Raw genomic sequence first — 56637 nt, forward strand, 5'->3', positions numbered from 1 at the left:
ATCCACACGTCTTCCCCCCGCCGCCTTACCTGTTTTTCCAGCACCCTCAGTGTTTTTTTGATTCAAACCCCCCCCACCGTGCGCCGGCCCGCCCCCCCACGGGGGGGGCCCGGCCGTTTGCACTCCTTGTCTCTCGCGGTGGGGCCTAGCGGTGCTCGGGGATGAGTTCCGGGATGCCCCGCTGCTTGCGCGTCAGCGGGAGCCCGGTGTCGTCACCGCGCGGCCACGGTCACCACCAGCACCAGCAATGCCCGAGCAGGTCGTCGACAAGGCAGGCGACTCCATGGAGCAAACTCACGTCTTTCACCTCCGATCCGCTGAACCGAACGGCTAGACAGTAGCTCGCCTGGTCACCCTCTGTATCTACTCAATTACCTCTTGTCGCAGAACCTTGAGCATCCTTTAACTCTTCCGCAACGCTGCACGCGGGATCCGAACTTGACAGTTCGCGGTTGGTTGCCTACAGCACCTGACAACGTTCGCCTCCGGGTTGGAAAAAAGTCTTCACATAGTCGCCGGAGAGTGCCAATGTTTGACCGGCACGTCACCGGCACTGTCGCTGGACCACTTCTGCAAGGAGCCCTGATGCGATCACTCTCGCGGTTGACCACCGCCGGCGTACTCGGCGCCGCGGCCCTCGCCCTGCTCACCGGATGTCTCGGCTCGTCCGACTCCGGCAGCGGCGACCAGGACGCGAACCGGAACGCCGACGCCAAGAAGGTCGAGCTGGTCTTCGGCTCGAACTCGGTCAAGGGCGGTAAGAGCAGCGCCGGAGCAACCTTCGTCTCCGACGTACTGATCCCGAAGTTCGTCGCCGAACAGAAGGGCAAGGGCGTCGACGTCACGGTCAAGTTCCAGGGCGACGGCTCCGACGACGAGGTCTACAAGCAGAAGCTGTCCCTCGACCTGTCGAACAAGGCCGGCCCGGACCTGTTCCAGATCGACGGCATCTGGGTCGGCGAGTTCGCCCAGGCCAACTACATCAAGCCGCTCACCGACACAGTCGGCGATGCCGCCAAGGTGGACGGCTGGGACGGCTGGCAGCAGATCCCGGAGTCGGTCCAGGCGCTGGGCAGCTACAACGGCCAGCGGTACGGCGTACCCGGTGGCACCGACGGCCGTGTCCTGTACTTCAACAAGAAGCTGTTCCAGCAGGCCGGACTGCCCGCGGACTGGCAGCCCAAGTCCTGGGACGACATCATCTCCGCAGGTCAGGCGCTCAAGAAGATCTCCGGTGTGACCCCGATCCAGATCAACGCCGGCACCGCGATGGGCGAGGCGACCACCATGCAGGGCGTACTGCCGCTGCTGGTCGGCGCCGGCGCGACCGTGAACTCCGACGGCAAGTGGCTGGGCAACACCTCGCAACTGCGCCAGGTGCTGGACTTCTACCACCAGGTCTACTCGACAGGCCTCGGTGACCCGGTGCTGCAGCGCGAGGCCAAGGGCCGGGACAAGTCGTTCGCCGAGTTCGCCGCGAACAAGATCGGCATCCTGCTCGAGAGCGACTACTTCTGGCGCAGCGTCGTCGAGCCCAAGGCCGGCGTCGCGAAGATGGCCGACCGGGACGCGGCGGTCGGCTGGGCGCTGATCCCGGCAAGCAAGCCGGGCGCCGGTGTGAAGGGCCAGGACTTCGTCTCGATGTCGGGCGGCGGCGCGACCGTGATCAACCCGAACACCAAGTTCCCGCAGCAGGCCTGGGAGTTCCTGCAGTTCATGAACTCCGCGGAGATGGTGAAGGAGTCGCTGGCCGGCGCGGCCAAGATCACGCAGCGGTCGGACGTCAACAGCGAGGTGCTGAAGAGCGACCCGATGCTGAGCTTCGTCGCCGAGAAGGTGCTGCCGATCACGCAGTACCGTCCGGGCCGGGCCGAGTACCCGAAGGTCTCCGCGGCACTGCAGCAGGCGACCGCGGACGTGGTCGGCGGCAAGAGCACCGACGCCGCCGCTTCGGCGTACCAGAAGGTCGTCGAGGCCGCGGCCGGCGGCAAGGACAAGGTCACCAGTAACTGATGACATCAGCTTCCGCACCCGTGCCGGCTCGAACGCCCGAGCCGGCACGGCCTGCCCGCGGCCCGGCCCGGGACGTCGCCGGGCTCGGCGTCGGGCGGGCTCTCGGCTTCGTCGCCCCGGCCATGCTCCTGATCGGCGCGTTCCTGGTCTTCCCGGCGCTCTGGACCATCTACATCGGCATCACCAACTACCGGTTGACCGGCGTCGAGGCCGTGTCGCCGTCGATGGTGGGGCTGTCGAACTACACGAAGGCTCTGAACGACGCGCTCTTCCACAACGCGTTATGGCTGACGTTGCTGTTCGTGCTCGGCTCGGCGATCATCGGGCAGAACATCCTCGGGTTCACGCTGGCGTGGGTGCTTCGCCGTGCCCGCCCGGTGGTCCGCCGTACGGTCGAGGCCTTCACGCTGCTCGCCTGGATCCTGCCCTCCACCGTGGTCGCGTACCTGTGGGTCGCGTTCTACGACCGGGACGGCGGAACCTTGAATGGTTTGCTGGGTACGCCGGGGACCGCGTGGCTGATCAACTACCCGATGGCGTGTCTCGTGGTGTTCAACACGTGGCGCGGTACGGCGTTCTCGATGATGCTCTACTCGTCCGCGCTGCAGGCCGTCCCGCCGTCCCAGCTCGAGTCGGCGCGGATGGTCGGAGCGTCGGGGTGGCAGACGCTGCGGGACGTCGTGTTCCCGCACATCCGCGGACATGTGCTGACCAACACGCTGCTGATCTCGCTGTGGACGGCGAACGACTTCTCGCCGTTCCTGCTCACCAAGGGCGGGCCGAACCACGAGTCCGAGACGGTGCCGGTCTACATCTACAACGTGGCGCTGCAGGGCGGTGAGCTCGGGTACTCGTCGGCCATCTCGTTCCTGCTGCTGATCGCGAACCTCCTGGTCTCACTGGTCTACCTGCGGTTACTTCGGAGGCGGCCATGACTCCGGCCTACGTTCTGCGGCGGATCGGGTTCTACGTCCTGATCTGCGCGATCACGCTGTTCTTCGCCGTACCGATGCTGTGGATCGCGTCGGCGCCGTTCGATGCCTCGCCGGGCCTCGGCGTGCACTGGCCGGACTGGACGCTGGAGAACATCCGGAAAACGCTCGACCATCCCTACGCGATGCACTCGATGGTCAACTCGTTGCTGATCTGCGTCACGACCGCCGTCGCGGTCACCGCATTTGCCGCGTTGGCGTCGTACGCACTGTCACGGGTCCGCATCCCCGGCCGGGACGCGTTGCTGTACGGGCTACTGCTGCTGTCCTCGGTCGTCACCGGGACCGCGGCGATGGTGCCGATCTTCGTGATGATGTTCCAGCTCGGGCTGATCGACTCCCGGTTCGGCGTCGCGCTCGTGATGACGGGCGGGCTGTTGCCGGCGGCAATCTTCATCCTGAAGGACTTCGTCGACGCGGTCCCCAAGTCCTACGAGGAGTCGGCGCGGGTCTTCGGCGCCTCCACCGGCCAGATCCTGCGCGACGTCGTACTCCCGGTCGCACGCCCCGGCCTGGCCACCATCATGGTCTGGGCGTTCGTCAACTCCTGGGGCAACTTCCTGGTGCCCTTCCTGCTCATCCGGTCGATCGACAAGCAGCCCGGTGCGGTGCTGATGCAGACCCTCACCGACGAAGGCGGCAGCGTGAACCTGCAGGTGCTGCCGGTGTTCTCGCTGCTGTTCTCGATCCCGGTCGTCGTGCTGTACCTGCTGGTGAACTCGCGGTATGGGTTCCGCTTTCACGGAGGAATCAAAAGTTGAGTCACGGAGGGATCAAGAGCTGATGGCGGGTATCGACATCGAAGGCCTCGCAACCGTCTACCCGAACGGCGTCCGCGCCGTCGACGGCCTGGACCTGCACGTGGCCGACGGCGAGTTCTTCGCCCTCCTCGGCCCGTCCGGCTGCGGCAAGACCACGCTGCTCCGGACCATCGCGGGCCTCGAACCCGCGAGCGAGGGCACTGTCCGCATCGACGCGGCTGACGTCACTCGCACCGAGCCGGGCAAGCGCGGCGTCGCCATGGTCTTCCAGGACTACGCCCTCTTCCCCCACATGAGCGTCTCCGAGAACATCACCTATCCCTTGAAGGTACGCCGGGTTGCTGCCGCCACCCGAGCCGATGTCGCCTCTCGTACCGCCGGCGAGTTGTCCTTGGACGGGCTCCTGGAACGCAAACCCGGCCAACTGTCCGGTGGCCAGCAGCAACGTGTCGCGCTCGCCCGTGCGATCGCGTCCGAAGGCAAGGTCCTGCTGCTCGACGAGCCGCTGTCGAACCTCGACGCCCGGCTCCGCCTCGAGGCCCGCACCTTCCTGAAGAAGCTCCAGCGCGACCTGGGCATCACCACGGTCTTCGTCACCCACGACCAGGCCGAGGCCCTCGCGCTCGCCGACCGCATCGCGGTCATGGAAGCGGGCAGGCTCCGGCAGCTGGGTTCGCCGCGCGAGGTCTTCGCCCGCCCCGCCAACACGTTCGTGGCGAACTTCATCGGCTCGACCCCGATGAACCTCCTCCCGGGCAAGGTTCTCGGCGACGGCACCGTCAGCGTGGCCGGCGGTTCGTTGCCTGCGACAACCTCCTCGACACCGACGGACGCCGCGGTCACGGTCGGAATCCGGCCCGAGTACCTGACCCTGTCGACCGGCGACGTCGCCGGCCCCGCCCTCCGCGGCGAGGTCGTCGTCGCCGAAAACCTCGGCACCCAGTCCCTCGTCAGCGTCGACTGCGCCGGCACCCTCATCGGCGTCACCGTCCCCGAAGAAACCGAACCCGCCCCCGGCACCCCGGTAGTCCTCACCGCCCCCGCCTCCCGAGTCCTCCTCTACACCCAAGACACCGGCGAACTCCTCACCTCCTCAGACAGCACCACAGGAGCTCGTTCGTGAGCAGGGAGATCGCCTGATGGCTGTCACGTCGTACCGTCGGCGCTGGACACTCGACGACCGCGCCGAGTCGGTCTGGCATTCACTGCCCGTGGACATCCCGGCCGGCTGCCCCGGCCTGCTCGTCACCCTCACTGTCCCGCCGATCGAAGACGCCGTCATCGACATCGGCTGCGAAGGCCCGGCCGGTTGGCGCGGATGGTCCGGCGGCGCCCGCCAGACCTTCGCGATCACCCCCGACGCAGCCACCCCCGGTTACCTCCCCGGCGAACTCGAACCGGGCACCTGGTGGGTCGTCCTGGGCCTGCACCGAGTACCGGTCGAAGGTGTAGAGCTCCTCGTCGAAGCAGTCACCGGCCCGGTCGACACCATCCCCGGTCTCACCGAGTACGCCGACGTCTCGGCCGCAATCGCCGTACCCCCGCGACCACCACGCCGTACCCTCCCCGCATCCTCCGGCCTGAAGTGGATCGCCGGCGACTTCCACGCCCACTCACTCCACTCCGACGGCTCGACCCCGATCGCCAACCTCGCCGCACTCGGTGTGTCCGCCGGCCTCGACGTACTGGCCGTCACCGACCACAACACCGTCTCCCACCACGCTGAACTCCCCGCGCTCAGCAACCGCTTCGGAATCGGCCTCATCCCCGGCCAGGAAGTCACCACCGACACCGGCCACGCCAACGCGTTCGGCGCCATCGGCCCGATCGACTTCCGCCAACCCGCCGCCACCTGGGTCGCGGAGGTCGCCCGCCGCGGAGGCCTCCTCTCGATCAACCACCCACTCGGCGGCGACTGCTCCTGGCGCCAGCCGCTCACTGAACACCCGCCGCTCGCCGAGATCTGGCACTCCTCCTGGCTGGAGCACACCTGGGGCGGCCCGATCGCCTGGTGGGAAGCCTGGGGTCTCGAGAACACGACCCCCGTCGGCGGCAGCGACTGGCACAATCCCACCTCCATCACGCCACCCGGCTCTCCCACCACCTGGATCGCCGTAGACGCCTCCGCCGAAGGTCCCGACGAACTCCCCACCGCCACCCTCGAAGCACTGGCCGCCGGCCGAACCGCCCTCTCCTGGTCCTACACCGCCCCGGTCCTGCTCCGCGCCGACGACGAACTCATCGCCCTCGACGCCCCCAACACGCTGGTCATCTCCCCGGACGGGACCCGCCACCCCATCCGCACCGACCAAGCCCGGATACCGGCTGCCCCCGGCCCCCACCTCCTGATCACCCACACCGGCGAGGTCCTGTCCACCTGCGCCTAACCCTCGCCAACACCTCTCGATGCGCAACACAGTTCCGCCAACAGATCCCGAACCAGCCGCACGACTTGGCACGCGGACCAAGAGCTCGACCCCCCGTACGAACGCCCACGTGGACGATGAGCGCGAACCCACCCACGAACGCCCGAGCGCGAAACCCCGCATGAACGGCCACGTGGACGATGAGCGCGAACCCACCTACGAACGGCCGAGCGCGAAACCCCGCATGAACGGCCACGTGGAGCAAGAAGAGCGCGACCCACTCGCGAACGGGCACCGGGGAGGCACCGGGGGGACGCCGGACGGGGGAACAGCAGGCCGGGCGACACCGTCCAGGGACACGACAGCGTCGGACGGACAAGCAGCGGCGTGGGTGGCAGTGCTAGCTGGGGTCGGAGACTCCGAGTGGTGGGCCGGAGAACTCGATCCAGCTGGCATGCCCGATGGCCGCGATCTCTTCCGGATCCACCGGTCGCGACAGCCCATCGGACTGCTCGAAGAACCGCTCGAGCCCCGATGGTGTTGTGATCACCAGCAACCGCCCCATCGCGTCACCCACGTTCTGGAACGCGTGCGGCACCCCACGCGGCCCGAACGCCATCCCGCCGGTCGAGGCCCGGAGCATCGCATCCCCGGCCTTGAACCGGAAGTCGCCCTCGATGACGTACCACACCTCGTCCTCACGGAGGTGAGTGTGCGCCGGCGGACCGTCGTTCGGTGGGATCAGGCACTCGAGCACCGTCAACGAGCCGTTCGTCCGGACGGTATCCGCCATGACAACGACCGAGCCAGAAGTGAGCGTCGCGTACTTCGCACCCTCACCGACCTGCACAGCAAAAGGCCCCATGAACTTGGACATCACGCCTCCCCTCCCGAACCAGAGTAAGTCGATCGGCCCCGCCACTGAAGCCCGCTCGCGTCCGAGGAACCGTTGCCTACAGCGCCTGAACCGGACAAGGTGATGGGACCCGCGTCCGGGACCCCATGGTGGGATTCTCGGACGCAACGGATTTGACCAGGCCGACCACGGACATGAGGACCTGCCGACCCGGGCTCCTCCGCCGCGCCGCATCAGCGCCGTGTGTGGGCTATCCAGGTAGTCCATCGAGTTGATCCAGGAGCCAGCGGGGACCGGTGGTGGTCGCGCCGATGGGTTCGACTCGTTGCCGGAGCCCGCGATCAGCGGTGACCACAGTGACTGCCGGATGATGCGACTGCGCAACAACCTCCGCAGTCACGCTCACGATGGTGTCGTCACCGGACCCCGACGCGAGCACCACCCGAACACGACCGGTATCCGGCGCACCATCCCCCGACACCGCCCGGCAAGCAGCACCCTCCAGCACCACGACCACATCCGTGTCAGGCAACCGCTCCTGCAACGCCGCAAGCCGCGTCAGCAACCGCCGAGCCGCACCAACCCGATCCCGCCACCACCCATCCGGCCGTGACCCCACCACGTTCGCAGCATCAACAACGACAACCCGACTCCGCCCACCATCCACGACCCCAGTCTGCCCTCCCCGCACACCAGCAATGGCACCGAGGCCGTGTTGCCAAAGGGAGTTGGTGAGCCGGGCAGTTTTCGGCGTCGACCGCCGTTTCACACCATCGAGCACGCCTCCCGCCTACGACGGTGCGGCCGTGTCCGTCTCGCTGCGTAGACTGTCGGCTCGTGTTCCTGTCCGTGACGTCACGCCCTGCGCCTCCGCGACCGGGGTCTGCACAACCGCGCACTGACGGTTGCCCGTTCGATCCGAAGGACTGAGCTGTGCCTGACCGACCTGAGATTGTGTGCATCTGCGGCTCTGCCCGGTTCGCGGACGAGATGCACGCGGCGAACCGCGACCTGACCTTTGCAGGCATCATCGTCGTCGCGCCAGGCGTCTTCCAACGCGCCGAGGATCACGAACTGATCACCAACGAGCAGAAGACCGCATTGGGCGCTCTCCACCTGCGCAAGATCGACCTGGCCGACCGCGTTCTGGTCGTCAACCCCGGCGGGTACATCGGCGAGTCCACAAGCAGGGAGATCGCCTACGCCCGCGCCACCGGCAAACCGATCTCATTCACCGATCCCGCCTGACCAATCCACGCTTCGTGGCGCACGCTGGCAACGAGCCTCGGTCACTCACCTACCGTGTTACCAGAGGGTCTTTGATGCCGCCGGGCGCACTCTTGCGCTCGTGTCCCGTGACGGCGGGCGTCGGCGGTCATCCTGACTGGCCCGCGGACAAGGGCTGCCCCTCGAAGACGAACCGGGCATTGCGATCAGACAAGACTGCCCGAAACCACCACTCCGGTCAGTGCCTGGCAGCCACTCCACTGGGTCCAGACCTTTAGCAACACGGCCTAGTCGAGAAGCCAGCCGTTTCGTTCCGCAATCTCGACGGCGTCGGAACGGGTGTGCGCGCCAGTCTTACCGATCGCTGACCAGAGGCGAGTACGAACGACGCGCTCGGACACAGCAAGCTCCTTCGCCATGAGCGCCACCGATCCACCGTCGCGTGCCGCACGCAGTGTGTCGGTCTCGTCCGTGTTGAGCGGAGTCTCGGAGTACCGCAGATTCTCGGCCGCGAGGTTCGCGTCGACTACGCGCAGACCAAGGTGCACCCGCCGTACAGCATCTGCCAACTGCGGCGCCGGGCTGCCCTTCAACGCGAACCCTTTCGCTCCGGCATCGAGCCCACGACGCATGTGCACCGGCCGCCCGTACGTCGTGAGCATGACGACCCGGCACTCCGGCATCGACGTACGCAACCTGGTAGTGACGGTGATGCTGTCGCTGCCCGGGCCGCCCGCATCGACCAGCGCGACGTTCGCACGATGCCGTTTTGCTGCACTGACGACGTCGTCAGATCGGTTGAGCTCGGCAACGATCTCCAGATCGCGCTCACGCTCCAGACCGCTGCGAAGCAAGCCTCGGCTGAGGATCTGGTCGTCGACCAGCAGCAGCCGAATCCGGTTGGGCAAACGAGCCTCCGAGGTAACCGTCCGGGCGTCGGGGAAGTACGTCCGGGAAGATGAGCAGTACTCGGTTCCCGATCATGGAGCGCCCTCCCGCGGGTCGTCCACATCAACGCGGCATCTCTACCAGATTGCGACCAGATCGCGATCACACCAGAACCGAGCGCACATCGAGTGGTTGACGAGACGAGGTCATAGCGGTCCGGCACGCGCCGCCGCAGTCAGTGTTGGACGTGTCAGCCGGAGATCAAGCTGAAGCGACACCTCAACGGTGACTGCATCGGAAGCGACGACACACGCGGTGAGCTCCACCTTGTTGAGCACAGCCGTCCGCGCTGCTTCCGCACAGGGCGCCGCGAGCGCCGCGTCACCCGCAGGCCGCTCGGAATCCCCCAGCTGACCGTTGGACCCGAGGGGCTGCGCGGCGCTACCAAATTGCGCGGTGCTGAGGGATTGGGCGGCGCTCAGAGCGGTTAGGTCGGCTGCGGCGGCGAGTTTGTGACGGGCGGTGGAGATCGCCGACCAGAGGATCGCTGCGGTGAAGGCGGTGAGGAGAAGTACGGCTGCGAACAGGGTGTGGAGTGTGGCGCTGCCTCGTTCGGTGCGGGTCATGGCGTGTCCGGTTCCGCTTGGAGGGTGGCGGTTGCACTGAGGCTCGCGGGAGACAGGAGGGCTAGGAGGGGTGGGTTGTGGGCAGGAACGGCAGTGACTGTCACTTGGACGTCTGATGCCTCGCGTGTGATGGCGATCGTGCCGGTGGGCACGGCGCGGTGACCGATCGCCTTAGCTTGTTCGAGCGACTCACCACGCGCGACCGCCCGTGCTACATCGCGCGCAGCATCAATGCATCGGATGTTCAGTACGACGAGGCCGATAGACCAAATCCCCAACAGCAGAAGAGAAACCAGCACCGGAAGCGCCAACGCCATCTCAGCCGTAACAGCCCCACGCTCTCCCCGCACTACACACCCAGCCCGACCAGCCCGACCGGTGCCGTGGGCGCGGCCGGCGCGGTAGGCGCAGTCGGTTCGACTGGGGCACTCACCACGGTCGGAGCGGACAGCACAGACGACAGCGCGGGCGCGGTCCGCCCGATCGGCGGACTCGATCCGATGGACGCAAACCGCCAGTTCGGCGCACGCGGCGGGTTCGGTACACGCAGCACGGTTGGCTCCGACGGCACAATCGGCGTGGATCGCGCGGGTCGTTGGTGAAGGTGGAGCGGTCGCGGCGGGACGGTCCGGGCGGTAAGGCATGGGGAGCTCCTTTGGGTGGCGGCCGGCCGAGGAGGGGGCATCGGCCGGCCGCCGGATCGAGAGCGTCGCCAGCTCGACGGGTGGGGTCCGGGGTCCATCCGGTCCAACGCGGTATTGATCTGCTGGCTTGAAGGTGGTGCTGAGAGTCCGTGAGCTAGGCGTTCGGTTCGAGCAGTCGCGAGTCAGTTCAGCTGCTCGGACGACTGTGGATAGGAGCGATTGTGGCCGGATCGCGGCTGGCTTCGCGTAACGGATGGAGGGCCGTCTATCCGATGCCTAGGCTGGGTTGGGTCAGATGTGGACGCCCTCTACGCCGGCGATCTTCAGGCCGTAGTTGATGATCGCTTTGAGGGCGTTCTGCATTGCGGGGGATCTGAGGAGGGCGACCAGAACGCCGCCGATGGCGCAGGCGCCGACGATCATGATGGCGTACTCGGCCGTTACGGCACCGCGCTCTGCGCGGTTGCGGAGGCGGGCGATGCCTTTGCCGCAAAGGCGCCGGATACCTGTACCGCGGAGGAGGCGGATGCCTGTGCTGCGGCGACAGTCGACTTCTGTCCTGCGGAGGGGATTCGTTCCTATGTCAGGAATGCTGCTCGTTCCTGTGCCAGGAAGGCTGATCGTTACTGTGGTGGGGAGGAGGTTGGTTCCTGTGTTGGGGAGCAGGTTGTGGGGGTGTGGGACGGGGCGCGATGCGGCTTGGGCTTCGGTGGGGAGTGGATGGTTGCTGGTGGCTACTGCTGCCTTGGGCATTTGGGCCTCCTGCGGGGTGGGCTGGGGCGCTGTGAGTGCTTGTCGATAAACATGCCGTTGTTGGATCGCCTTTTTTCAAAGGAGTTCTGGGCTGTGGATAAGGCAATCGGGGCGTTTGGGTGCGGCGTCTCGCGCGGCTGGCGGGTTGTTGTAGCGCTGGCGTCGTACACAACCCGCCACTGGCCACATAAGCCGCCAGCGGTCGTCGCATCCGATGCGTTACCGCTCCACCGGGTCTCCGGTCGCCAGTGATCTCACCGCACGCTGGGGCATCCGGGCTCGCTGGGCAGGCTCGGCCGCCCGCGCGTGGGCAGATTCCTGCGGCTGCCAGTTCGGGTGTCGATCTGTCGTGCTGGGGGGACGGGCATTGCTGGGTGCGGGTGTCAGGGGTGGAGGAGGTACGGGATCAGGGCGTCGGCGATTGTTGGGACGATCGAGAGGAGTACGAACGCGGGAAGGAAACACAGGCCTAGTGGCAGGGTTGCTCGGGATTCTGCAGCTCGGGCTTGTTGGTCGGCGGTGTGGTGGTGGGAGCGGCGGGTTTCGTCGGCGAGGTGTTCCAGCGTTTTGGAAAGTGGGGCTCCGGAGCGGAGTGAGCGGGTGATCGCTCGGGCCATCGGGGCGCACGATGGCTCGCTCCGTAGGTGCGCCCAGGCGATGGTCGGGTCAGCTCCTAGCGCCAGGTGGTGGGCGATTTTCGCGAAGACGTCCGCTAGTGGGCCGGGGAGGGCGTCGGCTACGAGGGTCAAGGCGTGTTGGGGTGGGCGGCCAGCTCGGAGGCAGGCGGTCAGAAGGTCTATCGCTAGGGGGAGGTCGCGGGCTATGTGGGCGTTGCGTTGTTTGGTGGTGGCTGGTTCGAAGCGGGAGAGGGCTCGGGGGATGGAGTAGTACGCGATCGCGGCTGGGATCAGGCCCCAGGGGAGGCCGATGAGGGCGAGCGCGGCGAGTGTTGCGGCGGTTGTGACTAGGCGGTGGGATCGCGGGGAGTGGCGACGGACGCGAGATTGCGGTGGGGTCAGTCGGCGGAGGTTGGAGTGGGGTGGGATCAGGAGGTAGGTGCTTAGGGCAACAGCTGAGGCTGCGGCCAGTGCGTGGGGCATGCGGAGTCTCACGGGGGTGCGGGGTCGGGGCGCGGACGCGGTGCGTGCGCTGGCTGCGTGTGGGTGCTGGCTGCGTGTGGGAACGGTGGGTGGGTTCGGGTTAGGGGGTGGGGGTGGCTATTTGGGTGGTCCAGTGGAGGCCTGTGGCGGTTAGGGCTAGGCCTGTGGCTAGGCAGAGCCAGCCGGGTGGGGTGGTGGTTAGGAAGGTGAGGGGGTGGGCTCCTAGGAGGTAGCCGAGGGCTATGCCGAAGGCGGGGAGGGCGGCGAGGATTCGGGCGGTGGAGCGGGCGCCGGCGAGGCTGGATTCGGTTTGGCGGTGGATGGCTTCGTTGGACCGGAGGAAGTCCGCTAGGCGTTCGGTGAGGGTGGCGAAGGCGGCGCCGGATTCTTCGGTGACGCGCCAGGCTGCGGCCAGGGCGCGGAGGCTGGTTGCGCCTGGTTTGTTGGCGGATCGGGTGAGTGCTGCGGGGATGTGGGCGCCGAGTTTGGCTGCGGCGTGGGCGATTTCGAAGTCGGGGCTGATGGAGGCGGCGCCTTCTAAGGCGGCCATGGGTGGGCGGCCGGCGGTTAGGTCCGCGGAGAGTACGTCCAGGGCTTCGATGATGTTCGCGCGGCGGGCTGCGATTGATTTCTGTTGTCGGTGGTGGGTTCGTTGGTGGGCGATCAGGGCGAGGACGGCGGCTGTTGCTAGGGCGGAGACGAGCGCTTGGGTGCCGAGGAGGGCGGTGGCTACAGCCGTTGGTGCGGCTAGGAGCCAGAGTCGGGAGAGGGGGGATTTGAGGTGGCGGCGGGTTGGTTCTGGGCGGGTTGTCTCTGAGTTGGTCAGCCTTCGGCGGGCAGTGGTAGTTGTCAGGCGGTGGAGGCCTGGGGATCGGGGTGGGATGGCGAAGGTGCAGGTGAGAAGGGTTAGGAGGGAGGCGAGGAGGGCTGGGTTCATGCGGCACCTGCGGGGGTTGCCGGAGCGGGGGTGGGCGGAGCGGGGGTGGGCGGGCGTCGGGTGGTGAAGAGACCGGACGGGGGGTGGAGGGTGAGGGTGTTGTTGGGATGGAAGGTGACTGCGGGGTGGGTGGTAAGGGGGCCGTTGGGGGGTTTGGTGAGGGTGTGGATTTCGGCGATTCGGCGGTGGCCGGTGGGGGTTCGGGTCAGGTGGATCACGGCGTGCAGGGCGGAGGCTACTTGGCTGTGGACAGCGGTTTGGGTCAGCCCGGCGAGGGCGCCCAGGGCTTCTAGGCGGGCGGGTACGTCCGAGGCTGAGTTGGCGTGGATGGTGCCGCAGCCGCCTTCGTGGCCGGTGTTCAGGGCGGTCAGGAGGTCTACTACTTCGGCGCCTCGGACTTCGCCTACGACCAGGCGGTCGGGACGCATGCGGAGGGCTTGGCGGACCAGGTCTCGGAGGGAGATCTCGCCGGTGCCTTCGATGTTGGGTGGGCGGGCTTCGAGGCGGACCACGTGAGGGTGGTCTGGGCGGAGTTCGTTGGCGTCTTCTACCAGGACCAGGCGTTCGGCGGGATTTGCCAAGGAGAGCAGGGAATTGAGGAGGGTGGTCTTGCCGGTGCCGGTGCCGCCGCTGATGAGGAAGGCGAGGCGGGAGTCGAGGAGGTCCTGGAGGATTGCGGTGCCTGCTTGTGGGAGGGCGCCGGCAGCTACCAGGTCGTCGAGGGTGAAGACCTTGCGGGATGGGACGCGCAGGGAGAGGCAGGTTCCTGGGGCGGCTACCGGGGACAGGACGGCGTGGAAGCGGGTGCCGTCTGAGAGGCGGACGTCGACGTACGGGGTGGAGTCGTCCAGGCGGCGGCCTGCTGCGGCGGCGAGGCGGGTGGCCAGGCGGCGGATGGAGGGTTCGTCTCCGGTGCGGATGGCGACGAACTCGAGGCCGCGGCCGCGGTCGATGTAGACCTCGTCGGGGCCGTTGACCAGGATGTCGGTGACGCCAGGCTCGGCGAGCAGGCTGTCGAGTGGTCCGGCTCCTAGGGCTTCTCTGCGTAGTGCGGTGACGACTGCGAGGACCATGGCGTCGCCGCAGATGGTGCCGTCGGCGCGAAGAGCTGCTGCTACGTGCACAGGAGTCGGCTCGGCGCCGGTGAGTGCGAGGGTGCTGCGTACGCGGTCGAGAAGACCTGCAGGTACGACGGTATTGGTCATTCGGGCACCTGTCTTGTGCGGTTGAGCTGGGCGGGGTCGACGCGTGGGGTGGTTGGGGGACGGCAGGGGGTGCGGGCGGTGGGTGGCGCGCTGGTCGAGTTGGTGGAGCGGGTGGCGGGCGGTGGGTGGTGCGTCAGTGGAGTTGGTGGGGCGGTTGCCGGGCGGTGGGGTGTGGCGGTGGGTGGCGCGCTGGTCGAGTTGGTGGGGCGGTTGCCGGGCGGTGGGGTGTGGCGGTGGGTGGCGCGCTGGTCGAGTTGGTGGAGCGGGTGCCGGGCGTGCGCGGGCGGTGGGTGCGCGGGCGGTGGCTGAGCTGGCAGTGGGTGTGCGGGCCGTGGGTGGCGCGCTGGTCGAGTTGGTGGGGCGGGTGGCGGGCGTGGGGTGGGCTGGCGGTGGGTGGCGCGTTGGTCGGGGTGGTGGTGGGTGGGGCGCGGCGAGGCTTGTGGTGGTTGGGGGGCGTTAGGTGGGGGTTGGGTGGGGTGGGGGGAAGAGGTTCAGGAGGGTGGTGGCGGTTCGGGTTAGGGGGCTTCGGGGGGTTAGGGGGAAGTGGCCTTGGTCCATGGCGGTGGGGAGGGATCGGTCGTGGCCTAGTTTTGTTGCTAGAGGCAAGGAGAGGTGGGTGGCTACGTCGGCGGGTGCTAGGCCGGGGCGGGAGTCGCGGGCTACTACGCGGAGGTCGCCGGCTACGGATCGGAGGGGGCCGGCGAGGCGTTTGGCGGCTGCTACCGAGCGGACGTCGCAGGGGACGACGAGGAGGGTTGCCGTGGAGCGGATGAAGCCCTCTTCGACGGTGGGATCGGGGCGGCGCGGTAGGTCCAGGACGACCAGGTCGGTGCTGCGTTGGGCGGCGCCGATCACTGAGCTCATCGTGTCCGGCGGGAGGACGGTGACGTCGGACTGATCCCAGGACAGGACCGACAGTCCGTCGATCGAAGGTAGGGCGGAACGGAGCGCGGCGGCGGAGACCCGGCCGGAGGCGTTCAGGAGTTTGGGCCAGCGGTCGCCGGGGTTGTGCTCGATGCCGAGGGCAAGCTCGATGCCACCGCCGAGCGGGTCGCCGTCGATCAGCATCGTGCGGAACCCGCGCCGGTTGCCGAGGACAGCCACCGCGGCGGCGAGTGTGGTCGAACCCGCTCCCCCGCAGCCGCCGACGAAGGCCAGGGTGACGGCGGCGCGGTCGACACCGTCCAAGGCGTCGGCCAGTTTGCCGGCGAGCAGTGGTTCGTCGTCGGGTAGCCGGCAGACGGCATCGGCGCCGATGTCGAAGGCACACCGGTAGAGGTCGTCGCCGTCCGACTTCGAACCGACCACGACCACTCCTGGCCGGTGTGCAGGTTGAACGCGCGCCAGCGGCTCGGCCAGGTCGCGGCCGACGACGACCAGGGGGCAGGCATGCCAGCTGCGCCGCAGGCCGAGCAGATGGCGCTCGACGACGGGCGTGACGGATGCGGCCGCGGCCAGCCGGAGCAGGTCGTCGAGCAGGGGTTCGTTGGTAGTTGCCATCAGCACCGATGGGGTTGGTGAGTTCGTGTCCATACCAAGAACATGCCGTTGCCGGGCCGCTTTCGGGAACGCCACCGGAGCCCTGTGGACAAAGGATTGTCGGGTTTCCGCCAGCAGCGGGAACCCGCCACGACGAGCCCGCGACCAACCCGCCGGGAACGGTTACGGTTCCTTTCGAAGCGTCTTTAACTAAATTTCACCGGACCGCTTCCGCCCCATCGCTCCGGAGGAACAGATGAGTCGATTACGCATGCTCGCCGCCACAGCCGCCGTCGCGGCCACCGCCCTGATCACCGCCGCCAGTGTCTCGCTCGCGACCCCGGACGCCACCGCGGCCAACGCAGCCACCACGGCCGCTCAGGCCGCCACGGCTGCGCAGGCCACCAGCGGTGGCGTCAAGACGGCGTACTTCACCCAGTGGGGGATCTACGCCAACGCCTTCTATCCCAAGAACCTGGTCACCACCGGAGCCGGCGCGAAGCTGGACTTCCTGAACTACGCGTTCGCCAACATCGATCCGGTCAACCACACCTGCTTCATGGCCAACAAGGCCGCGTCGCAGGACGAGAGCAACCCGAACGCCGGTGACGGCGCGGGTGACGCGTTCGCCGACTACGGCAAGTCGTACGGCGCGGATATCAGCGTCGACGGGGTTGGTGACGTCTGGAACCAGCCGATCCAGGGCAACTTCAACCAGCTCAAGAAGCTGAAGGCGAAGGTGCCGAACCTGAAGATCCTGATCTCGATCGGCGGCTGGACGTACTCGAAGTACTTCTCCGACGCCGCTTCCACCGACGCCAAGCGCAAGGCCTTCGTCAGCTCCTGCGTGAACATGTTCCTCAAGGGCGACCTGCCGGTCATCGACGGCTTCGGCGGTCCCGGTACCGCGGCCGGCATCTTCGACGGTGTCGACATCGACTGGGAGTACCCGGGTTCGCCCAACGGTCACGTCGGCAACCACTACAGCGCTGCCGACAAGCAGAACTTCACGCTGCTGCTGGCCGAGTTCCGCGCACAGCTGGACGCGTACGGCGGCCAGACCGGCAAGAAGTACTACCTGACCGCCGCGACCCCGGCCGGCCAGGACAAGATCGCCACGATCGAGACCAACAAGATCGGGCAGTACCTCGACTACAACAACGTGATGACGTACGACATGCACGGCGGCTGGGAAGCCACCGGGCCGACGAACTTCCAGGACCCGCTCTACACGGCGCCGAACGATCCGAGCAACCCGATCCCACCGGGTCAGGGCAAGTACTCGGTCGACTCCGCGGTGAAGGCGTGGACCACCGGCGACTCGGCGTACGGCATCCCGGGCGGGTTCCCGGCGAACAAGCTGAGCATCGGATATCCCTTCTACTACAGGGGATGGAAGGGTGTTCCAGCCACCGACAACGGTAGGTACCAGACCGCGACCGGACCGGCCGACGGACACGCGCTGAGTGGCAACGTGCCGGGTGTCTCGTTCTACAAGGAGCTCACCGGCTTCGTGGACAACCCGTCCGCCACGCACTTCGACGACGCCACCAAGTCGTCCTGGTTCTACAGCAACGGCACGTTCTGGTCCGGTGACAACGCCCAGTCGATCAAGGCGAAGGCCGACTACCAGCACTGCCAAGGGCTGGCCGGCGCGATGATGTATTCGCTCGAGGCGCTGGACCCAGGGGTCACCCTCTTCAACAACGTGGTCGACTCCGTCAACGCCGACACGGCCGACTGCAGCGGCCCGCCCACCACACCGCCGACCACTCCTCCGACGACGCCGCCCACGACGCCGCCGACCACACCTCCCACCACTCCTCCCACGACTCCCCCGACGACGCCGCCGACCACCCCGCCCGGCACGGCCACCCCATGGGCCCCGAACACGGCGTACGCGACCGGTGCGCTCGTGAGCTACGACGGCGTCAACTACAAGTGCATCCAGGGCCACACGTCCCTGGTCGGCTGGGAGCCGCCGAACGTCCCCGCACTCTGGGGCCGGGTCTGATCACGTACCGCCCACTGATCGGAGCATGATGAAACGCATTTCCGTAGCGCTAGCGGCCGTCGCGGCCGTAGTTGTCGCCTTGCTGACCGCACAGGCAGCAAGCGCGGCAGGTGTCACCGCCAGCTTCACCAAAGTGTCCGACTGGGGTACTGGCTTCGAGGGCAAGGTGACCGTCACCAACGGCACCACGAGCTCTCTCAGCACCTGGTCGGTCGCGCTGGACTTCCCGTCCGGCTACACCGTCAGCACTGCGTGGGACGCCACCCACACCAGCAGCGGACAGACGCACACGTTCACACCGCCGAGCTGGGCCGGTCCATTGGCTCCTGGCGCGACTGTCACGTTCGGCTTCAACGGCAGCCCGGGTAACTTCCCCGGCCTCGCCGCATGCCGCTTGAACGGCGGCTCGTGCTCAGGTGGCGGTGGCGGCACCGTCCCCGGTGCACCCACAGGTCTGTCCGGTACGGCGTCCGGTACGTCGGTGAACCTGAACTGGTCCGCTGCGTCCGGAGCCACCAGCTACAACGTGTACCGCAACGGCACGAAGGTCGGTTCGCCGACGGGCACGTCGTACACGGACTCTGGTCTCAGCGCGAACACCTCTTACAGCTACCAGGTCAGCGCATCCAACAGCGCTGGTGAAGGTGCGAAGAGCAGCAGCGTCTCGGTCACGACCGGTACCGGTGGCGGGAACACAGGCACCAAGCAGGCCGCGCCGTACCTCTACATGGGCTGGGGCGACCCGCCGAACCCGGCCACCGTCATGAACGCGACCGGGATCAAGTGGTTCACCATGGCGTTCATCCTGTCGTCCGGTGGCTGCAACCCGGCCTGGGACGGCAGCCGACCGCTGCAGGGCAGCGCCGACGCGACCGCGATCTCGCAGATTCGTGCGGCCGGCGGCGACCTCGTGCCGTCGTTCGGCGGCTGGAGCGGCAACAAGCTCGGCCCGAACTGCAGCACTCCCGAGGCGCTGGCCGGCGCGTACCAGCAGGTCATCAACGCCTACGGCCTGAAGGCGATCGACATCGACATCGAGAACTCCGACGAGTTCGAGAACGAGGCCGTCCAGGACCGCATCCTGAACGCGCTGAAGATCGTCAAGCAGAGCAATCCGGGGATCCAGACCATCGTCACGTTCGGTACGTCGACGACCGGTCCGACGTACTACGGCAACCGGCTGATCGACCGCTCGAAGGAACTCGGCGCGAACATCGACGTGTTCACGCTGATGCCGTTCGACTTCGGCAGCTCGAACATCTACAACGACACGGTCGGCGCGTCCCAGGGCCTGAACAACAAGCTGAAGGCCACCTTCGGCTGGTCCACCGCGGAGGCGTATGCGCACCAGGGCATCTCCGGCATGAACGGTCTGTCCGACCAGCAGGAGCTGACCTCGACCGCGACCTGGCAGAACATCACAAACTGGGCGAAGAGCAACGGGCTCAGCCGGCTGGCGTTCTGGTCGGTCAACCGTGACCGCGGCTGTGCCGGCGGCGGCGTGGTGTCCAACTGCAGTGGCATCGCCCAGGGCGACTGGGACTTCACCCGCATCACCGCGGGCTTCTGAAGCAGGTACGGCTGGGTGCGGCGTCAGAGCCGCACTCAGCCGGCCTTGATCGCTTCGATGATCAGGCCGTTGCGGGCGTTCTGCCCGAGCGGGACCGACGGGTGCAGGCCGTCGCGCAGCAGGCGGGCCAGGCGGTTGGGGCTGGAGGCCAGATGCTCGGCCCAGTGCACGATCCGCAGGTTGTCGTAGCGGCGCTGGGCGTCGGCGAGCTGTAGGTTGATCCAGGCGCTGTTGCGCTGGTCCGCGACCTTGATGTCGGGGCCGTGCCCGGTGCGGGCCGCCTGCACGTTGACCCAGTAGACGATCCGCTCCTCGCCGACGATCCGCATGGTCCGATCGACTTGGGCCTCGACGGCCGGTGGCGTGAAGATGTCGTTGGACCCGACCGACATCAGGATCCGGTGCGGCAGGCCGTACTGCTGCGCCCAGAGGTCGAGCGCGTCGACCGCGGGGGTCACCGGCCGCCCGGCCCAGTTGTGTACGGCGATGCTGATCCCGAGCTGGGTCAGCTGCCTGGCGAGCGCCGGTCCGTCCTGGACGCCGATGCTGTCGCCGAACATGAAGACGCCGTCGGTCTCCCGGGTCCTGCGGATCTGCCCCTCGTTCGAGATCGCGCGCGCCTGGCGCTCCCAGGCGCCGAGCACGCCCGATCCGTAGGCGCCGAGCGAGAGCAGTCCGCCGGCGGTGTCGAGGGTGGCCTGCGGGGAACCTGGGACTGCCTCCGCCGCGGTGGCGGCTACCGTCGACGCAGCAGCCGCGATCCCGGCCGCGAACAGCAGCCGGCGACTCGGCCGGAACGAACCCAGACGCTTCCCCACGCAGGCAAGGGTGCGGGGGAAAGCCCTGTCTGTGCAAGTCGACACCGCGAAATTGGGACGAACGCTACGGAAGTCGCTGCCAATGCGGTCAGCTGGTCGTCACCGGGCGCGATCGGACGAACGTCCGGAACCGCTCGGCCGCGGGCGTCAGCGGCATACTCAGCCGCCACGCCATACCGATCTCCCGACGGGCCCGTACGCCGGCCAACGGGACGGACACCGCGCCGCTGTCGTTCCCGCGGACCGCACCGGCCGGCAGGATCGCCACACCGAGGCCCGCTCCGACCAGGCTGTCGATCGTCGCGAGGTCGGTCGCCTCGAACGCCAGCCGCGGGCTGAACCCCGCCTCCTCGCACAGGCGGTCAGTCACCCGCCGGAAGCCGAACCCGGGCTGCAGACCGACGAACGCCTCGTCGCGGGCCGCCTCCAGTTCGACCCGGCGTCGGGACGCCAGCGCGTGGCCGGGCGGCACGTGCAGATACAGCCGCTGCCGCTCGAGCAGGTGCCAGCCGAAGCGTGCGGGGTCCGGACGGGGCGCGATGATCGCGATCTCGGCCTCGCCGCTCTCCAGGTCCTGGACGATGTCGTGCGCCGGCTCCTGCCGCAGCGCGAACCCGATGTTCGGCGCCACCGCGCGGAAGGCCTTGAGCAGGTCCGGCATCAGGCTGGTCGCGACCGAGTGCAGGAACGCGAGCCGTACCGTGCCGGACTCCGGGTCGAGCAACGCGTCGATCCGCCGCTTCGCCGTGTCCACCGCCGCCGTCCCCGCCCGTGCCGCGTCCAGCACCAGGCGGCCATACGGATTCAGCCGTACGCCGCGACGCTCCCGCTCGAACAACGGCACCCCGAACGCCCGCTCGACCCGCTGCAGCGACCGGGACAGATTCGGCTGACTCGTACCCAGCGCGGCAGCCGCCTCGGTGAGGTGCTCGGTCTCCGCAAGCACGACGAACCACCGCAGATCCTCGACATGCATGCTGAAACCGTATCAATCTCTGCTGATATCAACATTTTACGTATCGCAAATCCCGTGCGACCGTCGAAGACATGCACCAGTCCGTCGCCCGCCAGACCGGGTACCTGCCCGGCGATCCGGAGTACCGCAAGCTGTCCGTCGCACTGTTCGCGGCGGGGCTGGCGACGTTCGCACTGCTCTACAGCACGCAGCCGCTGCTGCCCGAGCTGGTCGACGCCTTCCACGTCTCGCCCAGCCAGAGCGCGTTCAGCGTGTCGTTCGCGACCTTCGGGCTCGGTCTGGCGTTGCTGATCGCCGGTCCGGCGTCCGAGGTGCTCGGCCGGACCAATCTGATGCGCTGGTCGGTCGCTGCGACGTCGGTGTTCGCGCTGCTGAGTGCGTTCGCGCCGACGTGGCACCTGCTGCTCGCGCTGCGCGGTCTGCAAGGGATCGCGATGGCCGGGCTCCCGGCGGTCGCTATGGCGTATCTACGCGAAGAGGTGCACCACGACAGCCACGCCCGCGCCAGCGGCCTCTACATCGCGGGTACGGCGGTTGGCGGTATGGCGGGACGCCTCATCGCAGGCGGGTTGTCGGACGTCGGCGGGTGGCGGTTCGCGACCGGCGGGATCGCCGTCGTCGGCGTACTGTGCGCGGCCGTTGTCTGGCTGCTGCTGCCTGCGTCGCGGAACTTCCACCCCAGCCCTGCGCGACCACATGACCTCTTCCGCGTACTGCGAGACCCGGCGCTGCTCGCGCTGTACGGGATCGCTGCGACTGCGGTCGGCGCGTTCGTGGCTGTCTACAACGGGGCAGTCTTCCGGCTGTCCGGTTCGCCGTACGAGCTGAGCGCCGGTGCGGCCGGACTGGTCTTCTGTGTCTATCTCCTCGGGTCAGTCGGGTCTGCTACGGCTGGGACGCTGGCGGATCGGTACGGGCGGCGGGCCGTGGTGCCGGTCGGGTGCCTGATCACGCTGGCCGGTGTGGCGATCACTCTGGCGGCTCCGCTGCCGCTGATCGTGCTGGGGCTGGCTGTGATGACCACCGGCTTCTTTGCGGTGCACGGGGTCGCCAGCGGCTGGGTACCGGCCCGGGCGCACGCAAGCGGGGTCGGAACCGGCCAGGCGTCGAGCATGTACCTCTTCTCGTTCTACCTGGGGTCCTCGGTGTTCGGGGGCCTTGCAGGTACGGCGTGGAGCCGCGCGGGCTGGACTGGAGTGGCGGCCGAGGCCGGAGCGCTGTTCCTCGTGACCCTGGTGCTCGCGCTGCTGCTGAGGAACGTTCCGAGCCGGGTGCGAAACTAGGCGAGTGACCAAAGCGACCGATGCGGCTGATCAGTTGGGGCTCACCTACGAGGTGACCAGGCATGGCCGGGCGAACTCGCTGGAGGAGGCCGCGGCGGCACGCGGTATCGAGCCGGCGCGGCTGATCAAGACGATCGTGGTGCGGCTGTCCGACGACGACTACCGGTTCGTACTGGTGCCGGGTGACCGCGAGATCGCGTGGCCGAAGCTGCGGGCGCTGCTCGGCGTGAACCGGATCTCGATGCCGGACAAGGACACTGCGTTCGACGTCACCGGATACGTCCGCGGGACGATCACGCCGCTCGGGAGCACGCGCGACTGGCCGGTGATCGCGGACGAGCGGATCACCGGCACCATCTCGATCGGAGGTGGTGACCACGGCGTCGGGATCACTGTCGACGCCGGGGCCCTCACCAAAGCTCTGAATGCCACGGTTGCTGACGTCACCGACTAGACAAGCAGCCCCTGTTGTCCGGCGCGGAGGCCGGCTTGGAAGCGGGTGGTGGCGTCCAGGGCTTTAAGGATGCGTTGCATTCGGCGTTCGACGGTTCGTTGGGCGACGCCCAGGCGGCGGGCGATGGCTTGGTCTGTCAGCCCGGCGGCGGCCAGCGACAAGAGCTGCTGGTCGTCCGACGTGAGTGGGCCGTCGGAGACCGATGGGGTCAGTGGGCTGGCCTGTCGCCACAGCAGGTCGAACAGACGGAGTAGGGCGTCCAGGAGACTCGACGGTCCTAGCTCGACGACGACGTCCGGCCCGGTCGGGAGGAGCGCGGTGCGGCGGTCGACGACCATCAGCTTGAGCGGTACGTCGCGCAGCATCCGGCAGCAGCCCGACGATCGGGCAGCGACCAGATCGCCAGGCTCGGACAGCGACGCCATGTCGTAGATCGTGCGGTAGGTCACCCCGTGAGCGGCGAATACGGCGTACGGCAACCGGTCCAGCACGAGTACTTCGTCCCGCGCGCACTGCTGTGCCTGGTAGAACCGCTGGGCGATCGCCTCGGCACCACGGATGACCGTGAACGCGTCCGGCTTCCTGAACTCGGCCGTCAGCGCCGCAGCACCCAGGCGGGCCTCCACGATCGCCGCCTGCTTCCGCAGCGCGAGTAGCTCGACCGCAGCCTCCGGTACGGCGGGCACGTAGCGGGCGGGCCGGCCTGGCGTCCGGGACGCCAGGCCGAGGGACAGTAGGGACCTGAGGTGGCGGCCGACGCGATTGGCCGGCCACTCCACTGACAAAGCCAGAGAGGTCGCTGTGGACTCCGGGCGGGCCAGAAGCGCCCGGTAGAGCTGCTCGTCCTCCGAGCAGACACCGAGCGCCTCCAGCAGGGGAGCCGGTCGATAGCTGTGCATGATCAGGGCAGGGCGTGCACGTGGCCGCCGACCTGGGTCGCGAACTGGTTGCCGTTCGAGGCGTCCCAGTTGGTCGACCAGGTCATCGCACCGCGCAGCGACGGCCACGGAGAGCTCGGCTTGTAGTTGCCGCACCCGGTGCCCTTGGTCAGGCAGTCCAGCGCATTGTTGACGACCGACGGCGCGACGTACCCGCTTCCGGCCGCGCTCGACGATGCCGGGAGGCCGAGTCCGACCTGGTCGGGACGCAGGCCGCCCTGCAGCATGATGCAGGCCTGGGCGGTGATGAAGTCGACCGAGCCCTGCGAGTACACCTGGCCGTCGCAGCCGTTCATGGATCCCGAGTTGTAGTACTGCACGTTGACGATGGTCAGGATGTCCTTGATCGCCAGCGCGAGCTTGAAGTACTCGAACGACGTGCTCTGCATGTCGATCGTCTGCGGCGCCATGGTGATCACCAGCCCGCTGCCGAACTGGCTCTGCAGGCTGCGCAGCGCCTGACCCATGTACTGCGCGTTGACTCCGTTCTCCAGGTCGATGTCGATCCCGTCGAAGCCGTACGAGCGCAGCACCGAGAGAGCGCTCGACGCGAAGTTGGCCGCCGCTGTCGGGTCGGCGACCGAGACAGTGCCGTTCTGACCGCCGACGGACAGGATGACTTTCTTGCCGGCCGCCTGCTTCGCCGCGATGTCCGCCTTGAACTGCGCGACCGTGTACCCACCGAGTCCGGCGCTGTCCAGGTTGAACGTGATGCCGCCCGGCTTCGACGCGTCGGCGTCCGCGAACGCCACCGCGATCAGGTCGTACGCCGCCGGCACGTCGGAGATCTTCTGCACCGTCGCACCGTTGTTGAAGTTCTGCCAGTACCCGGTGAGCACATGAGCAGGCAGCGCGGCCGGCGGGTTGGTGCCGCCGTCGGAGGTGGTGCCTGACACGGTTGCGCCGTACGGCGAGCAGTTGCCGCTCGGATCACACGCCCGAACCTTGAACGTGTACGTCGTCGCAGCCGAGAGACCCGTAGCGGTCCAGCTGGTCACGTTGCCGACGCTCTGCGCGGCTCCGGTCCCCCGGACGACATCGTAGTGGTCGATGCCGTTCGCGTCGGACGCGGCGGACCAAGTCAGCTGCAGCGAGCTCGAGGTCGGGCTGCCGACCGCCAGACCACCCGGGGTCGACGGCGGCGTGGTGTCCTGCGTCCCGCCAGGTCCGTCCAGTACGACGTCATCGGCCTGGTACGCCGGGAGCGCGTACCAACTGTGCACGTAGATCGTCACCGAAGTACCGGTGGAGGTGAACGGGACGGTCAACTGGCTCCAGCCGGAACTGGTCGTCCACGTCGACGGACCACCGTCCACACCGAGGTAGACGTTCGATCCCTTCACCCAGGCCGACAGCGTGTACGCCGTATTGGGCTGGACCGCTATCGACTGGGAGCACTTCGCGATGTCATTGCCGCTCGGCGTCGCCGACAGGGCGTACGAACCGGAGTGCGGCGCGGACGTCGTGACGCCGCCGGCCGGACAGGACCAGCCGGAGAGCGTGCCGGACTCGAAGCCGGCGTTCGTGACGAGATTGGTGGCCGCGGAGGCCGAACCGGGGACCAGGAAGGCCATGACAACGGCGAGCAGGCTGATGACGACCGCTGCCTGGGGGCGGTGTGCAGGCGGTTTCATGCTCTACAAAGTGTGACCAGGCAATTACATTGTCAAGACCCTGCATAAAGTGGGAACGCTCTCACGCGCAGAAAGCGAGAATCTTTACGCTGACTTGGCTGAACGGAGAAAGGCGACGGCCCCCGGCGGGGGGGTGACCGGGGGCCGTCTTCGGCCACGGGCTCGGGGGGAGGAGCCGGGGGCCGTTCAGGAGGCGACAGTCTGCCACTGTCAGGGGGTTTGTACCCCCCGAGGTCGGGCTTCACACATCTCAGTTCGATTTCAACCGAATCGGTGTTGCCCAGGCGCTGGTCCCGCCCGACAGGGCGTTCACAGCCAGTGTCACTGTCACACTGCTCATCAGTCTAACGGGATACCGGCCCACGCAAAAGCCCGGGTCCCCCCGCGTTTCTCCCGACTGCCTATCCTCGACTGCATGGCGCATCCTGGGACGGCTCGATCGGCGGCCTTTTTCGATCTGGACAAGACCATTCTGGCGCGCTCGAGCACGCTGGCGTTCTCGCGGCCGTTCTACGCCGGCGGCCTGATCAACCGCCGGACCGTACTGCGCAGCGCCTACGCCCAGTTCGTCTACCTGCTCGGCGGCGCGGACCACGACCAGATGGAGCGGATGCGGGAGTACATCTCCGCGATGTGCGCCGGCTGGGACGTCGCGACGGTGCAGGCGATCGTCGCCGACACCCTTGAGCACATCGTCCGCCCGATGATCCACACCGAGGCGGTGGAGCTGATCGCGCAGCACCACGCGGCCGGCCGGGACGTGGTGATCGTGTCGTCGTCCGGCGCCGAGGTGGTGGAGCCGATCGGCGAGATGCTCGGTGCCGACCGGGTGATCGCCACCCGGATGGTCGTTGCCGACGGCAAGTACACCGGCGAGATCGCCGAATACGCTTACGGCCCGTACAAAGTGACCGCGATGGAGGCCCTGGCCGCGACCGAGGGCTACGACCTCGCGACCTCCTACGGGTACTCGGACTCGATCACCGACGAGCCGCTGCTGGCCGCCGTCGGGCACCCGCACGCGGTCAACCCGGACAAGGCGTTGCGCCGGCTCGCGGTCGAGCGCGGCTGGCCCGTCCTGGAGTTCGCGGAGCCCGGCGAGCAGCCCCGATTCCCCGCCGTACGACGGCCCGCGCTGGCCGCCGGTCTGGTCGCGGCGATCGCCGCCGGAGCCCTGCTGCTGGCCTCCCGCCGGCGATCCCGCACCAGCTGAAAGCTGAAGGTAGCTTCATTGTTCTCAACTCCATGAAGACGCCGCATCCCCTTCCCAGAAAGGGGTTTCAGGAGTACAAAGGAAGCACAAAGGATCTCCGGATCCGGTAGAGATTGCACGGCACCCCGGCACCCACGCGGCGACCAGCCCATCCCAAACGGGCAGCGCGACCCAGGCCCAGTCCTGTGGCGGCAAACAGGTGCACGCATGGTAACCAGGGCAACGTGCCAGCGACGGCGTTCTCACTCGAGAGCGCCGTTCGCACGTTCACGCAAGGGGCGTCAGGGAGCCAGCGGCGACAGCTCGGCACCTTTTGTCACCGCCTCGCAGGACCGCAGCAACCAATCACGAACCCCGGTCAATCCTTGCGCTGTGTAGTCGGTGAGACCCGAAGCATAGGTCGCCCGCAACACATAGTGACCACCCTCCGGCACCGTGACCGCCACCGGGTCGATGCCTCGGGCAACCAACAGCAGTCGCTCGGCGGCCCGGGCAACCAGTCCGTTGGCCGCCGGGAAGGGCCGCAGTACGGCGAGCTCGGCGTGCACGATCGCCGCGACGACGAGACCGGGCGCCTTGGTCGGCCTGGTCAGGTTCTGCGCGAGAGCGCTCAACCGCTCCCACATCTCGTCGGCACCCGGCGCCGGCGGCAACCCCGGGATGTCGTCCGGCACGGGTTCCGCACCGGTTCGGAGATGGCCCAGCTGGTCTTCTCCGACCAGATCGGCCGCGGCCAACTGGTGCAGTCTGGTCCAGACCTGCACCGGGGCCTTGTCCACCTGTGGCGCGAGCATCATCAGCTCACTGGTCATCCGGACCGCGCCGGAGGCCAGTCCGTCGGCGGAACCCCGGCGTACGTCGTCCGGCGTGGAGGTGCTGCCGGCCAGCGCCGCGGAGGCGTGCGCGCCGCGCAGCAGGGCCTCGGCGGTCATGTCCGAACCGACCCGGCGCAGACCGCGATCCCGGAGCAGTACGTCGACCGCGTCCCGGGCCGCGCGCGCCGCCGAACCGACCCCCTCCAGACCGGCCAGTGGCTCGAACACATCAGTACTCATAGCTGCACCCTAGGATGACTAGGCATGGCGCTCGGCACCGTCCCCAGGTTCAGCATCGTGGTCCCCTGCCATGCCTCGCGGGCCTGGCTGCGGCCGTGCCTGGACTCGGTGCTCGGGCAGTCGTTCACCGACTTCGAGGTGATCGGGGTGGACGACGCGGATCCGGACGGCTCCGGCCGGATCCTGGACGAGTACGCCGCCGCGGACGCGCGGGTCCGGGCGCTGCACCTGGACGAGAACGTCGGCCTCGGACTGGCCCGCAACGCCGGGCTGAAAGAGTGCCGCGGCGAGTACGTGCTGTTCCTGGACGCCGACGACACCTACTCGCCGGGATCCCTGGCGGCGATCTCCAAGCGGATCGACGACACCAGCAAGCCGGACATCGTGCTGTTCGACTACGAGCGAGTTTTCTGGGACGGCCGGGTGATGGGCAGCCAGCGGCACGACGCTCTCGCGCGCGAGGGCGCCGGGGTGTTCACGGCGGCCGAGCGGCCGATCTTCCTGACCTTCCTCGAGGTTGTCTGGAACAAGGCCTACCGCCGCCAGTTCCTCAACCGGCACGGCTTCGCGTTCACGAGCGGCTTCTACGAGGACGCGCCCTGGACCTACTCGACGATGCTGACCGCGGAGCGGATCGCCACCCTCGACCGGGTCGTCGTGCACTACCGGCAGCACCGGACCGGCGGCAACATCCACGCCACCAGCGGCCGCCGGCAGTGGGACATCTTCGACCAGTACGACCGGGTGCACGCGTTCATCCAGTCCGACCCGGAGCTGGCCGGCTGGCGCCGGTTCGCGTTCGATCGGTCGCTGGACCACATCATCGCCGTACTCGCCAAGCCCGAGCGGATCGACACCGACGACCGGGCCGAGTTCTTCCACGCGGCGCACGCCTTCGCCAAGCGCTGGAAGCCGGAGGGGTACGCCGCCGACCGGACCGCCCGCGGGTTCAAGCGCTGGCTGCTCATCCACGACGACTACGCGACCTACTCGACGCTCAAGCTGAGCGCGCGGATGCTGCAGGTCCCGAGTGCGGGCAGGACGGTCGGCAAGCTGCTGCGGCGCGGCAAGCTCGACCCGAACCTGGTCGCCTACGCCGCCTACTGGTTCAAGCAGTACGCCTGCAACCCGCGCGCGATCTACGAGAAGGCGGCCGAGTTGGCGCCGCACCTGCGCGGGGTCTGGGTCGTCGACAACGAGCACATCGGCGCGATCCCGGAGGGCGTCGAGTACGTCGTCGCGGACTCCCCGGCGTACGAGAAGCTGCTCGGCAAGGCGACGTACTTCGTCAGCAACATGAACTGGCCGAAGAACCTGGACAAGCGCGAGGGACAGATCCACCTGCAGACCCAGCACGGTACGCCGCTGAAGACCGTGACGTTGGCGGACGAGGGCATGGACGAGGTGATGCGCGAGGTCGACCGCTGGGACTTCAACCTCTCCTCGAGCAGGTACTCGTCGGAGATCTGGGAGCGCACCTATCCGGCGTACTTCGAGGAGCTCGAGTACGGGTACCCGCGCAACGACCGCCTGCTGACGGCGACGCTCGACGAGGTCCGGGCGATCCGGGCCGGCTTCGGGTACGACGACTCGCACCTGGTGATCCTCTACGCGCCGACGGTCCCCGACCGGGTCGACCTGCGCCAACTGGCGGCCGCGGCGGGCGAGCACGCACGCGTCCTGGTCGCGTCGGAGCATCCGCGGATCGAGGACCTGATGCTCGCGGCCGACGTACTGATCTCCGACTACTCGTCGGTCATCTTCGACTATGCCAACCTCGACCGGCCGATCCTGCTGCACCTGGACGAGAGCAGCCGGTGTGGCACGTACTTCGATGTCGCCGAGTTCCCGCCCGGCGTGGTGGCGCGGTCCGCCGAGGAGCTGTACGCCGCGCTCCGGAACGGCACGTTCGCGGCGCCCGAGGCAGCCAAGCACCGGCACCTGTACCGGGAGAAGTTCTGCGAGTTCGACGACGGGCGCGCGGCGGAACGCGTCGTACGGCGGGTGTTCCTGGGCGAGACCGACGTACCGGCGATCGTGCCGCCGGCCGATCGGTCACCGGCACCGTCGGCGTACTTCGTGCATAATGGCTGACATGTCGATCAGCCTGAAGACTGTCCACGCCCGGCGCGTGCGCTTCAGCCTGCGACGACGACGCACTGTCTGAACACCTCAGCCTGTTCCAGTCGCGTCTGTATCAAAGGACCACGTCATGTCCGCAGTTCTGCCTGTCCTGTCCACCAGACTGTCCGCTGCCGCCGCGGCCGCGTTCGGTACGTCGTACGATCCCGAGCTGCGGTCGAGCACCAAGCCCGAGTTCGGCCACTACCAGAGCAATCTCGCGCTCCGGATCGGCAACGCCCTCGGCCTGCCGCCGCGGGAGGTTGCCGCGCGCCTGGTCGGCGCTCTGCAGCTCGAGGATCTCTGCGAGAAGCCGTCCATCGCCGGACCTGGGTTCATCAACCTGACGCTGCTGCCATCCACACTCGCCAAGGCGGTCAACGAGCCGGAATCCTTTACCGGCAACGGTCAACGGGTCGTCGTCGACTACTCGCAGCCCAACGTCGCGAAGCAGATGCACGTCGGCCATCTGCGGTCGACGGTGATCGGCGACGCGTTGTGCAACGTGCTCGAGTTCGCCGGGTACGACGTGGTCCGGCAGAACCATGTCGGCGACTGGGGCACGCAGTACGGGATGATGATCGAGCAGCTGCTCGAGGAAGGGATCGCCGCGGAATCCCTTGATCTGAAGGGATTGCAGCATCTTTACGAGCGGAGCCGGAAGCACTTCGATGCTGACGGCACCTTTGCCGACACAGCGCGGCTGCGGGTCGTCGCGTTGCAGTCGGGCGATCCGGAGACGCGGGCGATGTGGCGGCACATGGTCGACGTGTCGCTGGACGACTTCGACAAGGTGTACGCGTTGCTCGGATCGGCGCTGACCAGACAAGACGTGGTCGGCGAGAGCGCGTACAACGACGACCTGCCCCGAGTAGTGGCGGAGTTGGACGGCTTGCTGACCGAGTCCGACGGCGCGATGTGCGCGTTCCTCCCGGGATTCCTCGGCCGCGACGGCGATCCGCTGCCGGTGATCGTGCGGAAGTCCGACGGCGGCTTCGGTTACAGCGCGACCGACCTGGCCGCCGTACGGCATCGGGTGGGCACGTTGCACGCGGACCGGATCGTGTACGTCGTGGACCACCGGCAAGCGCTGCACTTCGACATGATCTTCACGCTCGCGCGGACCGCGGGCTGGCTGCCGGAGACCGTGCCGGCGGAACACGTTTCCTTCGGCACCGTACTCGGGCCGAACGGAAAGCCCTTCAAAACAAGGGAAGGCGGCACCATCAAGCTCGTCGACCTGCTGGAGAGCGCGGTCGCCCGCGCCGACGCGCTGCTGGCCGGGCGGGAGGGTGTCGACCGGGCCGCGACCGCACGGGCCGTGGGGATCGGCGCGGTCAAGTACGCAGACCTGTCGAGTGACCGGGGCAACGACTACGTGTTCGACCTGGACCGGATGGTCGCGATGACCGGCAACACCGGCCCGTACCTCCAGTACGCGCACGCCCGGCTCACGAGACTTCTCTCCAAGACCGACACAAGCAGCGAAGTCACGGAGCTGAACGACCCAGCAGAACAACGGCTGGCCCTCCTCCTCACGGGCTTCGCCGCCACCGTCCAACAGGTCGCCGAGACGCTCCAGCCGCACAGACTCTGCACCTACCTGTACGACGTCGCGTCCGCCCTCTCGACCTTCTACGAGCAGTGCCCGGTGCTGAGCAGTGACGGTGCGACCAGAGCAAGCCGGATTGCCCTCTGCGCCGCGACCCGGACGGTGTTGCAGGATGGACTCGGCCTGCTCGGGATCGAGGCCCCTGACGCGATGTGAGTGACTGGAGGACCCATGCTGCCGTGGTCGGCCGAGTTCAAAGGGCGCCTGGACCAGACGACGTACACCAGTGAGTTGCTCCGCGGGAACCCGCTGGGCGATCCGCACGAGCGGCCGGTGCTGGTGTACCTGCCGCCCGGGTACGACGACTCGGAGGACAGGTACCCGGCGATCTACGTGACGATGGGCTACACCGGCCACGTCGGCATGTGGTTCAACCGGGTCCCCTTCCGGCAGCCGTACCCGGAACTGCTGGACGCGATGTTCCAGGACGAGAGCGTGCCGCGGGCCGTCGTGGTGTTCGTCGACTCGTGGACGCGGTACGGCGGCAGCCAGTGCCTCGATTCCCCCGGGACCGGGCAGTACCAGTCGTACTTGTGCGACGAGATCGTGCCGTGGGTCGACGCGACGTACCGGACGATCCCCGACCGCGACCACCGTGCGGTGACCGGCAAGTCGAGCGGTGGCTACACCGCGATGGTGACGCCGCTGCTGCGGCCGGACGTGTTCGGTGCGCTCGCTACGCACGCCGGGGATGCGCTCTTCGACGTCTGCTACCGGCCGGAGTTCCCGGAGCGCGCGCGGACGCTGCGGGACAAGTACGACGGCAGCTACGAGAAGTACTTCGAGGTGCTCGCGACGAAGACCGGGCGGACCACCAGCGAGGACCTGCACCTGCTGGAGATGTACGGCTACGCGTCGGCGTACTCCGCTGAGGCCGACGGCACCGTACGACTGCCGTTCGACGACCTCGGCGCGATCGTCCCGGAGGTCTGGGCGCGCTGGCTGTCCCGCGACCCGGTCGAGATGGTGAAGGCGCCGCAGTACGCCGACGCGCTGCGATCGCTGCGTGCGGTGTGGATCGACGCGGGCAGGCAGGACGAGTACTACCTGGACCTCGGCGCCACCGCGTTCCACCGCGCCGCGCGGGAAGCCGGCCTCGCGGACGATCGGATCCACTTCGAGCTGTTCGAGGGCACGCACGGCGGCATCGAGTACCGCTACCCGATGGCGGTGCGCTGGCTGGCGGAGCAACTCACCCGGTAATTGGGGTGCTACTGACACGCCTACGCCGTACCTTCGACGCATGAATTGGCCGGACGGGATCAAGGCGCGCCCGATGGAGCAGGGCGACGTCGAGGCGTGGGCGGCGTTGAAGGCCGCCACGGAGAAGGTTGACCAGGAGGGCGAGAACTTCAGCGTGGAGGATCTCGCTGAACAGCTGGGCCGCCCGAACCTCGACCTACCTCGCAACAGTATCAGCGTGTGGGCCGACGACCGGATGATCGGCTACGGCACCGCTCACGTCTCGGTGTCCGTGGTGGACATCGACCGGGTGCAGGTCGGCGGCATCATCCACCCGGAGTGGCGTCGGCGCGGCCTGGGTACGTTGCTGATGCGCTGGTTGATCCAGCGCGCCGGCGAACTGCACGCCGCCACCCACCCGGACTTTCCCGGCCAGGTCGGCGCCGGAGCGGCCGGCAACAACATCAGCGCGACCAGCTTGCTGGACAGCCTGGGCTTCAAGGCCGAGCGGTTCTTCTTCGACATGCGGCGGCCGCTCGACCAGCCGGTGCCCGAGGCGACGGTCCCCGACGGACTGCGGCTGACGTCGTACGACCCGGCGTACGAGGAGGCACTGCGGCTGGCCCACTTCGAGGCGTTCTCCGACCACTGGGGATGGGCGCCGCCGGACCCGGAGCTCTGGCGGTCCCGGAACGTCCGATCGCGGGCGTTCCGCGGCGCGCAGTCGTACCTGGTGCTGGATGGCGACACCGTCGCGGCGTACGTCACCGGCTACGAGTGGGAGGCGGACACCGAGGCGACCGGCGTACGGCAGCTGTACATCGGCCAGGTCGGCACGCGGCGCGCGTACCGCGGCCGTGGGCTGGCCCGCGGAACCATCGCGAAGGTGCTGACCGAGGCCGCACAGGCCGGCTACCAGCGGGCTGCGCTCGGCGTCGACGCCGACAACCCGACCGGTGCGCTCGGCCTGTACGAGAACCTCGGTTTCACCACTCACAACAAGTTCACCAGCTACGCGCTGCCCATCCCGTCAGACGTGTGAGTCCGCGACGGCCGGGGCCTCGACCGGCTCCGGCGCGCTGCGGAACCACTTCCACGGCTGGACCGTGAGCACGATCATCGCCAGGCTCACCGCCGCGTAGACGAGGGCTCCGACGAACGCGGCGTGCACGCCGTCGACCAGCACCTCCCGGGGAATCGTCGACGTCGAGTTGCGGCTCGCCGTACCGAAGATCGTGACCAGGATGCCCAGGCCGAGCGCGCCGCCGACCTGCTGGACCACGTTCAGCATGCCGGACGCGGCCCCCGAGTCCTCCGGTGCGACCCCCGCGATGGCCCGGCCGACCAGCGGGATGAAGAGCATCCCGGCGCCCGCACCGAACAGCAGCAGCGGCCCGACCACGTCGTGCAGGTAGGTGCTGTGCGGACCCAGCTGCGTCAGCCAGACCGTGCCGAGCGTGACCAGCGTGGCCCCGGCGAGCAGCAGTTTGCCGCCGTCGATCCGGGCGACCAGCTTCGGCACGATCCGCGAGGCGGTGAACAGCAGACCGGTCATCGGCAGGAACGCCAGTCCGGCGGTGAGCGGGCTCAGCGCGAGCACGCCCTGCAGGTACTGCGTGAGGAAGAAGAACATCCCGAACATCGTCCCGACCACCAGCAGCATCGTCAGGTACGACGCTGAGCGCACCGGCGACCGGAACAGCCGCAGTGGAACGATCGGGTGGCTGACGCGGCGTTCGATGAGCACGAACGCGACCAGCAGCACGACACCGACCGCGAACGCCGCCAGCACCTCGGGCGAGGACCAGCCCTTCTCGGCGACCCTGATGAATCCGAACACCAGGGAGGTGATGCCGAGCGTCGAGGTGAGCGCACCGGCCACGTCGAAACGGCCCGTCTCCGGCTCGGTCTCGGTCAGTACCCGGCGAGCCGCGAAGACCAGCGCGATACCGATCGGGACGTTGACGAACAGACCCCAGCGCCAGGACACCCATTCGGTCAGCATGCCGCCGAGAACCAGGCCGACACTGCCACCACCGGAGGACACCAGGCTGTAGTAGCCGAGTGCCTTCATCCGCTCCGGACCTTCGCGGTACGTGAGCATGAGCAGGGTCAGAGCAGCCGGAGCCGCGATGGCACCGCCGATGCCCTGCAGGACGCGAGCAGCGAGCAGCAGCTCGGCGTTCGGTGCGAGCCCGCCGAGCAGCGAGGCGAGCGTGAAGACGGTGACACCGGTGATGAACACGCGGCGGCGGCCGAGCAGGTCGCCGGCGCGCGCACCGAGCAGGAGCAGGCCACCGAACGCGAGCGCGTAGGCGTTCTGCACCCACGACAGGCTGGACGGGCTGAAGTGCAGGGCCTGCTGGATGTGCGGCATCGCGATGTTCACCACGGTGCCGTCGAGAATGACCATCAACTGGGTGACCAGGATGACCGCGAGAACTACCCCCGGACGCCGGGCAGGCGCGCCGGAGCCGGCGCCTGGCGCCGTTGATGTTGCCGACATATTGCTCCTTACCCCTGAGGGGCTACAGTTGTGACAGGAAAAGCGGAGCGCTCCTCCGGATACAATACGGAGGCATCCTCCGCTTTGCAAGTTATATTGTTGGCGAACCCTTGCGAGGAGGCTGGATGGCGCCGCAACCCCTGCCGTGTTCGCGGCCGACCCGTGCGGACGCGGCCCGGAACTACGACCGCCTGGTGACGGCCGCCCGGGAGACGTTCGCGGAGCACGGCACCGACACCTCACTGGAGGAGATCGCCCGTCGCGCCGGCGTCGGCATCGGCACGCTCTACCGCCGCTTCCCGAACCGGACAGCCCTGCTCGAGGCGGTCTACGTCGAGGAGATCCAGTCCGTCTGCGACCGTGCGTACGACTTCGACCGAGAGCTGGAGCCGTTCGATGCACTGGCGGCGTGGCTGCGCAGCTTCCTCGGGTACGGGCTGTCCAAGGGCAGCCTGGCCAGCGAGCTGACCGTTGCGCTAGGCAAGGATTCGCCGTTCTTCCAGGCGTGCAAGGTGAACGTTCAGGACGCCGGGAAACTCCTGCTGGACAAGGCGAAGGCGGCCGGCGACGTCCGGCCGGAGCTCGAGCTGATGGACGTGATGCGGCTGGTCGGCGGCATCAACATGGGCCGCGACATCGAGCCGGAGCAGGCCAACCGCCTGCTCGACATCGTGCTCTGCGGGCTCAGGCCAGCTGCTGTCTCAGCTGCTCCAGCGAAGGGTTAGCTGCGTCCCGCTCGGTGAACTTCAGCTGCTCGAGCGGCCACGCGATCGCCAGTTCCGGATCGAACAGGTCCACGGTGATCCGCTCCGGCGACCAGTGCTCGTTCACCAGGAAGTTGTACGTCGTGTGCGGCGTCAACGTGCAAAACGAGTTCCCGACGCCGCGGGGCACGTAGAGCGCGTCCGACGTACCGAGTTCGAACGTCTCCACCTGGCCGAAGCCGTCGCCGGGGCGGAGGTCGACGATCGCAGCGAACACCCGGCCGGACGACGGCGACAGGTACTTGTCCCAGGGTTCCGCGTGGATCCCGCGGACGATCCCGGCCGCTTCGAAGTACGCGACGTTGTGCTGCACCACCTCCATCCCGAGCGCGGCCAGCTTCTCGCGGTGGAAGTTCTCCTTGAACCATCCGTCGTCGTTCGGCTGGACCTCCAGCGCGATCCGCAGCACGCCGGGAATCGCAGTCTGCTCGATCCTCACCGGCGTACCTGCCGGCGGGCCTCGAGTTGCGCCTGGTCGGCAGCGGTCACACCCGCGTTCCACCCGGCGGCGTTGGTGATGCGGGTGCGCCGGGTGGTCGTGTTCGGGAACAGCTGGGCGAACAACGCGTCGACCTGCTCCTCGCGCTTGGCCAGCACCGGCAGCAGACGGTCCGCAGCCGCTTCCGGTACGGCGGCCTGGGTCGCGGCGGCGGTCTGCTCGAGCCGCTCGCCGATCCGCTGCGCATAGGCCATCAGGAACGACTGCCGGAACGATCGCGTCCGCGACTCGCCCCGATGGCCGATGTGTTTGCCGGCGGCAAGCATCGCCCGGTTCGCCTGCACCAGCAGGGAGGTGCTGAGGATCTCGGTATGCTGCAGATCCACCTCGGCGCCGACGATGGTGACGACGGCCAGGTCCTCGATCACGACAGTGCGGCACCGATTCGCCGCGGCGACCGCGCCGACCAGCTGCGCCTTGGCCGACACATACGGCGTCTCGACCCACAGCCGGCGGCCCGCGGAATCGTCCGGGATCTCCACCTCCGCCTCCAGGAGGGCACTGTCCAGAGAGAACTTGGCCATCAATTCCTGCGCCTTCCCGGACAGCGCCTCCGCCTCCTCCGGGAACTCGGTCGCCTCCGCCTTCGCGAGCAGGTTGCGGATCCGCGCGAGCATCTTCCCGTTCGCCGGTACGGCGGACTGCGCTCGGCGGACCGTCGTACCGGGTAAGGGGTAGAGCCGGGCCAGGACCGGCAGGGCCTGGAGGAACCCGGCCAGGGACAGGGCGTGATGCAGCGTGAGGTAGCGGCCGACGCGGGCGACTGCCGCCCAGGCGGTCAGGCTCAGCTCGGTGAAGGGCTGCGGCACGCCGAGCTCTTCCAGTTGGCCGAGCCAGCGAGGGTCGATCGTGGCGGGTCGGTAACCATGGTGTTCGGCCGAGATCGCGGCCAGCAGCAACGGCTCGACGCCGGCATCCAGCGTGCGACGGCCGTGCTGAACCACGTCGGCCGGCGCCCAGCCGCGCTCCCACGCGGTGCGAAGCAGACCGGAGAGGAACGCCTGCACGCAACGATCCACCTGCGCCTGGTCGCGCTCGTCGTACGCACCCAGCTGGGCAAGGTGCGCGTCGGCGCGATCGTCGCGCACGGCAACGACAGCAGCCGTGATCGGTAACAGCCGCAGGATTTCCTGGTCACTCACGCCGTCGAGTCTGACACCCACCGAAGTTCCCGCCCAAACGGGAATCCGGTCCCTTGTGGACAAACCCTTGATTCTGGAGGCTGACTGGAGACAGCGCCCGAAGGTCTGCACGAAAGGCCGCTGTCAACAGGGGGTCGGGCACCTAGCCTGACGACAACACATCGGGGAGGGGAAGCAATGACTCAGCTTGCGGAAACCGGATTCGACGCCTTACGCGCAGCCCTGGAGGGGCCTGCACTGCGTCCCGGCGAAGAGGGGTACGACGAGGCGCGGCGGCTCTGGAACGCCGAGCACGACCGGCGCCCGGCAGTGATCGTGCGGCCGCGGTCGGCTGCGGATGTGCAGGCCGCCGTCCGCTACGCAGTGGCCGAGGGGCTCGAGATCGCCGTCCGCGGGGGTGGGCACAGCATGGCCGGACTGTCGTCGGTGGACGACGGGCTGATGATCGATCTGAGCCTGCTGAACCAGGTGTCGGTGGATCCCGAGGCCCGCCGGGCGCGCGCGGCCGGTGGTGCGCTGCTCGGGGATCTCGACGCCGCGACCCAGGAGTACGGTCTCGCCGCACCGGCCGGCGTCGTGAGCCACACGGGAGTCGCCGGGCTGACGCTCGGCGGCGGCATGGGGCTGCTGACCCGGCTGCACGGGCTCAGCATCGACAACCTGGAATCGGTCCAGATCGTCACAGCGGACGGCAGCCTCCGGCGCGCCGCGGCCGACGAGAACGCGGACCTGTTCTGGGCCGTCCGCGGCGGTGGCGGCAACTTCGGCGTGGTCACCGAGTTCGAGTTCCGGTTGCACCCGGCCGGGCCGATCGTGAACTACGGCATCGCGTTCTGGGGCGCGGACCAGGGCGCCGAAATGCTCCGGGCCGCCCGTGAGGTGATCCCGGCGCTGCCGCGCGAGGTCAACGTGCTGATCGCCTGCCTGAACGCGCCGCCGGCACCGTTCGTCCCGGAAGAGCACCACTTCAAGCTCGGCTACGCCCTGGTGGTCGTGGGGTTCGGGACGCCCGAGCAGCACGCCGAGGCGATGGAACGGTTGCGCAGTGCGACGCCGCCGCTGTTCGAGTTCTCGACGCCGATGCCGTACGTCGCGGTGCAGCAGCTGCTCGACGAGGCGAACGCGTGGGGCACGTACCACTACGAGAAGGGCACGTACCTCGAGGCGCTGACCGACGAGGCGATCGACGTCATCACCGAGCAGTTTCCGCAGAAGACGTCGCCGTTGTCGGTCACGATGTTCTACCACCTCGACCACGGGTACCTCGAGACCGCGGACGACGCGACCGCGTTCAGCGGGCAGCGCACCGAGCGCTACGCGATGTTCGTGATCGCGACGACGCCGGTCCTCGAGGCGCTGGACGCGGAACGGGCCTGGGTACGGACGTTCTGGGACGCGATGCAGCCGCACATGGTCAACATCGGCAGCTACGTCAACGGCATGGCCGAACCCGACGCGGCCCGGATCCACGCGGCGTACGGCGACAAGTACGACAAGCTCCTGGAGATCAAGCGCAAGTACGACCCGGACAACGTCTTCCACCGCAACCAGAACATCAAGCCTGGCTGAGTCCGGCGAGTGCAGTGGCGCGGCGTGGACCCGCGTGGCGGGGGCGGTGCACAGGCTATTTCCTGGGCACCGCCCCCAGTACCTGTTCACACCCCCGCTAAATGGAAGCAGCTCCGTCTACGACCAGGACCTGGCCGTTCAGGTTCGTGTACTCCAGTAGGAGCATGCGGACCAGCGGGAGGACGTCGTCCGGCTCGGTCAGGTGGCCGGTGGGGGTGCGGCGGACGATTTGATCTAGCTGCGTCTGGCCCAGGACCGCGGACATCTCCGAGGCGAAGAACCCCGGGGCGATCGCGTTGGCGAGGATGCGGCCGCCGAGTTCACGCGCGAGCGAACGGGTGGCCGCGTCCATCCCGCCCTTGGTGGCCGAGTACGCGACCAGGCCGGGGTAGCCGCGTTGCGCGCAGATCGAGGTGATGTTGACGATCCGGCCCTTCAGGCCCTTCGCGAGCATCCGGCGCAGCACGTAGCGGGTGAGGATCAGCGGCGACGTCAGGTTCGTCTGGATGATCTCGGCCAGGTGATCGGCGGAGGTGTGGACGTGCAGCGAGTCCTGGCCGATCGCCGCATTGTTGACCAAGGCATCGATCGGGCCGAGCGTGCTCTCGACCGCCTTGACGAACGCCTGCCCGGCGGCGCCGTCATTGATGTCGACGGAGCCGTAGTGCAGGTGGTCCGGGTACTTCTCGCCGAGCACGGTCAGCTCCGGCGTGACCGTACGGGCGAACGCGGCGACCTTCAGACCGGCCGCGAGCAGGTCGGTGACGATCGCCAGACCGAGACCGCGGGAACCGCCCGACACCAGCACGACCGACGCCGGCGGGACGACACTGCGGTCTTCACTGGGGGCTTCAGACATCGCTCTTCAGGGTTTCCTTCTGCGGGATCTGGTCGAGGAACTTGATCCGGCGCGGTACGCCGTAGTCCGGCAACCGGGTCGAACACCACTGGACCAGGTCCGCGTCCGTGATCGGGCCGAGCGACCGGTTCGGGACCACCTCGGCCGCGACCATCCGCCCGACCAGCGGCGCCTTGCGGGCGAAGACCCGCGCCCAGGACACGCCCGGGTGGCCCATCAGCACGTTGCGGACCACTCCGGCCGAGACCTTGGACCCGCCGACGTTGATCTCGTCGGTGTCCAGGCGGCCGGTGATCAGCACCCGGTCCCCGTCGTACTCGATCCGGTCGCCGGTGTGGACCGCGCCGACCAGACCGGCGCCATGGTGCGGTGAGCGGATGACGAGCTCGTCGCCTTCGACGCTCAGGATCGGGCGGTCCGGGTGCGGCTCGCGGTCCAGCCAGTCCTTGGGGAAACCGGCCTTGCCGTCGTGCACCACGATCGAGGCGCCGACCTCCGAGGATGCGTAGATCCAGGAGATCCGCGTCGTCGGGAAGATCTCCCGGAGCTGGTCGAGGATCGCCTGGTCGACGGGCTCGCCGCCGAGCGTGATCTGCTCCAGCGGTACGCCGGCGAGCGTGTCGGCGTCCCGGTAGATCGCCTGCCGCCAGAAGGTCGGCGTACCCGAGGCGGCCGTGACGCCGTGCTCGGTGGCGATCTTCGGCCAGTCGTCCAGCTCGTGCGGCTCGATCGCGACCAGGCCCTGATCGGCCTGGGTCAGCGAGAGCGTGACGACCTGCCACCAGGCGTAGGTCCCGGGCGAGTACGGCAGCAGCCAGGTCCGCGGGGGCTGGTCGGCGGTGACGGTGGTCAGCGACTCCAGGGTGTGGCCGATGCGCTTCGGGCGGCCGGTCGAGCCGGAGGTGAGCAGCCAGGCCCGGCCGGACTCCTCGACCCGCTTCAGTCTCGCGGGGGTGACTGCCCCATCGGGCAGGACGATCGCGAAACCGGACTCGCCCAGTTCCTCCCGCATGCGCTCGTCGACACGGGACTCGGTCGCGACCAGCAACTCGGTGCCGTGCACCGCATGGTGCCGCAGGGCGGCGAGCGCATCGGCACCGTTGTCGACCAGGACGGCCGCGGGCGACGGCAGCTGCGGCAGTTTGCGCAGCGTCCGCCAGGTCAGCCGCCGACCGGCGACGACGACGGTGTTGTCGTCGCCGATCAGCGCGGTGGTCCGGCGCAGGCTGTTCATGCGGATTGGAGCTGCTCGATGAAGTCCAGTACGTCGCCGACCGTCGCGATCCGGCGCAGCCCAGGGGCATCGAAGTTCAGCTCGTCGCCGAGTTCGTCCTCCACCCGGAGGGCCAGCTCGGAGAAGTCCAGCGACCGGAACCCGATCTCGCGCAGGTCCGCGGTGTCCTCGGCCGGCAATGACCGGCCCTGGGCCGTCATCACCTCACCCATCAACTCCCTGACCCGACTCCGATCCACCGAACTCATAGTCCCGCAGCCTAGCGCCGGACGTCCCGCACTCACCAACCGTCTGCGCAGTGGACCCGTCACGCTCAGCTGAGGCGGATGCCGGCGCCCAGGCCGAGGTTGGTGAGTGCCAGCGGTCCTTCAACCGTTTGATCCGGCTGGAGATCTCCCAGCCGATCAGAGCGATCACGGGGCCCGCGGCCGCGAGTGCCGCCAGCAGGACCTCCTCCACCGGCAGGCCGGCGATGTGCTGCACGACCATCGAACCTCCCGAACACTGCGGGGGCTGGGAGATTACAGAGTGTAAACGTGAACTTCCCGCTGGTAAACGCCTCACCGGCCACTATCCGGTCTCGTCCGACTCATACACTGCTCCGATGATCACAGCGGCCGGACGGGGTAGGCGGACCGCGGCGTGGGCGAGTCTGCCGGTGCTTCCACTGGCCTGGTTCGTGGCGTTGCAGGAGCAACCACCGTGGATGCCGGCCGCGTACCTCGGCTACCTGCTGATCGTGATCGTCGTACCGGGCACGATGTTCTGGCGGCGGTTGACCGGCGGCGTCGGCTGGCTGTCGGCGGACGTGATCCTGGGTACGGCGTTCGGCCTGGCCGTGGAGGCGTTGCTCTACCCGATCGGGATGCTGTTCAAGATGCCGTTCGCGGCGTTGCTGATGCCGGCGCTGGCGTTCGGGATGTGGCGGGCGCTGCCGCGTCGCAAGCTGCCGGAGCGGCCGACGCCGTGGTGGTCGATGGCCGGCATGATGGTCGCGGTCGGGGTCGCGGCGGCCTGGTTCGTGCGGGTCGGCTCGCAACTCGTCCCGCTAGACGGGTCGGACGCGCTCCGGCCGAACTCGGACGCTCCGCACAATCTCGCACTGGCCGGCGAGGTCACGCACCACTTCCCGCCGAAGGTCCCGTACGCCGATGGCGGCTGGCTGACCAGCCACTGGGCGGCGTACGAACACATCGCGTCCACGCACTGGATCACCAACGTGCCGCTCGACGTACTGACGCATCGGATGGCGCCGTTCGCCTGGATCCTGCTGACCGTATTGGGCGCGGCCGCGGTCGGGATGCTGCTGACCGGTCGTGCGGTCGCCGGTCCGATTGCCGCCGGGCTCGTGGTGGCCGGTGGCGATCTGGTGGCTTGGCCGTGGGCCGTGTCGGACCGGGTGTTCGCGGACGGGCCGTTCTCGCTCGGTGGGCTGACGAATCCGCCACAGGCGTTCTCGACGGTGCTGTTGCTGCCGTTGATCGCCGTGACGACGTTGCTCTTGCGACGGCGGTCGGGCGCGACGCGGGCTCAGTTGTTCCGGCTCTTTGTCACTGCGGGGGTGTTGGTTGCCGCATTGGCGTTGACGAAGGCGACGACGCTGCCGGTGTACGCGACGGGGCTTGCGGTCGCTTGGATCTATCTCACGGTTCGTGCGGGCCGGCTGAACCTGCGTGCGCTGGTGCTCGGCGTCGGTGTTGCGGCGGCCTATACGTTGACGTTCTTCTTCGTACTGCGGGGTGCGGCGTCGAGTGTGCGGTTCGATCCGGGCGCGACGTTCGAGAGTCTCGCGGATCGGATGGGTGGTGGGTCCGCGGTCGCGGTGATCGCGGTCGTGGTCGTCGTCGGGTGGGTGATGCCGGTGGTCGGCGCGTTGCTGATCAAGCGGCGGGTGGCCCGGGATCCGATGCTGGTGTTCCTGGTGTTCGGATTCGTGGCCGCGGTGCTGGGTGCGTCGTTGCTGGCCGATCGTGGGGACACCCAACTGTTCTTCGTGCGGACCGGGTTCCTGTTCGGCGTCCTGCTCGCGACCTGGGGGCTGGGTTCGCTCGAGCGCCGGCAGTACTGGATCGCCGGGGTCGCGATCGCGATCGGGGTCGCCGCGATCTACTGGGGCCGGCACCAGACGCCTCGTTCCTGCACTTCGACCAACTGCTTCGGCCAGGGGCTCGCTGTCGCGCTGGCGATCGCGCTGCTCGGGATCGGCGTATTCGGGCTCGTCCTGCGCGGTTCCCGACGTACCTGGGCTGTGATCGCGGTGGCAGTGCTGGTCGGTACGACGGTGTCCCCGACGGTGGCGTCCGTACGGCGGTTCGCGAGCCCACCGCTGACGGCGTACGAGTCGATCGCACCAGGCGGGATCGATGCGGCGCGCTTCATCCGTCGCAACTCAGGCTCGAACGACCGGATCGCCACGAACGTGCACTGCCACCAGGCGCGGGCGTCGCACTGCCAGACGGGTTCGTACTGGATCTCCGGGTACGCCGAACGCCGCGTGCTCGTGGAGGGCTGGGCGTACCGCGCGCGCGTCGACGACACCTACCCCGCGGGCGTGCAGGGACCGTACTGGAACCAGGAAGAACTGCGGCTCAACGACGAGGTCTTCAGCAACCCGAGCCGCCAACTGATCGAGACGCTGCGTACGACGTACGGCGTCCAATGGCTGCTGCTCGACGAGCGCGTCAGCGCCCCACCGAAGAACCTGGACAATCTGACCGAACTCCGCTTCCAGCTAGGAACCGTCCGCGTCTACCAGATCTACCCGCCGCCCCCAGCAAACCCGTTCCCCACGAGAACACCGTCCCCCACAGGCACCCCAACCTCAGGCTTCCCCACGCCGACCACCCAGACCCCAGGCTTCCCGACACAGACCCCCGGGTTCCCGTCGACGCCGGCGTCCCCCTCCACCAGCTTCCCGACGGGCACGCAGTTCCCCGGCCAGACCCAGCCGACCCAGCCCGTCCCGACCGGCCCGCTGCCAACCAGCACCACCCCGACGTTCCCCACCACCCCCGTCCCGACGCAGATAACCACCACACCAGGCCTCAAGAGCCCGTAGCGGCTCAGCTGGTGGTGACTGTGGGGATGGGGATGCTCTGGTTGGCGAGGCGGTCCAGGGCCGTGACGGAGTAGATGTACGGCGTGCCGGGTGTGGCTGTGGTGTCTGTGTAGGACTGAGCCGCGCCGGTGGAGCGGACGGTGGCGACGAGGTTGCGGGCGTCGTTGTCGGGGCAGAGGTCGCCGCCGCGGAGCTCGCGGCGGTAGATCGCGTACGACGTGGTGTCCTGCGACGTCCTGGACCACTTCACCTGTACGCCGTCACTCGTCCGCGACGCGTGGACCGCGTGCACCGGGAGCGGCGCCCGCGAGTCGAGGGCGGGCATCGCGGGGATCAGCGCCGGCCGCGTGTACCAGGTGTTGTTGAGGAGCGTGGTCGCACCGAGCCGGTCCGCGCGGACGTCCTTCGCGGAGAAGAAGATGTTGCCCTTCACCTCGGGGATCGTGCTGTCGAACGCCAGGTGGTCGCTCAGCTCGGCCGGGTCCGACCAGTCCGGCGACTGCGTCGACGTACCGACCTTGTACGTCGCCTCGCCGATGTAGAGGTGGACGTGCGTACCGCGGACCTGCTCCGCCCACCACGGCACGATCTTGTTGTAGTCCGCGGGCGCGAACCCGCCGGCCCAGTACACCTGCGGGACGATGTAGTCGATCCACTCGTCGCGGACCCACTTCCGGGTGTCCGCCGCGAGGTCGTCGTACGTCTGCACGCCGGCCGTCGTGTCGGTGCCCTCCGGGTCGGTCGCCTTGTTCCGCCAGACGGCGAACGGCGAGATGCCGAACTTGATCCACGGCTTGAGCGCGTGCATCTTCTGGCTCAGCTCCTGGATCAGCAGGTCGATGTTGTTCCGCCGCCAGTCGGCGATGTTCGAGAAGCCGCCGCCGTACTGCGCGTACGTCGCGGCGTCGTCGAAGACCTGACCGGCCACCGGGTACGGGTAGAAGTAGTCGTCGAAGTGCACGCCGTCGATGTCGTAGTTCGAGACCGCATCCATGATCGCGTCCTCGACCAGCTTGCGGGCCGCCGGGATGCCGGGGTTGTAGTAGAGCTTCCCGCCGTACGTGACGACCCAGTCCGGGTGCTGCCGGGCCGGATGCGTCGGGATGAGCGCATTGATGTCGGTGCCCATCGAGAGCCGGTACGGGTTGAACCACGCGTGCAGCTCGAGGTTGCGCTTGTGCGCCTCGGCGACCGCGAAGGCCAGCGGGTCGTACCCGGGGTCTCCGCCCTGCGTGCCGGTCAGGTATCGCGACCAGGGCTCGACCTTGGACGGCCAGAAGGCGTCGGCGGTCGGGCGGACCTGGAGGACGACCGCGTTGTGATGCTGCCGGACCGCGTCGTCGAGCCAGCCGACCAGCTCGGTCTGCTGCTGCGCCGCGCTCAGCCCGGTCTTCGACGGCCAGTCGATGTTCACCACCGACGAGATCCACGTCGCCCGGAACTGCCGGAGCGGGGTGGACGCGCTGGGCGCACAGTTCTGCGGTTCGGCGGCTGACGCCGTACCGGTCAATCCGCTCAGCAACAGCCCCGCTGTCACGCCCAGAACACCCATGGCTCGCCAGACTCTCATGTCACTCTCCGACCGTCGTTCACAGTGAAGTCGAAAGATGTTTACACATCAGGGCACCCGAAGAGAAGGCGCTAGGGCATGGCTGGTGGTCCAGCGCCGTAGCGAGGAGGTGCTCGGTGCGGTAGCTCGGCGTGCGGGGGCGAAGGTCTCGATGCGGAGCATCGTGGCCTTTGCACCCGTGCGGCGAGGTGCCGTGCCGAGTGCCCCGCAGTAGGCGCTGGATCACCAGCCATGCCCTAGGTTAAGAGCATGCTGCGCTCCGCGACCGAAGACGATGTCGGCACGATCCGGCGGTTGCGGAATCAGCAGGCGAACCGCGACGTGAGCATCACCTCGCACGAGATCACGGCCGACGAGCACGCGGCGTGGTGGGCGAAGACGTCGGTCGATCCGTCCCGGCGGGTGCTGATCTACCTGCGCGACGGCGTGACGGCCGGGGTCGTCAACTTCTTCGACCTCGAGGATGCTTCGGGCGCGTGGGGGTTCTTCCTCGACGCGGACGGGCTGGCCGAGCGCGGCGAGACCCTCCCGGCGTGGATCGAGATCATGCGCGAGGCCACGACGTACGCGTTCGACGAGCTCGGCCTCGACGTCCTCACCGGCGAGGTGCTCGAACACAACACCGTGGTCCGGCAGATGAACCGGCGCTTCCGGTTCGCCGAGGGTACGCCGGAGACTCGGTACGCCGACGGACGCGAGATCACCGTGATTCCGATCAGCCTGCGCAAGCAGGACCGTAGAACCCAGGGGACGACATGAGTTTCATCGAGATCGGCGGCGTGCAGGTCGGGCCGGATCACCAGCCGTTCGTCATCGCGGAGATGTCGGGGAACCACAACGGCGACCTGGAGCGGGCGCTGGACATCGTCCGCGCGGTCGCCGAGTCCGGTGCGCAGGCGCTGAAGCTGCAGACGTACACCGCGGCCACGATGACGCTCGACCTCGACCTGCCGGCATTCCGGCTGCCGGCGGAACACGAGCTGTGGAGCGAGGCGCGGCTCTACGACCTGTACGAGGAGGCGCACACGCCGTGGGCGTGGCACGAGCCGATCTTCGAGCTCGCGAAGTCCCTCGGCCTGGTCGCGTTCTCGTCCGCGTTCGACTCGACCGCGATCGACTTCCTGGAGAAGCTCGACGTACCGGCGTACAAGGTCGCGTCGAACGAGATCGGCGACCTGCCGCTGGTCCGGGGCATGGCCGAGACCGGGAAGCCGCTCATCATCTCCACCGGGTCGGCGACGCTCACCGACATCGACGCCGCGGTCCGCGCCGCACGGTCGACCGGCAACGAGCAGATCATCGTGCTGTCCTGTACGGCGAGTTACCCCGCGCCGCCCGAGCAGTCCAATCTGCGCGGTATCCCGGTCCTTCGCGACGCTCTCGGCGTACAGGTCGGCCTGTCCGATCACACGATGGGGATCGGCGCCGCCGTGGCCGCGGTCGCGCTCGGTGCGACCGTGATCGAGAAGCACGTGACGCTGAAGCGGGTCGACGGTGGTGTCGACTCGGCGTTCTCGCTGGAGCCGTGGGAGCTGGAGCTGCTCGTCGAGAGCACCCGCGTGGCCCAACTCTCCCTGGGCTCTCCCGTCATCGGCCCCAAACAGGCCGAACAGAACGTCCTCCGCTTCCGCCGCTCCCTCTTCGTCACCCAGGACGTCCGCGCCGGCGACCTCATCACCTTCGAGAACGTCCGCTCGATCCGCCCAGCCGGCGGCCTCGCTCCCGACCTGTTCGCACAGGTAGACGGCCGCCCCTTCCGCACCGACGTCAAAGCCGGCACCCCACTCACTTGGGACTTGCTCTAACGCGGGCTACGCAGGAAAGGGTTGGCTGCTGTGACCGAGTACTTGCTGTTTCCGGGGCGGCATCATGTGTTGACGCGGTTTCAAGGAGACTTTCTGCGGCAGTTCGCGGATCGGACCGTGGTGTGGGCGGTGACGTCGGCGAATCACCGGACGACGAAGCGGAATCCGGTGGCGTTCGATCGGCGGGAGGCGGCGATCGAGCGGTTCAGTGTGGCCGAGGGAATCCGGTCGCTGGTGGTCGGGGTGGTCGACACGCCGCCGACGGACGAGTTCGCCGAGGTGACGGTGAAGGCGATCGAGGCAGGGACCGACGACCTCGTGCGGTTGACGCCGGAGAACACGATCGTGGCGTGCTCGACGCCTGAGGTGAGCAAGCTGTACGAGAAGCTCGGGTACTCCGTGATCGGCGTCGAGCCCGACGGTATCCAGCGCCCGTGGGACGTCCTGCTGATGATTGCTGCGGGCAACGAGCAGTGGAAGGAGCTCGCGCATCCGGCGACTGTGGACGTGTTCGAGCGCTACGCCCTGGACGCGCACGTCGCGCGCTGCGTGAACGATCCGGTGGTCGGCGACGACGGCGGACTGACCACGACCCGCGACTACAAGACGTACGCCGACGCGTTCGAGACCGCCGCTGACCGGAAATGGCAACAAATCAAGGCGTTTGTGCGTCCTGGCCGGATTCTCGACATCGGTTGCGCGACCGGTGCGACGCTGCAACTGATTGATGCCGACCCACGTTTTCACGAGTCGGACCTGATCGGCGTCGAGGTCGCGCGGCACCTGTTCGCCGAATGCGAGCACAAGAAGGAACAGGGTCTGTTCAGCAACCCGAACGTCTACTTCTACCAGCGCAACATGCTGGGTTCCGCCGTTTTCCCGGCCCGGTCGATCGACACCACGCTGACGCTCGCGCTCACCCACGAGATCTGGTCGTACGCCGATGGCTCGCGTCCCGAAACGGTCCAACGGTTCGCCGACGCGCTCTTCGCGCACACGGCCCCGAACGGCGTCTGGATCAACTCGGACGTCTGCGGCCCCGACGAGCCGGACCGCACCGTCGTACTGCAGCTGGACGACAGCGACGGCGAGAACCCGGACGACCTCACCGAGCTCGAGTCCCTCGACGACCCCGCGGCGTACGTCGGAAAACTGTCGACGCGCGCACGGTTCTTCCAGTTCGCACACGATTTCCGGCGGAACGCTCACGTGCCGTTCGAGTACGACGTACGCGCCGACGGGCTGGTGCTGCGGCTCGCCGACGCGATGGACTTCCTGACCCGCAAGGACTACGTCGACAACTGGCTGAGCGAGACCCACGAGCAGTTCTGCGGCCTGAACTTCGCCGGCTGGACCGCCGTCGCCGAACGCGCCGGCTTCACCATCGACCCGTCCTCAACCGCCTGGCGCAACGACTGGGTCGTCGACAACCGCATCGCCCCGGTAGCCACCATCACCACCCCGGCCGGCGACCCCGTCGACTGGCCAGTCACCCACCAACTGTTGGTCGCCAGGCGCTAACCACCGCGTCGCCTGGGAGGCTTACGTGACCTCGAGGTGGAGGGTGCCGGCTAGGGGGCGTACGGCGAGGGTGCGGGGGGAGCGGTTGACGGTCAGGGGCAGGCGGCTGGAGAGGAATGGTTCGCAGTGGACTGCGTGGGACGTGCCGTCCGGTGCGGTGGCGAAGAGGATCCAGTCCGCCGGCTCCAGCGCTGCCATCTCCACCACCGCGGCCCAGCCGTCGTCCGAGACGGTACGTCGGCACGCGACGTCCACGTGGTCGTCGGAATCCGGCAGGTACCGCCGCCAGCTGAAGTCGACGTCACCCCAGTCGGGGCCCCGCACAACCAACATGTTGCCCGCAGCAACCGCAGCGGTCGCGGTCATCCGGATCGGGGACTCGTGCAGGTTCACGTACCCGCCGGTCGACCGGGTCAGCATCACCGCACGCCCGCGTTCGGCGTGTGAGACCAGCCGATCGCCCGCCGTCCACAACAGCACCTGCTCCTGCCCCTCCGGCCCACGGACCCGGAACGCCCGCGTCGTCCGCTGACTGAACGGGTCGTCCGGATTGATCTCCGCGAGGATCGGCCCGATGGGCAACCGCGCGGTGAAGTCCCGGCCGTTCACCTCGAGCGGCACCGCTTCCTCACCACCCGACAACGGCCGGCTCACGAACAGCGACGGCTCGTCGAAGGTCGACCGCCCGTGCAGTACCAGCGCGTCGGGGGTCTGCTCGACCGACGTCAACCGGCACGGATCCGCCAACCGCCGTACGGCGAACGCCCCGTCCTTGCCCGGACCGGGCTGGATCCAGTTCGTGCCATCGATCCACGACCCGGGCGGCCATCCCGGGCTGCCGGCCTTCTGGCCGCGCAACAGGTCTCGCCGCCGGATCGCACCGGCCCGCAGCCGTACGTCGAAGTGCGACGGGCCGGCCGTGCACTTGGCGAGCAGCTCGCGACTGACACGAACCTCGAATCCGGCCAGGCTTTCCTCGCCACGCAGGTCCGTCGCCGGAAAACGCCGTACCGGAAGCCGGAAGTTCTTCCCGGCGATCACCAAGTCGATCCGGAGGTTCGACGGCGTCGACTGGAGGTGCCGGATCTCGGCGGTACCGCGGATCGACAGCTCGCCGTCGATCCACGTCACCTCGCGGACACTCGTCGCCATCGTCAGGTCGGCCTTGGCGAGCTCCAGGTGTTCGAGAACCGCGTCCGGGTCGAGTGCGATCTTGTGCAGCAGTTCGAGATCGCCCGCCCGCAGCGCGGCGAACTGGAGTTGGGCGAGGCGTGGCGAGCTCACCAGCACGTCCTCGTCCAGACGATCGAGGAGCTCGGTGGTGAGCTCGACCAGGTGCTGCTCCTCCTCGGGCGGGACTGTGCCGAAGGCCGAGAGGATCGCGTGCAGGTCGATCTGCCGGAAATGCGCGTGCACCCGCTGCCGGATCGTCGGCAGCGCGTCCTCGATCTCGTCCAGCACCAGACCGGCCGAGACGACCCGGTCGCGGATGTTCGCGAGCTGGAACTTCTGCTGCGTGATCGAGTCGCCCGACTCGCGCTCGCGCCAGAAGTACACCGGCGCCGCGAGGGTGTCGACGGTGACCGAGTCGAGATGCGCCTTCAGCGTGACCGGGTAGTCCTCGTACCGGATCGCCGGAAACCGGTAGCCGTACTCGTCCCAGAACGACCGCCGGTACACCTTGTTCCACACCATCCGGTCGAGCACCAACTCAGGCGTCTCGGAAATGTGCGTGGCCAGGCGATTTTCCGTGAACGCCTGCGCATGCAACCACGACGGCCGTACGCCGTAACTGTTGTTGAACCGTCGCGCGTTGCCGGCGGCGAAATCCGACCCGGTCTGGTCGAGCGACCGGACCAGCATCCCGAACCCGTGCCGGGTGACCAGGTCGTCGCTGTCGACGAAGGTGACGTACTCCCCCGACGCGTGCTCGACGCCGGTGTTGCGCGCCGGTCCGAGGCCCGCGTTCTGCTGCTCCACGATCCGGAACCGCGGGTCGCGGACGCAGAACTCCTTCGCGATGACGGCACTGTCGTCCGGCGAACCGTCGTCGACCAGGATTGCCTCGAAGTCGCCGAAGGTCTGCCGCGCGATCGAGTCCAGGCAGTCCCCGATGTACGCCCCCACGTTGTAGAACGGCACTACCACGCTCAGGCGTGGTTTCCTCATCGCTTCCTGATCCGGCGGGCGAGCTTGCGGGCGACGACCTTCGGCTTGCGGATCTGGGCGGCGTGGAAGATCACCCGCGAGACGGCGTACGTGCGGGATCCGCGGATCCGCTCGTGGGCCGTGGTCAGCCGCTGGAGCTGGCCGCGGAGTTCGCGAATGCGGTTCTCGCGGGTCTTCATCGCCTTGTTGCGGAAGCCGAGGGTGCGTTCGAGGCCGTAGACGTGGCCCTTCAGCTCGAACAGCTCCTGCTTGGCTTCCTCGGCTTCTGCGACGGCCGTGCGTACGTCGACTGTGGTGGTGCTCGTCTCCAGTACGACGTCCAGCGCGGCGGCGAGCTCCTTGCCGCGGGCAACTTGTTCGGTGGTGGCGGGCAGGGCGTCGGGGCTCGTGGCCGGGGTCGACTCGGGCGGCTCGACGCCGGACATGCCGAGCCACGCGGAGACGAGGTCGTCGCCGAGCATCCACGGCGGCCACGGGTGGCGGCGGTGCTGACCGATCAGGCGGTCGTGGAACCGCGCCCACGCGGCGGCCAGCAGGTCCTCTTTGTCGACGGAGTCCTCGGCCACCCAGCCCGAGACGCCGTACGCGAAGGAGTCGCCGTCGTAGATCACGTCGTCCCACCGGACGATCACACGAGAGGCAGTCACCCAGTCCCCGAGATCAGCCGCCAGCTTGCGGAAAGCAGGCACATCCTCAGCCGACGCGAGCCGGAACAGCACACTCTCCACCGAGACACCCGACGGGACGGTGGCGGGGACAACGGAGGGGTCGAAGAGGAGCGCGCCGCCCGCGTCGGCGGAGCCGGCCGGCCGAGTGGCGGTGGCCGTCGGGGCGGGGGTGTCGGTGACGGTGGTGTCCCAGCCGGTGAGAGTTTGGTCTGCGGTGAGGACTGATTCGGCTGTTTGGGCGTAGATGTCGTGGGTGGCGGCGGCACCTGTGATTGCTAGCCAGTTGGTGGGGATTGCGGCTAGTAGGCCGGCTCGGGCGGCGGTGTCTACTCCCTCAGCGGCCGGTGACAGCAGCGGGACGTCGGCCGACTCCAGCGCGGTGCCGGCCAGGCGGGTGGGGAGTTCGCCGGGGCGGGCGGTTGCCGCGACGTCGGCCCGGATGAAGGTCCGGGACCCGAAGTCGGCGTACACCTCGGCGGTCCACGGCAGCGCGGATTTGAGCTGGTCGACCGAGACCGGGCGGGTCGGGTCGTCGTGGAGCGGACGCCACTCGTCGTCACCGTGGCGTTCGTCCGCGGGCCTGCTGTCCAGCAGGTTGAGCAGCGAGAACTCGTTTTCCAGCCCGAGTACGACGACCGCGTCCGGAGCCGCCAACGCAGCGAGCGTGGTCAAACGCGCGGTCCACGACAGGTCGGCGCTGTCATACCCGAGGACCCGATCGAGTCCGTCGGAAGCGATGATCACGTCGTACGGCTCGGTCTGCAGACCGTCGAGCGCGCCGGCGATCACCTGCAAACACGGCCCGAAGTCCTCGCCGAGTTGCTGCGCGTCGGCGACCGAGCGGACCAGGATCGTCACGTCCGCGGAGTGTGCGAGCACCGATTCGATCAGCTGCGGGGCATGCGGTCCGAGGATCAGCGTCCGCCGGTTGGCGGGTACGACGTCGGTCAGCAGCGCGGCGAGCGCCGGCCGCGGCGTCGTGTGATCGGTCCACGGCTGCATCTCGCCGCGTACGACCTGAACCCCAGAAGCCGGCTCAGACACGCTCTCTCCAATCGAACAGCGACCGCAGTTCCGCGGCCGGCATCATCCAGGGTTTGCCGAGCTCCAGGTCGGTGGTCGCCCGGGCCGCTTCGAGATCCACGGTCTTTCCGAGCATTTCCGGCCAGAGCCGCTCGATCCGGCTCTGGCCGCCGAACAGCGGGTTCTCGCCGTCCATCTCCATCGGGTCGCCGTACACCGCCGGTTCGCACCCGGCCGCGACGCCGTAGAAGATCGCGGTCGACAGCCGGTTGGCCGCGACCCGCTTGTGCTTGCGCAGCTCGGACAGCTGCTTGAACAGGAACCGCCGGTCGGTGCCCTCGTACGAGAACCCGCGGCGCCCGAACGACACCACCCGGAAACCCGCGTCCTCGTAGAAGCCGCGCACCTCTGGCCGGTCGTATTCCGTGTAATACAACGAAAAGGTGACCGGGCCGGGCTCGGTCTCCCGGATCTCGTCGATCAGCCGCTGGTGGTCGCCGTGGATCTTGCCGCCCTCCCACCCGTGGAAGAGGAACCACAAGGTGCCCTCACGCTCGACCAATTCTTCCGGCTCCGGTTCCAGCTCCATCAGGTACAGGAACGGCGCACCGATGCTGTGGTAGTTCCGTCGCCCGAGCGAGTGCCCGCGACGTCGCGGCGCATCGCTCCAGGTGAACCGCCAGGCGCCGTCGTAGAACTCGTGCACCGGGTTCCAGCCGCAGCCGATGTTCCAGCCGTGCTGCAGGTAGCCCCGCAGCCGTGGCGGGTGGTCGAAATCGAACCCGGCGTACCGGGAGAGGATGTGCGTCTGACCGTAGTAATGGTTGTGGTGATGCATCAGCGCACCTCGACGTGCAGAGTACCGGCATGGGGTCGAACAGCGAGCGCATGCGACCCGTGAGTGCCGTGTGTTATTGCCAACGGCAACCGGCTGCACAGGAACGGCTCGCACTGTACGGCGTGCGCCGCACCGTCTGGAGGGGTGGCGAACAGGATCCAGTCGGCCAGCGCGGCCAACGGATCGACCGAGACCTGCACCGCGGTCACCGGGATCAAAGCGTCCACGTCGACCGCCGCGGACCAGCCATCGGCGGTGAGGGTACGACGGCACTCGACGTCGAGATGCTCGTCGGAGTCGGCCAGGTACCGCCGCCAGCTGAACGTGACATCGCGACCCTCCAAGCCACTCACCAACAACTGGTTGCCCTCGACAACCGCCGCCACAGCGGTCGTCCGGATCGGCGACTCGTGCAGATTCACGTACCCGCCGGTCGAGCGGGTCAGTGTCACCACCCGGTCGTCCACGACCCGCGAGACCGCCGAGTCGCTCGCGGTCCACAGCAGCACGCGCTGCTCGCCCTCGGGTCCGCGGACGCGGAACACCCGGGTCGTCCGCTGGCCGAAGGGGTCGTCGTGGTTCGCGGCCGCGAGGATGTCCTGGATCGGCACCCGGGCGGTGAAGTCACGCCCGTCGATCTCCAACGGAACCTCCTCCTCGCCACCGACGACCGGCCGGCTCAGGTACAGCTCCGGCTCGTCGAACGAGGCCCGCCCGTGCAGCACCAGCTCGTCGGCCGTCAGCTCGACCGAAGTCAACCGGCACGGGTCCGTCAGCCGTCGCAGCGAGAACCAGCCGTACCTCCCAGGCCCCGGCTGAATCCAGTTTTCCGAGTCGATCCACGCACCGGGCGGCCAGCCGGGACTCCCCGGGCCCTGACTGCCGAGCATGCCCTTCCGCTCCCGCCGCCCTGACCGCATCCGCACCTCGAAGTGCGCCGGCGCGCCGGTGCACTGGCTGAGCAGCTCCTGGTCGAGCAGCACCTCGAACCCGACGAGCGTCGTGTCCCCGTGCAGGTCCAACGCGGGGTACCGACGTACCTCCAGCGGGTACGTCGTCTTGCCGACGGCCAGTGCGACGTCGAGGGTCGACGTACACAACGTCTCCAGGTGGCGGATCTCCGCGGTGCCCTTGACCGACAACTTGCCGTCGACCCAACCCACCTCGCGCACGCTCGTCGCGAGGGTCAGGTCCTGTTCGCGGAGCTGGTACAGCGCCCGCGGTACGGCGGACTCGCCGAGGCCGGGGTAGTTGTACTCGAGCCGCCGGGCCCGCGGTACGGCGCGCGCCCCGCCGCGGAGCCCGCCCGAGTTCCGGAAGTCGGCGAGCCGTCGGAGCAGCTCCACATCGCCGGATCGGAGCGCGGCGTGCTGGATCCGGTCGTACCGGTGTGTGGCGGCCAGAACGTCCTCGTCGAGCCGGTCGAGCAGCTCCCGGGACAGATCCACCAGCGCCTGCTCGTCGTCTGCCGGGACGGTGCCGAACGCGGACATCAGCGTCAGTACGTCGATCTGCGCGAGATGCGCGTGCACCCGCCGGCGGACCACCGGTACGGCGTCCTCGACCAGGTCCACGACCATCCCGGCCGAGGTCACCCGGTCCCGGATGTTGCCGAGCTGGAACTTCTGCTGCGTGATCGACTCGCCGGACTCGCGCTCACGCCAGTAGTAGACGGCCTGCGTGATCGTGTCCACGGTCACCGCGTCCAGGTGCGCCTTGAGCGCGACCGGGTAGTCCTCGTACCGGATCGGCGGGAACGTGTACCCGTACTCGGTCCAGAACGACCGGCGGTAGACCTTGTTCCAGAGCATCCGGTCCAGGACCAGATCGGGGAACTCGGTGACGTGCGTGGCGTGCCGGACCCGTGCGAACGGCTGCTTGTGCAACCACGACGGCCGTACGCCGAAGCTGTTGTTGAACCGCCGCGCGTTACCGCCGGCGATGTCCGAACCGGTGCGGTCCAGCGTCCGGACCAGCGCGCCGAACCCGTACCGCGAGACCAGGTCGTCGCCGTCGACGAACGCCAGGTACTCGCCGGCGGCCTCCCGGATGCCGGCGTCCCGGGCCGGACCGGGGCCTGCGTTGTCCTGCTGGATCAGCCGGAACCGCGGGTCCCGGGCACAGAACTCCTTCGCGACGACCGCGCTGTCGTCCGGCGAACCGTCGTCGACGAGGATCGCCTCGAAATCGGACCAGGCCTGTCGGGCGATCGATTCCAGGCAGTCCCCGAGATACTCGCCGACGCCGTAGAAAGGCACCACTACGCTCAACCGCGGCGTCACTCCGGTGTGCCCTCCTCCGCGGTCGCTGAAGATCTACGTAGCGGCAACGAGGTGGACCGTGAGGAGGTTATGCACAGGTTCGAACCCGTAGCGGGACCAGACCCGCTGGATGCCGATCTGATGCGCCTGGGCGGTCACCACCAGGCGTCGCGTCGTACAGACGTCCTCGATCGCGGCCAGCAGGTGACCGTACCGGCCACGACCCTGCTCGGCCGGTACGACGCCGGCCAGCTGGATCTCGGTCCACGACCGCTGCTCGTCGACAGCAGCCAGCGCGAGCACCCGCCGATCCGGACCCCGCAGTACGACGGCGCCCGCTGCGCCGATCCGCCGCCGGGCCCACTCCTGGCGCCCGGCCAGCGCGAGCGCCCGGTCGAACATCGGGTTGGAGCAGTAGTGGTTGCCGGAGTCGC

Annotated in this window: 49 protein-coding genes (1 of these 49 only partly in view); 22 read left to right on the plus strand and 27 right to left on the minus strand. The window is 68.2% G+C overall.

Features of this window, described 5'->3' with window-relative positions; all coding sequences use genetic code 11:
• Positions 1–585: 585 nt before the first annotated feature.
• Genes ACWF0M_RS07860 through ACWF0M_RS07880 form a run of 5 tightly spaced genes read left to right on the plus strand, consistent with a single transcriptional unit; the run spans position 586 to position 6153 of the window.
• The gene (locus ACWF0M_RS07860; protein ID WP_452234859.1) at positions 586–2013 is read left to right on the plus strand and encodes an extracellular solute-binding protein; all 1428 of its coding nucleotides are present in this window, start codon (positions 586–588) and stop codon (positions 2011–2013) included.
• A complete protein-coding gene (locus tag ACWF0M_RS07865) occupies positions 2013–2948 on the plus strand; it encodes a carbohydrate ABC transporter permease (protein WP_452234860.1) in 936 nt (311 codons plus the stop codon). The genes ACWF0M_RS07860 and ACWF0M_RS07865 overlap by 1 nt, the downstream gene beginning before the upstream one ends.
• On the plus strand, positions 2945–3766 hold the full coding sequence (locus ACWF0M_RS07870) for a carbohydrate ABC transporter permease (protein ID WP_452234861.1): 822 nt from the start codon (positions 2945–2947) through the stop codon (positions 3764–3766). Before ACWF0M_RS07865 ends, ACWF0M_RS07870 begins: the two co-directional genes overlap by 4 nt.
• Before the next feature lie 22 nt (positions 3767–3788).
• Positions 3789–4889 carry an ABC transporter ATP-binding protein gene (locus ACWF0M_RS07875; protein ID WP_452234862.1) on the plus strand — a complete coding sequence of 367 codons (1101 nt, stop codon included), beginning with the start codon at positions 3789–3791 and terminating at the stop codon, positions 4887–4889.
• A 16-nt stretch (positions 4890–4905) separates the two neighbouring features.
• Positions 4906–6153 (plus strand): CehA/McbA family metallohydrolase, encoded by a 1248-nt coding sequence (locus ACWF0M_RS07880; protein ID WP_452234863.1) that lies wholly within the window; start codon positions 4906–4908, stop codon positions 6151–6153.
• A gap of 379 nt (positions 6154–6532) precedes the next feature.
• Here ACWF0M_RS07880 and ACWF0M_RS07885 read toward each other — a convergent pair whose 3' ends face one another.
• Positions 6533–7009 (minus strand): cupin domain-containing protein, encoded by a 477-nt coding sequence (locus tag ACWF0M_RS07885; RefSeq protein WP_452234864.1) that lies wholly within the window; start codon positions 7007–7009, stop codon positions 6533–6535.
• 912 nt (positions 7010–7921) lie between these two features.
• Between ACWF0M_RS07885 and ACWF0M_RS07890 the strand changes: the two genes are divergently transcribed.
• Positions 7922–8236 carry a hypothetical protein gene (locus ACWF0M_RS07890; RefSeq protein WP_452234865.1) on the plus strand — a complete coding sequence of 105 codons (315 nt, stop codon included), beginning with the start codon at positions 7922–7924 and terminating at the stop codon, positions 8234–8236.
• 266 nt (positions 8237–8502) lie between these two features.
• Here ACWF0M_RS07890 and ACWF0M_RS07895 read toward each other — a convergent pair whose 3' ends face one another.
• The 3 genes from ACWF0M_RS07895 to ACWF0M_RS07905 all read right to left on the minus strand — a co-directional run bounded on the left by ACWF0M_RS07895 (position 8503) and on the right by ACWF0M_RS07905 (position 10007).
• Positions 8503–9123: a response regulator gene (locus ACWF0M_RS07895; protein WP_452234866.1), complete on the minus strand. Its 621-nt coding sequence runs from the start codon at positions 9121–9123 to the stop codon at positions 8503–8505.
• Positions 9124–9309: 186 nt separating this feature from the next.
• Positions 9310–9729: a pilus assembly protein TadG-related protein gene (locus ACWF0M_RS07900; protein ID WP_452234867.1), complete on the minus strand. Its 420-nt coding sequence runs from the start codon at positions 9727–9729 to the stop codon at positions 9310–9312.
• Positions 9726–10007, minus strand: a complete 282-nt coding sequence (locus ACWF0M_RS07905; RefSeq protein WP_452235210.1) for a TadE family type IV pilus minor pilin — start codon at positions 10005–10007, stop codon at positions 9726–9728. The genes ACWF0M_RS07900 and ACWF0M_RS07905 overlap by 4 nt, the downstream gene beginning before the upstream one ends.
• Between ACWF0M_RS07905 and ACWF0M_RS07910 the strand changes: the two genes are divergently transcribed.
• Positions 9888–10331 (plus strand): hypothetical protein, encoded by a 444-nt coding sequence (locus ACWF0M_RS07910; RefSeq protein ID WP_452235220.1) that lies wholly within the window; start codon positions 9888–9890, stop codon positions 10329–10331. The genes ACWF0M_RS07905 and ACWF0M_RS07910 overlap by 120 nt on opposite strands.
• A gap of 333 nt (positions 10332–10664) precedes the next feature.
• Here the strand turns inward: ACWF0M_RS07910 and ACWF0M_RS07915 are convergent, their stop codons facing one another.
• From ACWF0M_RS07915 to ssd, 5 genes are all read right to left on the minus strand, one after another.
• On the minus strand, positions 10665–11126 hold the full coding sequence (locus ACWF0M_RS07915) for a DUF4244 domain-containing protein (RefSeq protein ID WP_452234868.1): 462 nt from the start codon (positions 11124–11126) through the stop codon (positions 10665–10667).
• A gap of 383 nt (positions 11127–11509) precedes the next feature.
• Positions 11510–12226, minus strand: a complete 717-nt coding sequence (locus tag ACWF0M_RS07920; RefSeq protein ID WP_452234869.1) for a type II secretion system F family protein — start codon at positions 12224–12226, stop codon at positions 11510–11512.
• Between the two features lie 100 nt (positions 12227–12326).
• Positions 12327–13163: a type II secretion system F family protein gene (locus tag ACWF0M_RS07925; RefSeq protein WP_452234870.1), complete on the minus strand. Its 837-nt coding sequence runs from the start codon at positions 13161–13163 to the stop codon at positions 12327–12329.
• A complete protein-coding gene (locus ACWF0M_RS07930) occupies positions 13160–14368 on the minus strand; it encodes a TadA family conjugal transfer-associated ATPase (RefSeq protein ID WP_452234871.1) in 1209 nt (402 codons plus the stop codon). The genes ACWF0M_RS07925 and ACWF0M_RS07930 overlap by 4 nt, the downstream gene beginning before the upstream one ends.
• A 456-nt stretch (positions 14369–14824) precedes the next feature.
• Positions 14825–15901 carry a septum site-determining protein Ssd gene (gene ssd, locus ACWF0M_RS07935; protein WP_452234872.1) on the minus strand — a complete coding sequence of 359 codons (1077 nt, stop codon included), beginning with the start codon at positions 15899–15901 and terminating at the stop codon, positions 14825–14827.
• A 202-nt stretch (positions 15902–16103) separates the two neighbouring features.
• Here ssd and ACWF0M_RS07940 point away from each other — a divergent pair, with 202 nt between their 5' ends.
• Together ACWF0M_RS07940 and ACWF0M_RS07945 are read left to right on the plus strand one after the other, a co-directional pair.
• A complete protein-coding gene (locus ACWF0M_RS07940; RefSeq protein ID WP_452234873.1) occupies positions 16104–17861 on the plus strand; it encodes a glycosyl hydrolase family 18 protein in 1758 nt (585 codons plus the stop codon).
• A 25-nt stretch (positions 17862–17886) separates the two neighbouring features.
• Complete coding sequence (locus tag ACWF0M_RS07945; RefSeq protein ID WP_452234874.1) at positions 17887–19431, plus strand: cellulose binding domain-containing protein; 1545 nt, start codon at positions 17887–17889, stop codon at positions 19429–19431.
• Positions 19432–19466: 35 nt separating this feature from the next.
• Here ACWF0M_RS07945 and ACWF0M_RS07950 read toward each other — a convergent pair whose 3' ends face one another.
• Positions 19467–20249 carry a hypothetical protein gene (locus ACWF0M_RS07950; protein ID WP_452234875.1) on the minus strand — a complete coding sequence of 261 codons (783 nt, stop codon included), beginning with the start codon at positions 20247–20249 and terminating at the stop codon, positions 19467–19469.
• A gap of 88 nt (positions 20250–20337) precedes the next feature.
• Positions 20338–21225: a LysR family transcriptional regulator gene (locus tag ACWF0M_RS07955; RefSeq protein WP_452234876.1), complete on the minus strand. Its 888-nt coding sequence runs from the start codon at positions 21223–21225 to the stop codon at positions 20338–20340.
• Positions 21226–21296: 71 nt separating this feature from the next.
• Between ACWF0M_RS07955 and ACWF0M_RS07960 the strand changes: the two genes are divergently transcribed.
• Both ACWF0M_RS07960 and ACWF0M_RS07965 read left to right on the plus strand, forming a co-directional pair.
• A complete protein-coding gene (locus tag ACWF0M_RS07960; protein ID WP_452234877.1) occupies positions 21297–22508 on the plus strand; it encodes an MFS transporter in 1212 nt (403 codons plus the stop codon).
• 4 nt (positions 22509–22512) lie between these two features.
• A complete protein-coding gene (locus ACWF0M_RS07965; protein WP_452234878.1) occupies positions 22513–22962 on the plus strand; it encodes an aminoacyl-tRNA deacylase in 450 nt (149 codons plus the stop codon).
• On the opposite strand, the gene ACWF0M_RS07970 is transcribed toward ACWF0M_RS07965, so the two are convergent.
• Positions 22959–23861 (minus strand): helix-turn-helix domain-containing protein, encoded by a 903-nt coding sequence (locus tag ACWF0M_RS07970; RefSeq protein ID WP_452234879.1) that lies wholly within the window; start codon positions 23859–23861, stop codon positions 22959–22961. The two genes, ACWF0M_RS07965 and ACWF0M_RS07970, sit on opposite strands and share 4 nt — an antisense overlap.
• A 2-nt stretch (positions 23862–23863) precedes the next feature.
• Complete coding sequence (locus ACWF0M_RS07975) at positions 23864–25534, minus strand: chitinase (protein WP_452234880.1); 1671 nt, start codon at positions 25532–25534, stop codon at positions 23864–23866.
• A 415-nt stretch (positions 25535–25949) separates the two neighbouring features.
• Between ACWF0M_RS07975 and ACWF0M_RS07980 the strand changes: the two genes are divergently transcribed.
• Positions 25950–26747, plus strand: coding sequence for an HAD family hydrolase (locus ACWF0M_RS07980; RefSeq protein WP_452234881.1), 798 nt, complete (start codon positions 25950–25952; stop codon positions 26745–26747).
• 281 nt (positions 26748–27028) lie between these two features.
• On the opposite strand, the gene ACWF0M_RS07985 is transcribed toward ACWF0M_RS07980, so the two are convergent.
• Complete coding sequence (locus ACWF0M_RS07985; RefSeq protein WP_452234882.1) at positions 27029–27802, minus strand: Fic family protein; 774 nt, start codon at positions 27800–27802, stop codon at positions 27029–27031.
• Between the two features lie 24 nt (positions 27803–27826).
• Between ACWF0M_RS07985 and ACWF0M_RS07990 the strand changes: the two genes are divergently transcribed.
• The 4 genes from ACWF0M_RS07990 to ACWF0M_RS08005 all read left to right on the plus strand — a co-directional run bounded on the left by ACWF0M_RS07990 (position 27827) and on the right by ACWF0M_RS08005 (position 33759).
• Entirely contained in the window at positions 27827–29896 is a 2070-nt protein-coding gene (locus tag ACWF0M_RS07990; RefSeq protein WP_452234883.1) for a bifunctional glycosyltransferase/CDP-glycerol:glycerophosphate glycerophosphotransferase, read from the plus strand.
• A gap of 118 nt (positions 29897–30014) precedes the next feature.
• Positions 30015–31691: an arginine--tRNA ligase gene (argS, locus tag ACWF0M_RS07995; RefSeq protein WP_452234884.1), complete on the plus strand. Its 1677-nt coding sequence runs from the start codon at positions 30015–30017 to the stop codon at positions 31689–31691.
• Positions 31692–31706: 15 nt separating this feature from the next.
• On the plus strand, positions 31707–32738 hold the full coding sequence (locus ACWF0M_RS08000; protein WP_452234885.1) for an alpha/beta hydrolase-fold protein: 1032 nt from the start codon (positions 31707–31709) through the stop codon (positions 32736–32738).
• A gap of 40 nt (positions 32739–32778) precedes the next feature.
• Positions 32779–33759, plus strand: coding sequence for a GNAT family N-acetyltransferase (locus tag ACWF0M_RS08005; RefSeq protein WP_452234886.1), 981 nt, complete (start codon positions 32779–32781; stop codon positions 33757–33759).
• Here ACWF0M_RS08005 and ACWF0M_RS08010 read toward each other — a convergent pair.
• Positions 33748–35223: an MFS transporter gene (locus tag ACWF0M_RS08010; RefSeq protein WP_452234887.1), complete on the minus strand. Its 1476-nt coding sequence runs from the start codon at positions 35221–35223 to the stop codon at positions 33748–33750. The genes ACWF0M_RS08005 and ACWF0M_RS08010 overlap by 12 nt on opposite strands.
• Before the next feature lie 125 nt (positions 35224–35348).
• Here ACWF0M_RS08010 and ACWF0M_RS08015 point away from each other — a divergent pair, with 125 nt between their 5' ends.
• On the plus strand, positions 35349–35948 hold the full coding sequence (locus ACWF0M_RS08015; protein WP_452234888.1) for a TetR/AcrR family transcriptional regulator: 600 nt from the start codon (positions 35349–35351) through the stop codon (positions 35946–35948).
• Here ACWF0M_RS08015 and ACWF0M_RS08020 read toward each other — a convergent pair.
• Complete coding sequence (locus ACWF0M_RS08020; RefSeq protein WP_452234889.1) at positions 35908–36426, minus strand: dTDP-4-dehydrorhamnose 3,5-epimerase family protein; 519 nt, start codon at positions 36424–36426, stop codon at positions 35908–35910. The genes ACWF0M_RS08015 and ACWF0M_RS08020 overlap by 41 nt on opposite strands.
• Positions 36423–37628, minus strand: coding sequence for a DUF2786 domain-containing protein (locus ACWF0M_RS08025; RefSeq protein WP_452234890.1), 1206 nt, complete (start codon positions 37626–37628; stop codon positions 36423–36425). Before ACWF0M_RS08025 ends, ACWF0M_RS08020 begins: the two co-directional genes overlap by 4 nt.
• 177 nt (positions 37629–37805) lie before the next feature.
• On the opposite strand from ACWF0M_RS08025, the gene ACWF0M_RS08030 reads away from it, so the two are divergent.
• Positions 37806–39197: an FAD-binding oxidoreductase gene (locus ACWF0M_RS08030; RefSeq protein WP_452234891.1), complete on the plus strand. Its 1392-nt coding sequence runs from the start codon at positions 37806–37808 to the stop codon at positions 39195–39197.
• Between the two features lie 97 nt (positions 39198–39294).
• On the opposite strand, the gene ACWF0M_RS08035 is transcribed toward ACWF0M_RS08030, so the two are convergent.
• From ACWF0M_RS08035 to ACWF0M_RS08050, 4 genes are read right to left on the minus strand one after another with little or no spacing between them, the layout of a single operon-like run.
• Positions 39295–40056, minus strand: coding sequence for an SDR family NAD(P)-dependent oxidoreductase (locus ACWF0M_RS08035; protein WP_452234892.1), 762 nt, complete (start codon positions 40054–40056; stop codon positions 39295–39297).
• Complete coding sequence (locus ACWF0M_RS08040) at positions 40049–41290, minus strand: AMP-binding protein (RefSeq protein WP_452234893.1); 1242 nt, start codon at positions 41288–41290, stop codon at positions 40049–40051. Before ACWF0M_RS08040 ends, ACWF0M_RS08035 begins: the two co-directional genes overlap by 8 nt.
• Positions 41287–41502, minus strand: a complete 216-nt coding sequence (locus ACWF0M_RS08045) for an acyl carrier protein (protein ID WP_238153254.1) — start codon at positions 41500–41502, stop codon at positions 41287–41289. The genes ACWF0M_RS08040 and ACWF0M_RS08045 overlap by 4 nt, the downstream gene beginning before the upstream one ends.
• The gene (locus tag ACWF0M_RS08050; protein WP_452234894.1) at positions 41495–41779 is read right to left on the minus strand and encodes a hypothetical protein; all 285 of its coding nucleotides are present in this window, start codon (positions 41777–41779) and stop codon (positions 41495–41497) included. The genes ACWF0M_RS08045 and ACWF0M_RS08050 overlap by 8 nt, the downstream gene beginning before the upstream one ends.
• A 115-nt stretch (positions 41780–41894) precedes the next feature.
• Here ACWF0M_RS08050 and ACWF0M_RS08055 point away from each other — a divergent pair, with 115 nt between their 5' ends.
• The gene (locus ACWF0M_RS08055; RefSeq protein WP_452234895.1) at positions 41895–44348 is read left to right on the plus strand and encodes a hypothetical protein; all 2454 of its coding nucleotides are present in this window, start codon (positions 41895–41897) and stop codon (positions 44346–44348) included.
• Positions 44349–44352: 4 nt separating this feature from the next.
• On the opposite strand, the gene ACWF0M_RS08060 is transcribed toward ACWF0M_RS08055, so the two are convergent.
• The gene (locus ACWF0M_RS08060) at positions 44353–45918 is read right to left on the minus strand and encodes a glycoside hydrolase family 10 protein (protein ID WP_452234896.1); all 1566 of its coding nucleotides are present in this window, start codon (positions 45916–45918) and stop codon (positions 44353–44355) included.
• 249 nt (positions 45919–46167) lie between these two features.
• Here ACWF0M_RS08060 and ACWF0M_RS08065 point away from each other — a divergent pair, with 249 nt between their 5' ends.
• The 3 genes from ACWF0M_RS08065 to ACWF0M_RS08075 are packed head-to-tail and all read left to right on the plus strand — an operon-like array spanning position 46168 to position 49244.
• On the plus strand, positions 46168–46677 hold the full coding sequence (locus ACWF0M_RS08065) for a GNAT family N-acetyltransferase (protein ID WP_452234897.1): 510 nt from the start codon (positions 46168–46170) through the stop codon (positions 46675–46677).
• Positions 46674–47723 carry a pseudaminic acid synthase gene (gene pseI / locus ACWF0M_RS08070; protein ID WP_452234898.1) on the plus strand — a complete coding sequence of 350 codons (1050 nt, stop codon included), beginning with the start codon at positions 46674–46676 and terminating at the stop codon, positions 47721–47723. The genes ACWF0M_RS08065 and pseI overlap by 4 nt, the downstream gene beginning before the upstream one ends.
• A 30-nt stretch (positions 47724–47753) precedes the next feature.
• On the plus strand, positions 47754–49244 hold the full coding sequence (locus tag ACWF0M_RS08075) for a class I SAM-dependent methyltransferase (protein ID WP_452234899.1): 1491 nt from the start codon (positions 47754–47756) through the stop codon (positions 49242–49244).
• A 21-nt stretch (positions 49245–49265) separates the two neighbouring features.
• On the opposite strand, the gene ACWF0M_RS08080 is transcribed toward ACWF0M_RS08075, so the two are convergent.
• The 5 genes in view from ACWF0M_RS08080 to ACWF0M_RS08100 are tightly spaced (at most 33 nt apart) and all read right to left on the minus strand, a layout consistent with a single transcriptional unit that may run on beyond the window.
• Positions 49266–51413, minus strand: a complete 2148-nt coding sequence (locus ACWF0M_RS08080; RefSeq protein ID WP_452234900.1) for a glycosyltransferase family 2 protein — start codon at positions 51411–51413, stop codon at positions 49266–49268.
• Positions 51410–53125, minus strand: a complete 1716-nt coding sequence (locus tag ACWF0M_RS08085) for a hypothetical protein (RefSeq protein ID WP_452234901.1) — start codon at positions 53123–53125, stop codon at positions 51410–51412. Before ACWF0M_RS08085 ends, ACWF0M_RS08080 begins: the two co-directional genes overlap by 4 nt.
• Positions 53118–53942: a hypothetical protein gene (locus ACWF0M_RS08090; protein WP_452234902.1), complete on the minus strand. Its 825-nt coding sequence runs from the start codon at positions 53940–53942 to the stop codon at positions 53118–53120. The genes ACWF0M_RS08085 and ACWF0M_RS08090 overlap by 8 nt, the downstream gene beginning before the upstream one ends.
• Complete coding sequence (locus ACWF0M_RS08095) at positions 53942–56224, minus strand: glycosyltransferase family 2 protein (protein ID WP_452234903.1); 2283 nt, start codon at positions 56222–56224, stop codon at positions 53942–53944. The genes ACWF0M_RS08090 and ACWF0M_RS08095 overlap by 1 nt, the downstream gene beginning before the upstream one ends.
• Positions 56225–56257: 33 nt before the next feature.
• Positions 56258–56637, minus strand: partial view of an N-acetyltransferase gene (locus ACWF0M_RS08100; protein WP_452234904.1) — the 3' portion only. Its footprint extends 373 nt past the window's final position; 380 of the gene's 753 nt are visible here — the last part of the coding sequence; the start codon falls outside the window, past its right edge — the gene reads right to left on this strand; the stop codon is at positions 56258–56260.

It is taken from the genome of Kribbella sp. NPDC055110, from assembly GCF_053607525.1.

Excerpts from the sequence above, each read along its gene's own strand:
- ACWF0M_RS08045 (WP_238153254.1), bottom strand. The coding sequence starts at position 41,502 with ATGGGTGAGGTGATGACGGCCCAGGGCCGGTCATTGCCGGCCGAGGAC.
- ACWF0M_RS08015 (WP_452234888.1), top strand. The coding sequence starts at position 35,349 with ATGGCGCCGCAACCCCTGCCGTGTTCGCGGCCGACCCGTGCGGACGCG.
- ACWF0M_RS08005 (WP_452234886.1), top strand. The coding sequence starts at position 32,779 with ATGAATTGGCCGGACGGGATCAAGGCGCGCCCGATGGAGCAGGGCGAC.
- ACWF0M_RS08065 (WP_452234897.1), top strand. The coding sequence starts at position 46,168 with ATGCTGCGCTCCGCGACCGAAGACGATGTCGGCACGATCCGGCGGTTG.
- ACWF0M_RS07870 (WP_452234861.1), top strand. The coding sequence starts at position 2,945 with ATGACTCCGGCCTACGTTCTGCGGCGGATCGGGTTCTACGTCCTGATC.
- ACWF0M_RS07980 (WP_452234881.1), top strand. The coding sequence starts at position 25,950 with ATGGCGCATCCTGGGACGGCTCGATCGGCGGCCTTTTTCGATCTGGAC.
- ACWF0M_RS07930 (WP_452234871.1), bottom strand. The coding sequence starts at position 14,368 with ATGACCAATACCGTCGTACCTGCAGGTCTTCTCGACCGCGTACGCAGC.
- ACWF0M_RS08010 (WP_452234887.1), bottom strand. The coding sequence starts at position 35,223 with ATGTCGGCAACATCAACGGCGCCAGGCGCCGGCTCCGGCGCGCCTGCC.
- ACWF0M_RS08035 (WP_452234892.1), bottom strand. The coding sequence starts at position 40,056 with ATGTCTGAAGCCCCCAGTGAAGACCGCAGTGTCGTCCCGCCGGCGTCG.
- ACWF0M_RS07920 (WP_452234869.1), bottom strand. The coding sequence starts at position 12,226 with ATGCCCCACGCACTGGCCGCAGCCTCAGCTGTTGCCCTAAGCACCTAC.
- ACWF0M_RS07960 (WP_452234877.1), top strand. The coding sequence starts at position 21,297 with ATGCACCAGTCCGTCGCCCGCCAGACCGGGTACCTGCCCGGCGATCCG.
- ACWF0M_RS07900 (WP_452234867.1), bottom strand. The coding sequence starts at position 9,729 with ATGACCCGCACCGAACGAGGCAGCGCCACACTCCACACCCTGTTCGCA.
- ACWF0M_RS08000 (WP_452234885.1), top strand. The coding sequence starts at position 31,707 with ATGCTGCCGTGGTCGGCCGAGTTCAAAGGGCGCCTGGACCAGACGACG.
- pseI (WP_452234898.1), top strand. The coding sequence starts at position 46,674 with ATGAGTTTCATCGAGATCGGCGGCGTGCAGGTCGGGCCGGATCACCAG.
- ACWF0M_RS07975 (WP_452234880.1), bottom strand. The coding sequence starts at position 25,534 with ATGAAACCGCCTGCACACCGCCCCCAGGCAGCGGTCGTCATCAGCCTG.
- ACWF0M_RS08055 (WP_452234895.1), top strand. The coding sequence starts at position 41,895 with ATGATCACAGCGGCCGGACGGGGTAGGCGGACCGCGGCGTGGGCGAGT.
- ACWF0M_RS07990 (WP_452234883.1), top strand. The coding sequence starts at position 27,827 with ATGGCGCTCGGCACCGTCCCCAGGTTCAGCATCGTGGTCCCCTGCCAT.
- ACWF0M_RS07940 (WP_452234873.1), top strand. The coding sequence starts at position 16,104 with ATGAGTCGATTACGCATGCTCGCCGCCACAGCCGCCGTCGCGGCCACC.
- ACWF0M_RS07885 (WP_452234864.1), bottom strand. The coding sequence starts at position 7,009 with ATGTCCAAGTTCATGGGGCCTTTTGCTGTGCAGGTCGGTGAGGGTGCG.
- argS (WP_452234884.1), top strand. The coding sequence starts at position 30,015 with ATGTCCGCAGTTCTGCCTGTCCTGTCCACCAGACTGTCCGCTGCCGCC.
- ACWF0M_RS08060 (WP_452234896.1), bottom strand. The coding sequence starts at position 45,918 with ATGAGAGTCTGGCGAGCCATGGGTGTTCTGGGCGTGACAGCGGGGCTG.
- ACWF0M_RS07915 (WP_452234868.1), bottom strand. The coding sequence starts at position 11,126 with ATGCCCAAGGCAGCAGTAGCCACCAGCAACCATCCACTCCCCACCGAA.
- ACWF0M_RS07925 (WP_452234870.1), bottom strand. The coding sequence starts at position 13,163 with ATGAACCCAGCCCTCCTCGCCTCCCTCCTAACCCTTCTCACCTGCACC.
- ACWF0M_RS07955 (WP_452234876.1), bottom strand. The coding sequence starts at position 21,225 with ATGCATGTCGAGGATCTGCGGTGGTTCGTCGTGCTTGCGGAGACCGAG.
- ACWF0M_RS07970 (WP_452234879.1), bottom strand. The coding sequence starts at position 23,861 with ATGCACAGCTATCGACCGGCTCCCCTGCTGGAGGCGCTCGGTGTCTGC.
- ACWF0M_RS08080 (WP_452234900.1), bottom strand. The coding sequence starts at position 51,413 with ATGAGGAAACCACGCCTGAGCGTGGTAGTGCCGTTCTACAACGTGGGG.
- ACWF0M_RS08090 (WP_452234902.1), bottom strand. The coding sequence starts at position 53,942 with ATGCATCACCACAACCATTACTACGGTCAGACGCACATCCTCTCCCGG.
- ACWF0M_RS07865 (WP_452234860.1), top strand. The coding sequence starts at position 2,013 with ATGACATCAGCTTCCGCACCCGTGCCGGCTCGAACGCCCGAGCCGGCA.
- ssd (WP_452234872.1), bottom strand. The coding sequence starts at position 15,901 with ATGGACACGAACTCACCAACCCCATCGGTGCTGATGGCAACTACCAAC.
- ACWF0M_RS08040 (WP_452234893.1), bottom strand. The coding sequence starts at position 41,290 with ATGAACAGCCTGCGCCGGACCACCGCGCTGATCGGCGACGACAACACC.
- ACWF0M_RS07875 (WP_452234862.1), top strand. The coding sequence starts at position 3,789 with ATGGCGGGTATCGACATCGAAGGCCTCGCAACCGTCTACCCGAACGGC.
- ACWF0M_RS07860 (WP_452234859.1), top strand. The coding sequence starts at position 586 with ATGCGATCACTCTCGCGGTTGACCACCGCCGGCGTACTCGGCGCCGCG.
- ACWF0M_RS08030 (WP_452234891.1), top strand. The coding sequence starts at position 37,806 with ATGACTCAGCTTGCGGAAACCGGATTCGACGCCTTACGCGCAGCCCTG.
- ACWF0M_RS07945 (WP_452234874.1), top strand. The coding sequence starts at position 17,887 with ATGATGAAACGCATTTCCGTAGCGCTAGCGGCCGTCGCGGCCGTAGTT.
- ACWF0M_RS07985 (WP_452234882.1), bottom strand. The coding sequence starts at position 27,802 with ATGAGTACTGATGTGTTCGAGCCACTGGCCGGTCTGGAGGGGGTCGGT.
- ACWF0M_RS07880 (WP_452234863.1), top strand. The coding sequence starts at position 4,906 with ATGGCTGTCACGTCGTACCGTCGGCGCTGGACACTCGACGACCGCGCC.
- ACWF0M_RS08050 (WP_452234894.1), bottom strand. The coding sequence starts at position 41,779 with ATGGTCGTGCAGCACATCGCCGGCCTGCCGGTGGAGGAGGTCCTGCTG.